Genomic DNA, 53,895 nt, shown 5'->3' with positions numbered 1-53,895 from the left:
TCAAGGTGCCGTACGACAAGCAGGTGCCGGGCCTGCCCGCGCAGCCGGGCGCGGGCGGCGGCCACATGTCGCCGAGCCTGGTCTCCCAGGCGTGGAACAACTACCGCGGCGCCCTGAAGGGCCTGATGACCTGGTCGATCAACTGGGACGGCTCACGCGGCTGGACGTTCGGCGACAACGTCAAGCGCCTGCAAGGGCGTTGACGTACCCACGGAAGCCGGACACAGGGAGCCACGCTGCTCGGCATGCTCGGCGGCCTGCCGGGGCTCAAGGGACGCGGCGGCGGCCACCTGGTCATGACGCTGCGCCATCCGTACGAGGACCGCAGGGTGCGCTTCGACCGGCATCCCCGCCGGTACCCGGCGCTGGAGATCGCGCTCCTGGAGGAGCTGCTCACGCAGACCGTCGCCGCGGACGAGGCGCACCGGCTCGCCGACGCGGACTGGCTGGGGCGCGTGATCGGGCACCTGACGCCGTCGGCGCACTGGACGACGGCGCGCGGCCTGGAGCAGGCGGTGGCGAAGGCCCGGCAGGCCGAGAAGCCTGCCGGAGCCTGACCCGTCCCAGGTGCCGGTCAGTGGGTGACGTTCTTGACCGGCAGGGCCTTGTCCGCGCCCGCGATGTAGTAGTCCTTGGGCGCGGAGAAGATCGCGAACTCGTTGTCGTAGCTCCGGATCTTGGCGCGGACGGTGAAGTTGCCCCGCGCGTCGGCGGTGGTCTTCGCGTTGTACGCGGCTTCGTAGTACGTCCGCAGCAGGACCGGGGCCCCCTTCACGGAGCCGTGCCCCGCGGGCCACTTGACCTTGCCGGTCACGACGAGGGTGTCGCCCTTGCGCACCTTGGTCTTGTTGACCTTGTAACTGATGGAGCTGGTGACCGTCCTGACGCCGACGGTGGTCTGACCGAAGTAGATCTCGTTGTCGTCCGGGTCGCCCGGATCGTACGAGGCGTCGAACTGCACCTCGTGGCGCGGGAAGAGGTAGATGCTCGGCGTGTCCTTCCAGCGGTCCGCCTTGACCTTCTTGAGCGTGAAACGGCCCTGCGCGTCCGTGCGGACGGTGCGCAGGTTCCGGGCCTCGCGCTCGGTCGGGTCGATGGGGTCGCCCCAGGGGTTCCAGGTGTTGTACGTGACGGCCTCGAAGAGCTTGACCGGCGCGTCCGCGACGGGGGTGCCGTCGGCGCGGGTCACGGTGCCGGACAGATTGACCTTGCGGTGGCCGTAGTCGGTCGCCGTGGGGCTCGCGGACAGCGTGACGTTGTAGTCCGGCACCGGCTCGGGGGCGGTGTCGGACGCGTGGGCGGACGGGATGGCGACCGTGAGGGTGGCCAGGGCGAGTGTGGCGGTCGCGGTGAGTCCCGCGACCGGAAGGCGTGAACGCATGGGTGTGTGCACTCCGTTGGTGTCGTGGTCGGCCTCGCCGGACGGTGCCGGCGCAGGGTTCGACACGTGGCACACCGGCGGTGGTTGTAGGCGATGTGCGGAGTGCATCCGCCGTACACGGTGCGTTCGGTGTTCCGTGACCCGGCAGTTACGGAAGGCCCGTTCCGGTCACCGACTCCTGCCGCTCGGTGAGCAGTTCCGCGGCGCGCAGGCACCACTGCCTGGTCTCGCGCTCGAAGGCGAGACCGCGCAGACACGTCAGATAGGGCCCGATCCGCTTCCCCGTGCGCAGGAACGCGTCCTCATCCTGGTCGCCGCGCAGCCGTCGCAGGAGCTTGGCGAGGACCTCCGTCTTGGCCTCGGCGACCGCCGCCCGCTCCCGTAGCTGCTCGATCACCGGTGCCGCGTCGACGCCGTCCACGGCCTGGACCTTGACGAGCAGGTCGTCGCGGATGAAGGACGGCTTGGCGGCGGCCGCGGCGAACCGCTCCAGCTCCGCGAGACCCGCGTCCGTCACCCGGAACATGCGCTTGTTCGGCCGCCCGTCCTGCACGACCTCGCGCCCTGCGACCAGGCCCTCGCCCTCGAGCCGGGACAGCTCGGCGTACAGCTGCTGCGGCAGCGCGTGCCAGAAGTTGGCGACGCCGATGTCGAACCCCTTGGCCAGCTGATAGCCGCTGAACTCGCCGTCGAGGAGTGCCGCGAGCACCGCGTGCCGCAAGGCCATGGCTGCGTCCCTTCTCCCGCCCGTTCCCGTGTCCGCGCCCTTGTGCGCCGCACCATCATAGTCAAAAATCTGAGTAGTCAGATTCTTGACTATGACCTGTCCCCCATCCCCCATCCCCCATCCCCCGTCGCCACGGAGACCCGCCACCGGAGGTTCCTCATGACCGCAGCACCCGTCACCGACGCCGCCGCCCGCTTCCGCGCCGCCGTCGAGAAGCACGAACTCCCGGCCCTGGAGGAGCTGTTCACGCCGGACGTCCGGTTCTACAGCCCGGTGAAGTTCCAGCCCTTCGAAGGGCGCGAGATGGTCATGGGGCTCTTCGGCGTGCTCCTGCGCCTCTTCGAGGACTTCCGGTACGTCGGGTCCTACGAGGGCGCCGCGCAGACCAGCGCCGACGGGACCGAGGCCCCGTCGGCGGTCCTTGTGTTCCGTACGACCGTGCACGGCAAGGAGATCCACGGCATCGACCTGCTGCACTTCGCGGACGACGGCCGGATCAAGGAGTTCACGGTCATGGTCCGGCCGCAGTCCGCGGTGCAGGCGCTCGGCCGGGCGGTGTACGCGGGCCTCGTCGCCGACGGCCTGGTGGAGCCGCTGCCCGAGGGCTCCTGACCCGTCAGGAGCCGAGCGGCACGTCCAGGCGGGCCTTGCGGTGGCTGAAGACCGCGATCGAGTGCGGGCCGTGGTAGGCGCCCATGCCGCTCTCGCCCACGCCGCCGAACGGCAGCTCGGGCACGGACAGATGGGCCATCGGCAGGCCGAAGCCGAGCCCGCCCGACGAGGTCTCCGCGGCGAGCCGCGCCCGCGTGTCGGCCGACTCGGTGAACGCGTACAGGGCGAGCGGCTTGTCCCGGTCGTTGATGAACGCGATCGCCTCGTCGAGCCCGTCGACCTCGACGATCGGCAGGAGGGGGCCGAAGATCTCCTCGCGCATCACCGGCTCGTCGGGCCGCACCCCGGCGAGGACGGTCGGCGCGATGTACTTCGTGGCGCGGTCGCTGCCGCCGCCGGTCACGACGCGGCCCGAGCCGAGCAGCGCGGCCAGGCGGTCGAAGTGCCGCTCGTTCACGATCCGCCCGTACGCGTCCGACGCCGCCGGGTCCGCGCCGTACAGCTCCTCGACCGCCCGGGCCAGTGCGGGCTCCAGGGCGCGGGCGGTGGCCGGGTCGGTGAGGACGTAGTCGGGCGCGACGCAGGTCTGGCCCGCGTTGGCGAACTTGGCGCGGGCCAGGCGCCGTGCGGTCTCGGCCACGGCCGCGCCGTCGAGGCCCGCGTCGACGAACGCCGGTGACTTGCCGCCGAGTTCGAGCGTGACCGGCGTCAGATGCTCCGCGGCGGCGCGCATCACGATGCGGCCGACCGTGCCGTTGCCGGTGTAGAAGATGTGGTCGAAGCGCTGGGCGAGCAGCGCCGTGGTCTCCGGCACGCCGCCCTCGACGACGGCCACGGCGTCGGTGTCCAGATAGCGCGGCAGCAGGTCCGCGAGCAGCGCGGAGGTGGCGGGGGCCAGCTCGCTGGGCTTGGCCACCACGGCGTTGCCCGCGGCCAGCGCCCCGGCGACGGGCACGAGCAGGAGCTGCGCCGGGTAGTTCCACGGCGCGATGACGAGGACGACGCCCAGCGGGTCGTACTGCGTACCGGCGTCCGCCCGCTCGCCGAAGACGCCGCTGACGTCGACGGACCGCGGCGCAAGCCACTCCTGGAGGTGCTCCAGGGTGTGGTCGATCTCCCGTATCGCGAAGTCGACCTCGGAGCGGTACGCCTCGGCGCGGGGCTTGCCCAGGTCGGCGTGGAGCGCGTCGGCGATGTCCTCGCGGTGGTCGGCGAGCAGCTCCTTCAGGCGCGTGAGCTGCCGCGTGCGCCAGTCCAGGGGGCGGGTGCGGCCGGTGCGGAAGGTCGCGCGGAGGCGGGCCACCAGGGTGGCGGTGTCGTGCGCGGCTTCGGGGGCGGGGTGGTTCATGGAGTCCTCAGCAGGGGTCAGGAGGTGGGGGCGGGGTGCGGCAGCAGCCCCGTGAGCAGGGCATCCGTCGCGGGCCGCAGCAGGTCGGCCGCGCCGGGCGCGGTTTCGAGGCCGACGACGAGCGCGACGCAGATGTCGGCGGACTGTTCGGGGGTGGCGCGCGGCCGGGGCCAGGCCGGGTCCGCGGCCCCGTGGGCCCGCGCGAACTGCTCGGCGAGCAGTTCGCGCAGCCGGGCCGTGAACGCGTCGCAGACGTCGCCGGACCAGCGCGCCTTGGTGTCGAGGAGCTCGGCGGCGTGCGGGGAGTGGCCCGCGAGGTCGAGCACCAGGTGGAGCTTGGCGGCGAGGATGCCGTGCACGCGCTCGGCGGCCGGCACGTCGGACGCCGCCGCGGTCTCGGCCCGCTCCAGGGCCCGGTCGTGCAGGCGCCGGGCGAGCCGCAGGACCGCGTCGTCCTTGCCGCGTACGTACTGGTAGACCGCCGACCGGGACACGCCCATCTCGCGCGCGATGTCGTCCATCGTGACGCGCCGCGCACCGTACCTGCCCAGGCAGACGTACGTCGCGTCGAGGACCTCGGTGAGCCGGTCACGATCGGCGGTCATGGCCTCTCCTTCACCTCGCGCCCCGGCGGACGCTTCGTGGACGTACGGACGCTTCCTGGACGTACCGTCATGGACGTACTGACGTTTCGTACGCAGAGTGTCAGCTCGTTCCGTCGTCGACGGTAAGCCCCTCATCCATAGAGATCCAATAGAATCCCCAGCATGCCCCATAGGGATTCCAATGGCACGAGCTCCCCGGCACCGTTCCGCGCGCCGCTCGACCTGTCGCTGCTGCGGACGTTCCTCGCCGTGCACCGCTCGGGGTCGTTCACGGCGGCCGCGCGCGTGCTCGGCCTTTCGCAGCCGACCGTGACGACGCAGGTCCGGTCCCTGGAGCAGCAGCTGGGCCGGGAGCTGTTCGAGCGGCGGCCCCGCGGCGCCGTGCCGACGTCCGTCGCCGACGAGCTCGCCGCGCAGGTCGCGGGCCCCCTCGACGCGCTCGCCTCGGTGGCGGAGCGCGGCCCCCTCGCCCCGGAGAAGGTCCCGGACCCGGTCCACCTCGCGGGGCCCGCCGAGCTGATCTGCGCCCGCGTCCTGCCCGCCCTCGCGCCGCTCACCGACCGGGGCGTGCGCCTGAGGGTCACCATGGGCCTGACCGACGAACTGCTCGACGGCCTGCGCGGCGGCCGCTTCGACCTGGTGATCTCCACGATGCGGCTGCGCGGGCGCACCCTCAGCGCGGTGCCGCTCGCCGACGAGGAGTTCGTGCTCGTCGCCGCGCCGTCGTGGGCGCGGCGTATCGGCCCGGAGCGGGTCGCCGCGGAGGGGCCCGCCGCGCTGCGCGGGGTGCCGTTGATCGCGTACGCCGACGACCTGCCGATCGCCCGCCGCTACTGGTGGCACGTGTTCGGCGAGCGCCTCACCGAGCGGCCCGCGCTGACCGTGCCGGACCTGCGCGGGGTGCGCTCGGCGGTCGTGGCCGGTGCGGGTGTCTCCGTCCTGCCGCGCTATCTGTGCCTGGACGAGCTGGCCTCCGGCGCCCTGGTGCCGCTGCTGCTGCCCGACGACCCGCCGATCAACACGGGCTACCTCGCGCAGCGCCCCGGCACCCCGGACAACCCGCACGTCGTCCTCGTGCGCGACCGGCTGCTCCAGGCCGCCCCGTCCTGGTGACGGCGGACCCGGCGCGGAGCGGCCGCGCTGCCCCTGACGGCGGGTCAGGGGTCCGCCGGACGATGGACTCCGTCACCTGCCCGGGGGCCGTCCGCATGCGCCCCGGGCTGACGGCACGTTGGCTCGACGTCAGGTAGCACGGGCGTTTCCCGATCCCGGCGGCGCATGGGACGTACCGCCTCCCGTGCCACCGGAGGGCAGACTCATGCGTACTACTCAGATATCCCGTGCATCGCTCCGTCGTGGCCTGACCGTCGCCGCCGTCGCGCTTCCGCTGGCACTGGCCGCCCCGTCGGCGGTCGCGGGTCCGGGGATCACCGTGACCGTCAACGGGAACACCGTGCAGGTGGCCACGGACGCGTGTCCCAACGGCGGCAAGGCCGCGCTGTTGAGCAACGGAGCCGCCAACTTCGCCCAGGGCCGGCAGGTGACCCTGGCGGGCGGTACCGCCACCTGGCAGAACGTCAGTCCCGGCACCCATACGGTGGCGGTGGTCTGTCAGGACGGCTCGGGCGCGGGTTCGCAGACCGTCACGGTCGTCGGCACGACGCCGACGACCTCCTCGACGTCGACGGCGGCGCCCGCGCGCGGTGTGCGCGGCGGCATCGGCGGGGCGGTCGAGGACTACGGCACGGTCACGATGGCCGGGGGTGGCGCCCTGGTGGCGGCGGCCTTGGCCGGCGGCGCGTGGTACGTGCGCCGCCGCACCGTGCGCGGCCGCCTCTGAGCCCGGTCCGGTCCCGGCCTCCCGCCGGGACCGGACCCACGCCGGGCCCGGGCGAGCGCCGCCGCCTTGTCCCCGCTCGTCTCGCCCCCGCCCGCGTCTTGTCTCTCCCCCGCCCGCGCCTTACCGTCCTCCCAGCCGACCGGGGAGGACCGCCATGGCACGTCCGCTCAGCGTTCAGCTCTACTCCGTACGCGATGAGCTCGCCGCCGACCGGGCGGGGACCCTCGGCCGTCTCGCCGAGATGGGGTACGGGGCGGTGGAGGCGTTCGACGTCACCGCCGACGCGGCCGGGCTCGGACGGATCGCCGACGGCCTCGGCCTCACCTTCTCCGGCGCCCACGTCGTGCACGCGCTCACGCGGGATCCCGGCCCCGTCTTCGACGCGACCGCCGCGCTCGGCACGACGCTCGCGATCATCCCTGCGGGCTTCCCGCACGAGGACTTCGCGTCGTACGACGGACTCGCGCGCGTGGCCGAGCGCCTCAACTCCCTTGCGGAGCGGGCGGACCGGCACGGCCTGCGGCTCGGCTACCACAACCACTGGTGGGAGATCGAGCCGCGCGTCGGCGGCCGCCACGCGATCGAGGTCCTCGCCGACCTCCTCGACCCCGCGGTGTTCCTGGAGGTCGACACGTACTGGGCGGCCGTCGGCGGCGCCGACGTGCCCGCGCTCCTCGACCGCCTCGGCGCGCGCGTGCAGGCCCTGCACCTCAAGGACGGCCCCGGCACGAAGGACGACCCGAACGTCGCGGTCGGCGGCGGCACGATGCCGGTGCCCGAAGTGCTCGCCGCCGCGCCGGACGCGTGGCGGGTGGTCGAGTTCGACGCGTGCGCGGGCGACCTGCTCGGCGAACTCGCTGCCAGCCGCACCTACGTCAGCGCGCTGGAGGCGTCGTGAGCGCGGGCCCGGTCGGCGTCGCCGTCGTCGGCGCGGGCGTCATCAGCGCCGAGTATCTGCGCACCCTGAGCGGCTTTCCCGACGTGCGCCTCCTGGCGGTCGCCGACCTCGACCAGGAGCGGGCGGCCGCCGCGGCCCGCGCCCACGGCATCCCGCTCGCCGGTGACGTCCCCACCGTCCTCGCCGAGCCGGACGTCGAACTCGTCGTCAATCTGACGGTCCCCGCGGCCCACGCGCAGGTGGCGACCGCCGCACTGCGGGCGGGCAAGCACGTGTACGGCGAGAAGCCGCTGACGCTCACGCCCGCGGAGGCGGAGAAGCTGCTCGCGGAGGCGTCCGAGCGGGGCCTGCTGCTCGGCGGCGCGCCGGACACGTTCCTCGGCGCGGGCCTGCAGTCGGCGCTCCGGGCCGTCCGCGCCGGGCACATCGGCACGCCGGTGGCCGCCACGACGGCGGTGCAGAGCCTCGGCCCCGAGTCCTGGCATCCGGACCCGGCGTTCTTCTACCAGCCGGGCGCGGGGCCGCTGTTCGACCTCGGGCCGTACTATCTGACCTCCCTGGTGGCGCTGTTCGGCAGCGTGTCACGGGTCGCGGCGACGGCGGCCCGCGCGCGGGAGCACCGCACCGTCGGCTCGGGGCCGAAGGCGGGCCGGTCCTTCCCGGTGGCCGTGCCCACGCACGTCAGCGCGCTCCTGGAGTTCGCGTCGGGCGCGAGCGCCAACGCGACATTCAGCTTCGACAGTTCACTGCCGCGCATACGCTTCGAGGTCACCGGCACGGAGGGCACCCTCGCCGTGCCTGACCCCAACACCTTCCGCGGCCCGCTCCGGCTGCGGCCCAACGGCGCCGACGACTGGCGTGAACTGCCCGTCCAGGGGCGCACGGACGGCCGCGGGCTCGGTGTCCTGGACATGGCCCGCGCGATCCGCGCCGGGGGCACGCGGGCCATCCAGGACTCGCTGAGCACCCACCGGGCGTCGGGAGCCCTCGCGCTGCACGTCCTGCAGACGATGACCGCGATCAGCCGGTCCGCGGACCGCGGCGCGTTCGTGCCCCTGCCCGCGCAGATCGTGCCCCCGGCCCCGCTCCCGGAGGCCTGGGACCCGACGGCGGCCACGCTGAGCTGACGGCCACCGGAGCAGCAGACCGGGCCTTCCCCGCCCGGCTCAGGGCCGCTCCATGTACCCCGCGAGGGCGCGGCGGCTGCGCTGGAGGCCGTCGATCTGCTCGTCCATGGCGGCCAGCTCCCGGTCGAGGAGGGCCCGCAGGTCCGCGCACCAGTCGAAGCCGGGCCCCGGATCGGCGCCGCGCACGCACGGCAGCACCTCACGGATCACATCGGTGGACAGGCCCACGGCCAGGAGGGCGCGGACCTGCCGCACGGTGACCACCGCGCCCTCGTCGTACGCGCGGTAGCCGTTGGCGCCGCGCCCGGCGTCGAGCAGCCCCTGCGCCTCGTAGTACCGCAGCGACCGCGCGCTGACTCCGGTGCGCCGGGACAACTCCCCGATCAGCATGCACCCCTCCTGGTCCGGACCCGACCTCGTCATCGACAAGCTTGACCTTGTCATCGGTGTCAAGGCTTAACGTCGCGCCCTGAGCGAGCATTCCGCGCTCGCCCCCACCTCTCCCCCTGCCTCCAGGAGTGACCCGTGACCTCATTTGTCGTGCACCGCAACGGCCGTCCCGCGACCGCCGACGACCTGGCGCCGCTCGCCTTCGCGGGCTACGCCCACTTCACCGCCCTGCAGGCGCGCGGGGGCCTGGTCCGGGGCCTCGACCTGCATCTGGAGCGGCTGCGCGCGGCGTCCGTCGAGCTGTTCGGGCGCGCGCTGCCCGACGACCGGGTGCGGGCGCACCTGCGGGCGGCGCTCGCGGCGGGTCCGGCGGACCTGTCACTGGTGGCGACGGTGTACTCACCGGCGGGCGAGTTCACGGCGGCCGGGCCCGACGTGGAGCCGGAGCTGCTGATCCGCACGTCACCCGCGGCGTCCGGGCCCCGGGGGCCGCTGGCGCTCGCGACGGTCGCGCACGAACGGGTCCTGCCGGAGCTGAAGCACGTCGGCGAGGTGGCCAAGACGTACTACCTCCGCCAGGCCGTCGCGCGGGGCTTCGACGACGCCGCGTTCGTCGACGGCAAGGGCAGGATCAGCGAGGCGTCGATCTGGAATCTGGCCTTCTGGGACGGCTCCGCGGTGGTGTGGCCGGACGCCGCCGTCCTCGGCGGGACCACGATGGGGATCGTCCGGCGCAGGCTCGGCGACCTCGGCGTCCCGCAGCGCGTCGAGGAGGTCACCGTCGCCGACCTGCCGCGCCTGTCCGGAGCGGTGGTCATGAACTCCTGGACGCCGGGCGTGGCGGTCCACCGGATCGACTCCGTCCCGCTGCCGGAGGCACCGGCCTTCGTGGAGCTGCTGCACCGGGCGTACGAGTCCGAGCCGCCCACCTCGCCCTGACGCACCGTCAGTCGAGCGCGAAGGGCCCCAACTCACCTTGTGCGTAAGGCCCTTGTGAGTGCCCTCACTCGGCTTTCACGCCCCCTCCGTCATGATTGTCGCCCGAAGGACCGGTGGTGCGGTGAGCACCTGAAGGGGGAGTGGTCGATGTCCCGGACCACAGTGTCATCGACCACGGTGTTCACCGGCGCTCCGGTGGCTCGCCGCGCGGTGGTGCGCGGCGCGGCGCTGCTCGTGCCGGCCCTGGGGGGCGGTGTGGCGTGCGACGCGAAGAAGGAGACACGGCGTCGCACGGCCGGCGAACTCCACGGCCGGATCCACGACGTGGTCACCGCCGAGCTGCCGGAAGGGCCGGGCGCCACCGTCCTCGTGGCCCGCGGGTCCGAGCTCCTGTACTGCGAGGGGTTCGGGCTCGCGGACCGCGCCCGCCGGGTCCGGTGCAGCCGTGACACGGTGTACGACATCGCCTCCAACACCAAGCAGTTCACGGCGGCCGCCGTGCTGAAGCTGGAGATGGAGGGCGGCGTCCATGTGCGCGACCGGCTCGGCGACCTGCTTCCGGGCCTGCCCGCGGACAAGCGCCCCCTCACGGTGCACCAGCTGCTCACGCACACGTCGGGCCTGCCGGAGTTCCTCCCCGACCGGTACGGCGACGACTACGCCCCGCTGTCCCGTGCGGAGCTCATCGAAGCCCTGGCCCACACCGACGCGCCCACCCGGCCGGGCGAGGCCTTCCGCTACTCGAACCTGGGGTACAGCCTGCTCGCCGCGGTCATCGAGGTGCGGTCGGGCCTGTCGTACGAGCGCTTCCTCGCCGACCGCCTCTTCCGCCCGGCGGGCCTGGGCCGGACCGGGTACGTACGGCCGCGGTGGCGCGGGACGGACATCGCCGTCGAGTACGACGAGAGAGGCAGACCCGCGGGCCGTCCGAACCGCCGGCCTTCGGCGCCCGACGGCCCGCACTGGAACCTGCGCGGCAACGGCGGGCTGCTCAGCACGGCACCGGACCTGTTCCGCTGGCACACCGCCCTGACCGGCACCGAGGTCCTCTCCCCCACCGCACGCCACAAGCTGTTCACGCGGCACGTGTCCGAGGAGGACGGCGACGGCCCCGCATACGGATACGGCTGGGCCCTGGACACCGGAGCGGGCGGGCACCTCATCGCCTCGCACACGGGGCAGAGCCAGGTCGGCGGGTCCTACTCGGAGATCGCCCGGACCGTGGACGGCGGCGCCTTCGCGTTCGTGGCCACCAACTACGCCAGCCGAAGGGGCCGGTGGACCCTCGTCGACCACGGCCTGGCCCGCGAGCTCGTCGACCTCGTCGAGACGGCCTGACGGGACACGCTCCGGCCGAGGCGCGCAGCCCCGCCCCCTCCCCCGCCTACGACTCCGCCAGCTCCTCGATGGTGCGCGTCAGCCACTGCGTCCAGAACGTCTCCAGGTCGATGCCCGCCCGCAGCACCACATGCCGAAGGCGGTCCTCGATGGCGTCGAGGCCCGGCGGGAAGTCGCGCCGCTCGATCTCCTCGTACTCCGCCAACTGCCGCTGGTGCAGCGCGAGATGGCGCCGCAGGTCCGCCTCGATGCCGTCGGTGCCGACGACGGCCGCGGCGCGCAGGCGGAGCAGCAGCGCGTCCCGCATCGGCTTCGGGTCCTGGCTCGCGGCCGTCCAGCGGGCCAGTTCGGCCCGGCCCGCGGGCAGCACCTCGTACTCCTTGCGCTGCCCGCGGGTCGCCTGCCCGGAGGGCAGCGGGCGGATGAGCCCCTCGCGCTCCAGCCTGCCCAGCTCGCGGTAGATCTGCTGGTGCGTGGCCGACCAGAAGTAGCCGATCGACTTGTCGAACCGGCGGGTCAGCTCCAGGCCCGACGACGGCTTCTCGAGCAGGGCGGTGAGGATCGCGTGCGGGAGTGACATGCGGGCATCCTAGGGACGTGGCGGGACGGCCGGGGCGACGGCCTGACGGACCGTGCCACCGCGCGCCCCCACGACGGCGTCCGAGCCGGTCCGCGCCCCCGGCCGCCCGCGCGTCACAGCGCGGCGGCGAGCTCCGTGCCCTGTTTGATGGCGCGCTTCGCGTCGAGCTCGGCCGCCACGTCGGCGCCGCCGATGAGGTGCGCCCGCACGCCCGCGGCGACGAGCCCGTCGTACAGGTCGCGCCGGGGCTCCTGGCCCGCGCACAGCACCACCGTGTCGACGGGGATGGTCCTCGTCGTGTCGCCGACGGTGATGTGCAGGCCCTCGTCGTCGATCCGGTCGTACCGCGCGCCCGCGACCATCGTGACGCCGCGGTGGCGCAGTTCGGTGCGGTGGATCCAGCCGGTCGTCTTGCCGAGGCCGCTGCCGGGCTTGGACGTCTTGCGCTGGAGCAGATGGACCGTGCGCGGCGGCCGCGGCCGCTCGGGCTCGGTGAGGCCGCCGCGGTCGCGGTAGTCGAGGTCGACGCCCCAGCGCTTGAAGTACGTCGCGGGGTCGAGGCTCGCCTTGTCGCCGCTGTCGGTCAGATACTCCGCGACGTCGAAGCCGATGCCGCCCGCGCCGACGATCGCGACGCGGTCGCCGACGGGCGCGCCGTCGCGCAGCACGTCCAGGTAGCCGACGACGCTGCTGTGGTCGACGCCCGGGATGTCGGGGGTGCGCGGGGTGACGCCGGTGGCGACGACGACGTCGTCGTACCCGGCGGCGGTGAGCTGATCCACCGTCACGTAGGTGTTCAACCGCACGTCCACGCCGCGCAGTTCGAGCTGCGTGCGGTAGTAGCGCAGCGTCTCGTCGAACTCCTCCTTGCCGGGGACCCTGCGGGCGACGTTCAGCTGGCCGCCGATCTCGGACGCGGCGTCGTACAGCGTCACGTCGTGGCCGCGCTCGGCGGCCGACACCGCGAAGGCGAGCCCGGCCGGGCCCGCGCCGACGACGCCGAGGCGCTTCTTGCTGCGGGTCGGCGCGAGGACCAGTTCGGTCTCGTGGCAGGCGCGCGGGTTCACCAGGCAGGAGGTGATCTGCAGGTTGAAGGTGTGGTCGAGGCAGGCCTGGTTGCAGCCGATGCAGGTGTTGATGGCGTCGGCCTGCTCGGCCCGCGCCTTGGCGACGAAGTCCGGGTCGGCGAGCAGCGGCCGGGCGAGGGACACCATGTCGGCGGCGCCGTCGGCCAGCAACTGCTCGGCGATCTCGGGGGTGTTGATGCGGTTGGTGGTCACCAGCGGCACGGACACCTCGCCCATGACCTTCTTGGTGACGAAGGTGTACGCGCCGCGCGGCACCGACGTCGCGATGGTGGGGATGCGGGCCTCGTGCCAGCCGATGCCGGTGTTGATGATCGTGGCGCCCGCGGCCTCGATCTCCTTGGCGAGCGCGATGACCTCGGCGAGCGTCGAGCCGCCGGGGACCAGGTCCAGCATGGAGAGGCGGTAGATGATGATGAAGTCGGGGCCGAGCCGCTCCCGGGTGCGGCGCACGATCTCGACGGGGAAGCGGATGCGGTTCTCGTAGGCGCCGCCCCAGCGGTCGGTGCGCTGGTTGGTCGGTGCCGCGATGAACTCGTTGATCAAGTAGCCCTCGGAGCCCATGACTTCGACGCCGTCGTAGCCCGCGAGCCTGGCCAGCTCGGCGGCCCGCACGAAGTCCTCGACGGTCCGCTCGACCTCGTCGTCCGCCAGGGCGCGCGGCTGGAACGGGCTGATGGGGGCCTGGAGCGCGCTCGGCGCGACGAGCTGCTCGTGGTACGCGTACCGCCCGAAGTGGAGGATCTGCATCGCGATCTTCCCGCCCTCGCGGTGCACAGCCGCGGTGATGCCCGCGTGCCGCTCCGCCTCCGCCTCGGTGGTCAGCTTGGCGCCGCCGTCCCAGGGGCGCCCCTCCTCGTTGGGCGCGATGCCGCCGGTGACGATGAGGCCGACGCCGCCGCGCGCCCGCGTGGCGTAGAACTCCGCCATCCGCTCGAAGCCGCCCGGCGCCTCTTCGAGGCCCACGTGCATGGAGCCCATCAGGACCCGGTTGGGCAGGGTGGTGAAGCCCAGGTCGAGCGGCCTCAGCAGGTGCGGGTAGCGACTCACGGAGCTCATGCGGCCTCTTTCGTACGCGTACGCGAGGTGATCGCGCCGCGAGGAACGTCGTCAGGACAGTTGTAGGGCAGCCCACGCCCTTATGCAACTAGTTGCACAACGAGCGCGACACACCTCACAGCGGCACCGGGGACGTACGCGGCGGCGGACGCCTCACAGCGGCAGCGACCGCTCCTGCACTACGTGCTTCATCACGAGCGTCGAGCTCAGCCGCTGGACGCCGGGCAGGGTGGCGAGGCGCTCGTCGTAGAGGCGCTGGAACGCGCGCAGGTCCTCGCTGACGATCCGCAGCAGATAGTCCGGCTCTCCGAAGAGGCGCTGCGCCTGCACGACGTTCGGAATGCCGTCGACCGCCTCCTCGAAGGCGGCGACCGTGTCCCGGTCCTCCTGGCGCATGGTGACGAACACCAGCGACTCGAAGGTGAGCCCGACGGTCTCGGCGTCCACGAGCGCCCGGTAGCCGCGGATCGCCCCGCGGCGTTCGAGATCGCGCAGCCTGCGGTGGCACGGGGACAGGCTGAGCCGCACCCGGGCGGCCAGTTCGGTGACGGTCAGGCGGCCGTCGTTCTGAAGCTCGGCAAGGATCTGCCGGTCGACTGCGTCCATGGAGAAGATTCTTCCAGCGACACTCCTTGATCACGCAATACTTGGGAACACCTTTGGCCGCTTTGTCACTAACCTCCCTCGGGCAACCGCTTCGCGAGGGAGAAACCATCCATGGCCGTCAGCTCCATCACCGCCTTCTGGGCGGTGTCCGTCCTGCTCATCCTGGTACCGGGCGCGGACTGGGCGTACGCGATCAGTGCGGGGCTGCGGGACCGCTCGGTGGCACCGGCGGTCGGCGGCCTGCTCCTCGGCTATGTCGGCCTGACCGCCGTCGTCGCGGCGGGCGTGGCGGCCGTCGTCGCCCGCAACCCGGCCGTGCTCACCGCCCTGACCCTCCTCGGCGCGCTGTACCTGATATGGCTGGGCGCGAACACGCTGATCCGGCCCGCGGCCCCGGCGGCCTCGCCGGACGAGGCCGCGCCCGCGCCCTGGCGGGCCAGGGTCCTCCAGGGCGCCGGGATCAGCGGCCTCAACCCGAAGGCGCTGCTGCTCTTCCTCGCCCTGCTCCCCCAGTTCACCGAGCCCGGCACGGGCTGGCCGCTCGCCCTCCAGATCAGCACCCTGGGCCTGGTGCACATCGCGAGCTGCGGTGCGATCTACTTGAGCGTGGGCGTCCTGGCCCGCACCGTCCTGCGGACCAGGCCCGCCGCGGCCCGCGCCGTCACGCGGGTGTCCGGCGCCGCGATGATCGTGATCGGCGCGGTGCTCGTGGTGGAGCAGCTCGCCGCCTGACCTGCGCGGCGGGCGCCTCCGGGCGGAAGGCGTCCGGCACCTCCGGGCGGGAAGATCAGAGTGCGCCCCAGGACGGGAGCGCCGTGTCCGAAATCCGCCAGCCGCCCGCCTCCCCGCGCCGCAGACTGGTCACTGTCAGCACGGGACACCCCGCCCGGACCAGGCCGGACGCGCCGGGCCCCGGGAGACGCGGACCAGGAGAGAGGACAGGCGCAATGACCGTCTACACGACCTTCGACAGCCCTCTGGGCGAGCTGCTGCTCGTCGGCGAGGCGTCGGCCACCGCCAAGGGCGGCACGGCGCTCGCGTCGCTGTCGATGCCGGGGCAGAAGGGCGCCGCGGTCGTCCAGGACGGCTGGACGCGCGACGACGAGGCGTTCGCGGCGATCACCGACCAGCTGCGCTCGTACTTCGCGGGCGCGCTCACGCGGTTCGACATCGAGTACGCCCCGGGCTCCGGCACGGAGTTCCAGCGCAAGGTCTGGGACGCCCTCGACGCGGTGCCCTACGGCACGACCACCACGTACGGCGCGCTCGCGGGACGCCTCGGCCTGTCCCGCGCCGCGGTCCGCGCCCTCGGCACCGCCATCGGCCGCAACCCCCTGCTCGTCGTGCGCCCCTGCCACCGGGTGATCGGCGCGGACGGCTCCCTCACCGGCTACGCGGGCGGGCTCGACCGCAAGCAGCGGCTGCTCGACCTGGAGGCGGCGTGACCACCCCGACCCGGCCCAGGGCGGACGGCGCGCACGCCCGCGTCGCCGCCGCCGACTGGTCCGGCGTCGCCGCCGAACTCGACGCCCACGGCTGTGCCCTCACGCCCGCGCTGCTCGACCCGGCCGCGTGCCGCGAGATCGCCGGGCTCTACGACGACACCGCCCTGTTCAGGTCGACCGTCGACATGGCACGGCACCGCTTCGGCTCCGGCCAGTACCGGTACTTCAGCCATGAACTGCCGGGCCCCGTCGCCGAGTTGCGCGCGGCCCTGTATCCGCGGCTGCTGCCGATCGCCCGCGACTGGGCGGCCCGCCTCGGCCGCCCGGCCCCCTGGCCGGACACGCTCGACGCATGGCTCGAGATGTGCCACGCGGCGGGCCAGGTCAAGTCCTCGCAGATCCTGCTCCGGTACGAGACCGGCGACTGGAACGCACTGCACCGCGACCTCTTCGGCGACCTGGTCTTCCCGCTCCAGGTCGTCATCGGCCTCGACACGCACGGCGTCGACTACACCGGCGGCGAGTTCCTCCTGGTCGAGCAGCGGCCGCGGGCCCAGTCGCGCGGCACGGTCACGGCCCTGCCCCAGGGGCACGGCCTGGTCTTCACCACCCGCGACCGTCCGGTCCGCTCGGCCCGCGGCTGGTCGGCGGCCCCGGTGCGGCACGGCGTGAGCACGGTCCGCTCCGGCCTTCGCCGCTCGCTGGGGATCGTCTTCCACGAGGCGTGAGAGGAGAGGGAGGCCGGGGCGGACCGCCTCCTCGCGGATCAGCGCACCGGCGGGCACGGCCGCCCGGTCGCCGCGCAGCGCGCCTCGAAGTCCGGGGGCAGCCACGCCCCGGAGAGCAGCCGGGGGTGTGCGGGGAAGGTCGTGTGCCCGGCGAGCGCGAACATCAGGGACGCCCAGGGGGTTTGGAGCCGTACGGTGCGGAACCCGCCGCCGTAGATGTCCTGGAAGGCGCACTGCAGGGTGTCCGGAGCGACCAGGTCCATCGAATCCAGACCGCGCCAGTACAGGTCGAGGGGGCCGCCGACTCCGTCGAAGCAGACGCGCCGATCGGTGACCGTCACCTCGCCGGGCCTCTCGTGGACCCAGCGGGGCTGTGCGTCCGCGGCGGCCCTGCGGCGGCGCGCCGCGTTGCCCAGGGCGGAGGCGGCGAGGCTGCCGGCCACGAACGCCGGGCCCCCGAAGGCGAACACGCTGTTGTGCGTGTACGTGCCGTCGCCGAGCGCACGCCAGGCGAACTGGGCCGCGGGTCCCGCCGCCAAGGACAGCTCCCCGGGCTCCAGGCGTGCCGTCGTGGGAATGGGCGGACGGCCCCCGAGGCGCCCCTCGACCAGGTCGCTGACGAGATGGCAGGTGTAGAGCAGATGGTCGTCAAGGGCTGACCAGGCGACCGGTTGCCCATCGGGCCGACGCGCTCCATAGGGCTCGACGTCCATGATTCCCCCCACCCCGTGCGATCCCAACGGCCCCTATCGTAAGAACGTTGAGGGCGCCCCCGCAGGGCATCACGACCACCGGCACGCGCTCGTCGGGCGCCGACCGTCGCCTCACGCGAGGCCGCTCACCCGCAGTGTGATGTTCAGCCGCCCCGTCAGGCCGAGCTCCGGCGGCGCGGTGCCCGCGTGGACCTTCGGCACGCCGTGGTACGCGAGGCGGCTCGGGCCGCCGAAGACCATCAGGTCGCCGCTGCGCAGCTCGACGTCCGTGTACGGGCGCGTCCGCGTCTCGGTGTTGCCGAAGCGGAAGACGCACGTGTCCCCGAGGCTGAGCGACACCACCGGTGCGCCCGACTTCTCGTCGCTGTCGCGGTGCATGCCCATCCGCGCGTCCGCGTCGTAAAAGTTGACCAGTGCGATGTCGTAGTCACCGAAGTCTCGATCCTCACGGGCCGCCGCGTCCCCGTCGTCGACCGGGACGGTATCCCCGTACGCATCGCACACCGCCTGCCGCCCCAGCTCGGCGAGCCACACGGGCATCGGCTTCACCGGAGCGCCGTCCCCGTCGACAGCGGTGCGGGCGTACCCGTACGGATACCAGTGCCGGCCCAGGCACACCTGCCGCGCGGTCATCGTGCCGCCGCCGGGGAGGTGGACGGTCCGCAGGCCCGCGGGCGGGCGTGCCCACGCGCGGCAGGCGGCGAGGAGCTCCCGCTGCCGGTCGGGGCCGAGCCAGTCCGGGACGTGCACGGCCCCGGGCGCCACCTCGCCCCGCTCGCGCGGGAACAGCTCGCCGGTCATCGCCGCTTGACCGCCCGCAGGATCACGAACTTCCGGTTGCTCGCGGCGACGTCGACGTTCCCGAAGAGCCGCTTCAGACGCACGTGGTAGCCGAGGTGGCGGTTCCCGACCACCCACAGCTCACCGCCGGGGCGCAGCGCGTCGCGCGCCCCGCGGAACATGCGCTGGGCGGTGGCGTCGGTGGTCGCCTGGTGGCTGTGGAAGGGCGGGTTGTTCAGGACGAGGTCCACGGACGCGGCGGGCATCGCCGTCAGCGCGTCACCGGCCACGAACTCCGCCTTGCCCGCGGCCGCGTTCGCCCGGTAGGTCGCCTCCGCCGACGCGACCGCCTGGTACGACTCGTCGACGAACGTGACCCGGGCCTCGGGGTTGGCGACGGCGGCGGCCGTGCCGAGGATGCCGTTGCCGCAGCCGAGGTCCACGACGTGCGCGTCGCCGTGGCTCTCCGGCAGGTTCTGCAGCAGGAACCGCGTGCCGATGTCGAGGCGTTCGGCGCAGAAGATGCCCGCGTGGTTGACGGCGGTCAGGCCCGCGCCCGCACCGGAGTCGGCGGGCAGGACGTAACGGCGCGGCCAGGGACCCGCGTCGACCGCACGGTCCGGCTTCGACCCCGACTCCGAGCCCGATTCAGGCTCCGGCTCGGTGAAGATCAGACGCGCCTTCTGACGGGCCAGGGACGTGCGCGTCGGGCCGATGATCCGCTCGAAGAGTTCGAGGGTCGACGTGTGGATCTCGGTGACCATGCCGGTGCCGACGACGACGGTGCCCGCGTGCAGGGAGGGCGCGAGCCTGCGCAGCTGGTCCTCCAGGAGCGCGAGGCTCTTCGGCACGCGGACCAGGAGGACGTCGATCCGCTCGGGCGGCGTGTCCCTGGTCGTCAGGAGCCGTACGGCGTCCGGCGCGTGCCCGGCTCGCGCCAGGTTGGCGAGGGTCGCCTGCCGGGCGAGGAAGGAGTCGGTGATCTGGGTGACCCGCGCGGACGGGCGCGCGGCGAGGACGGTGGTCAGCGCGCCCCACCGGTCGCCGACGACGACCACGTCGCCGTCCAGCGCGACGGGCGCCGCTTCCCCTCCGTCCTCGTCCTCGCTCTCTCCGGCGAGATGCCGCAGCAGATACGCGTCGGCCGCGGACCAGGCCCTCAGCTGGTCGCGGGGGTCCTCCGGGAAGCGGGTGAGGTCGTACGCGCCCCATGACGTGCTCAAACGATTCATCGTGCCCTCAGGCTACTGGCCCGCGCGGGGCGGCGCGGACCCCGGGAGAGCGACCTCCGCGCGGCCGCCGCCGCGCGGAGGGAGAGCTGTCGCTCAGACGCCCGCCACGCTCCTGATCCAGTCGCGGTACGCCGTCGCGTTCGAGTAGGCGGTGGTCGTCTGGCGGTCGCTGGTGGAGGCGACGCCGACCTGGACGCCGTTGGCCATCATCGGGCCGCCCGAGTCGCCGCCCGCGGTGATGCCGTTGCCGCGGCGGGCGCAGATGGCCCGGCCGCCGTAGGCGTCACTGCAGCCGCCGGTCACGATGACGTTGGCGACCTTCAGGAGCCGGGACTGGCAGTTGATCTCCTGGCCGCACTGGGAGGTCGCCCCCCAGCCGTAGACCTGCACGGTCTGGTTCACCTGCACGGAGCCCGGGTCACCCAGGCGTGAGTACGTGCCCGGCACGGAGCGGTCGAGTTTGACCAGGGAGATGTCCGCGGTGGAGTGGCTGGTGACGCTGACGCCGTTGGCCTGGGTGCCGCCCGTGGTCTGGTCGAGGCTGCCGATGCGGAACGAGAGGCCGCCGCCGCTGACACAGTGCTTCGCGGTGAGGATCCAGGTCGGGGCGATGATCGTGGCGCTGCAGGTCTGCCGGCCGTTGGAGAAGAGCCGGGCCGCCCAGGGGGCGTTGTCGGCGTAGCCGCCGCCGATGATCGGCTGGGCCGTGGTGCCGTACTCCGCGCGGGGCGCGCTGTCGGACGCGGTCGCCTGCGCCGCGGCGGTGGGCGCGAGTCCCAGGACGCAGAGGGCGGCGGCTGCGAGCGCGGGCAGGAGTCTGGATCTGGATATTCGCACGTTCGTCTCCATTGTGTGGGGGTTGGAGCGTCCTTCATGAGGACCCGGCCGCATCGCATGCGGCCGGCGTGCACACGCGAGAGGCGGATACACCATGTCGCGTGCATGCCATTCCTGACGGTGGCGAATGTGACAGACGGTCCATCACCCACGCAAGAGGTTGACGGTTGAAAGCCCGTCCGGCGTTTGAGGACGAGGCGCGCAGCGCCGGATAAAAGGGGGTCCAGGGGGCGGAGCCCCCTGGTTCGGGAAGGGACGGGTCAGGGGCGCACCCGCGCGGCCCGCCGCCGCGGCACAGCCACCCGCGTCCGCCCCGGATCCCCGGGCCGCGCGGTGTCGTACACGGCAAGAACGGGCCGCCCCAGAGCGGCACGGTCCACCACGACCGGCACCTCGTGCCGCGCACCGTCACGACCGTGGAAGACGACGGTGACCTCCCCACGCCTGCCCCGCACCGGCCGCCACCCCTCAAGCCGCGCCTCCGCCGTCGCGAACCCCCGACGCAGCCTGCGCAGCGCGGCCGTGCGCCGCAGGCTCACGACCGCACCCCACGCCGCGGCGACACCGCCCGCCGCGGCGACCGACCACAGGAAGGCCAGCCAGGTCGTCACGGAGTGGCGGCCGACGGGCGCGAGGACCATGAAGTCGGTGACCGTGCCGTACGACACACGGCCGTCCGCCACGGCGTCGTACCAGCCGGAGGCGGCCGCGAGCGCGCTCAGGGCGACCACCGCGCCCGCGGTGGCGCGGTGCAGGAACCGCACCGCGGCGAAACCGAGCAGCAGCCCCGCGACGATGCCGAACTCCGGCGCCATCACGGCCCACGGGTCGCCGCAGCCGCCGTGGCCGTAGCAGGACCACTGGACGATCGCGGCGTCGTACGTGCTGACGTGCCAGACGAGCCAGACCTGCCAGGCGAGCAGCGCGCAGGCGAGCGCGCGCAGTGTGACGCCGTAGGTCTCCCGGCTCAACTCCCGCCCCCACCTCCGGGGTTCGGCGCCCCCACCGGCTGCCGAACCGTTTATGCCGTCAATGTCCGTGCAGGCTACACGCTGCCAGGGGTCGCCACCACGGGGTACGGGCCGCCCCGCTCAGCCCCGGTCGAACCAGGTGGGCCCGTCCGCCATCGCCTGCTTGATCCGGAAGAGCCCGTGCTCGTGCAGCTCCGCCGGCAGCGCGTCCAGCGCGAACCACGCGACGTCGAGCGACTCGTCGTCGTTGACGCGCGGCTCCCCGCCCACGGCCCGGCAGCGGATGGTGACGTCCATGAACTGGCAGACGTCGCCGTTGTCGTAGGTGACGGGCTCCAGGGCCTCCACCAGGACCACGCGCTCGGCGACGCAGCGCACGGCCGTCTCCTCGTACACCTCCCGCACGGCGCACTCGGCGGGCTGCTCGCCCGGGTCGGGGATGCCGCCGATCACCGACCACTTGCCGTTGTCGGCGCGCCGCCCGAGCAGCACCCGCCCCTCGTCGTCGAAGACGATCGCGGTGACTCCGGGGAGCCACAGGAGCTGGTGGCCCGCGTCGGCGCGCAGGGTCTTGATGAAATCCGGGGTAGCCATGATCCGCACCCTAACCGGCGGCGCCCGCGCGCCTGCGGGCGATGACCCACCCGATTCCGGCCACTCCGAGCGCCGCGAGGGCCACCTCGGGCCAGACCCCGAGCCGCGTCGCGAGCGTCAGGGAGCTGCGCTTCTGCACGTCGGCGACGAGCGACTCGGCCGTGAACATGCCGGTGCGCTGGGCGACCGTCCCGTCCGGCCGGATCACGGCGCTGACGCCGCTGGTGACCGGGACCATGACGGCCCGGCCGTGCTCGACGGCCCGCACCCGGTCTATGGCCAGCTGCTGGTACGTCATCTGGCTGCGCTCGAAGGTGGCGTTGTTGCTGGGCACGGAGAGGATCTGCGCGCCCTCGTTCACCTGGTCCCGCACGACGTCGTCGAAGGCGGCCTCGTAGCAGGTCACGGGCCCGACCTCGGTGCCCGCCATGTCGAAGACGACCGGCTTCGTGCCGGGTTCGAAGATCCCCGCGCGGTCGACGTCCGAGCTGAAGATCCGGAAGAAGTCGCGGTACGGCATGTACTCGCCGAACGGCTGCAGGTGCCGCTTGTCGTAGGAGGCGCCGGGGCCCTTCCTCGGGTCCCAGAGAATCTGCCGGTTGCGGGGCTTGCCGTCCTTGCCCTGGACGACCGCGCCCACGGAGACGGGGGCGCCGATGGCCTTGACGGCCTTGTCGATCTCGGCGTACGCGTCGGCGTTGGCGTACGGGTCGATGTCCGAGGAGTTCTCGGGCCACAGGACCAGGTCGGGCCGCTTCACCCGCCCCGCGTCGACCTTCGCGGCGAGCCGCAGGGTCTCGCGGACGTGGTGGTCGAGGACGGCCCGCCGCTGGGCGTTGAAGTCCAGGCCCATGCGCGGCACGTTGCCCTGGATGACGGCGACGGTCGTGGTGCCGTTCTCCGCGTTCGTGGACACCAGCGGCAGCGCGGCGGCACCGGCGGCCACCGGCGCCACGGTCAGCGCGGCGGCCGTCACCAGGGCGCGGTCCCGCACCCGGGGCGCGGCCTTCAGGCGCCGCACCACGTGGGCGAGCCCGAAGCCGCACAGGACCACCGCGAAGCCGAGCAGCGGCGTGCCGCCGACCGAGGCCAGCGGCAGGAACAGGCCCGTGGGCTGGCCGAAGGCGACCTTGCCCCACGGGAACCCTTCGAACGGGAAGCGCGACCGCGCCGCCTCAAGCAGGATCCACACCCCGGACGCCCACACCGGCCACACCGGAAGGCGGGACACCCAGGCGATGCCCAGGCCCGCGAGGCCCACGAACAGCGCCTCGGCCACGGCGAGCGCGAGCCACGGCAGCGGCCCCACGTCGACACCCGTCCAGGACAGGAGCGGCACGAAGTAGCCGAGCCCCATGAGCAGGCCGAGCCCGAAGCCCGAACGGGGGCGGCGGCCGTGGAGCACGAACCCGAGGAGCGCGAAGGCGAAGGGCGCGAGCCACCACAGTTCGCGCGGCGCGAAGCTCAGATAGAGCAGCACTCCGGAGAGCACGGCGGCACCGGCCGGAATCAGCCGTCTCCGCACCCGCTCCGCGCGGGATTCCGGTCCGGACTGCGGTGCGGTCTGCTCCGACGGGTCGATGGGAGCGGTGGTGGCGGTCACCCGGGGAGTGTACGGCCCGCCACCTGGGCACGGACAGCGCGGTCTGCGGCGTGCGCGCGGGCGCCCGGAGCGCCGGTTCCGCACACGTGCCGGATCGTTCCTGCGCAAGATCTACACAACTCGTGTCAACGACCGCTACCGTGTCCCGCACTCCCTGACGTGCGGCGCGATCAAGCCACACGGTCAGGGCCCTCACACATCGGGGGGCAACGGGGTGGGGTCGATGGGGACGGCCGCGACGGCGGGGTGGACCGGAGTGCGGTACGGGGCGGCGGACGCGAGCGGGGTTGCGATCCTCGCGGCGTGCGCGGCCTGGGTGCTGATCACGGCGGGAGTGCGGGGCGGCAGGCCGGACGGCGTGCTGCTCGCGCTGCTCGCGGTGGCGGCCGGGTACGCGGGCGGGCGCATCGCGGGCGAGCTGCTCCCGGTCGCCGCGCCCTGCGCCGGGGCCCTTGCCGGCGTGACGCTCGCGGCGGCGGCACCCCATGTCACACCGGGCCCCACGAGTTCCTCGCCGCTCGGCCCGATCGGCGCCGCCGCGGCGCTCCTGAGCCTGTCGGCGGGCGCGGCCTGCTGTGCGGCGTGGGCGGCCCGCGGGCCGGGGCTCCGCTTCGCCCTGCGGGCGCTCGCGGTCGCGATCACGGTGACCGCGGCGGTGCTCGGCTCGACGGCCGGGTTCATCGCGTGCACCGGGATCGTCCTGTGCTCCCTCGCGGCGGCGCTCGTCCGGCACAGGGCGCTCGGCCTCGCCGGGTTCGCGGTCACCACAGCGCTGGTGGGCGGCGCGGCCTGGGCCATCGCCGAGGACGTGCTCCCGGAGGGGCTGAGCGTCTCCCTGGAGGGTCAGCTCGGCGCCCACCGGGTGCGGATGTGGCAGGACGCCGAGGAGCTGGCGGCGGCGCATCCGGCGTTCGGCGTGGGCCCCGGACGGTTCGGGGACGCCTCGCCGACGGTCACCGAGGGCCTGCTCGCGGACGGCAAGCCGCACTCGGCGCTCCTGCAGCAGGCGGCGGAGCAGGGTTTCGTGGGCATCGCGCTGCTCGCGGCGGCCTTCTGCTGGCTCCTTTTCGCCCTGTGGCGCTCGCCGTGCTCCACGCAGGTGGTCCTGACGGCGGGCGCGGCCCTGACGGCCCTCGGGGCGGTGGCCACGGTCGGCAACGCCCTGAGCGTCACTTCGGTGACGGCGGGCGCGGGCCTCCTGGCAGGCATCGCGACGGCCCGGCCGCTGCCGGAGGATGCGGAGGCCAAGGGAGGGGTCCGGCGGTGACGCACACGTGCGACGGAGCTACGCCGTACCGCGGGTCGAGTTCGCCGTCGTACCGCGGTCAAGCCGTGGTCGTCGGCGTGCCGCCCGTCAGGCGCAGCCGGTCGCGGATGACGCGGACCGCGCTCTCGGCGTTGTCGACGGTGACCGTGAACTTGTGGCCGTCGCCGAGCTGCAGGACCACGCCCTCGCCGCGCCGGACGATGACGGCGGTGCCCTGCTCGGGCCGCCAGCGGTAGCCCCAGCCGCCCCAGTGCCGGGGCGTGACGGCCGGTGCGAAGTCGGCGCCGATGACGTGCGACAGCGGGATGCGGCGGCGCGGCACGCCGATGTGGCCGCAGCGCACTTCGAGGGAGTCCTTGTCGACCTTCACGGCGACGTGCACGAAGGCGAGCGTGCCGAAGAGGATCAGGAGGCCGACGGCGATGCATCCGACGACGGACATGACGAGCGGCAGGATGCCCGACGGCCACAGGGTCTCGACGGCCAGGTCGATGCCCAGGGCGAGGCAGGCGGCGCCGGCGCAGGCCAGCAGCCACTGGACCCGGTTGGACGCGCGTCCGGTCCAGATCTCGGTGTGGTTCTCGGCGGCTGCGCGCTCGCCGTGGGCGTGCTCCGTCATGGTGACGAGCCTACTCACGATCCGTCGCGAAGGCACCGCGTCGCAGACGGTTACTCCTCCCGGGGTACGCCCCCGCTCACGCCCCCAGGGCGGCGCTCGGGGCCATGAGGGCACGGCCTTCGGCGTACGTGAGGGCGGCGCTCGGCAGCGTGGACTCGCGCCCGCTCAGGATCACCGTGAGGGAGCCGTCACCCAGGGTGCCCGTGCTGTCCGCGGCATCCCCGGGGTGACGGCCGATCCGGCGCAGTGCCTGCGCGGCGACCGCTCCGGCCGAGCCGTACAGGGCGAGCGGCTCCTGGTCCGGCCGCTGCACGGCGGCGCGGATGCGCTCGGCGACCAGTTCGTAGTGCGTGCAGCCGAGGACGACGGCCCGGACGTCGGGCGGGGTGAGGGCCGCGGCCGCGGCGACCGTCCGCGCGATGGCCTCCTCGTCGGCCTCCTGCACGGCGTCGGCGAGCCCCGGGCAGGGCACCTCGGTGACGCCTGCACCGGCGGCGAACTCCTGGATGAGGCCGCGCTGGTAGGGGCTGCCGGTGGTGGAGGGCGTGGCCCAGATGGCGATCGGTCCGCCGCCGGTCGCCGCGGGCTTGATCGCGGGGACGGTGCCGATGACGGGCAGGTCCGGCTCGAAGCGGGCGCGCAGGGCGGGGAGCGTGTGCACGGACGCCGTGTTGCAGGCCACGATCAGCGCCTCCGGGCGGTGCGCGGCGGCGGCTTCGGCGACGGCGAGGGAGCGCCGCGTGAGGTCCTCGACGGTGCGCGGTCCCCAGGGCAGGCCGTCGGGGTCCGAGGAGAGAACGAGATCGGCGCCGGGGGCCAGGCGCCGTACCGCGGCGGCCGCGGCGAGCAGTCCGATTCCGGAGTCCATCAACGCGATCTTCACCCGGTCACCTTAGTCGATCGGCCGTACGAGCCGGTCACGGTGGGGCAGACTGCGGCGGATGAGTGCCGTTGCGTGGATCACCGCCGCCTCACTCGCCGTGTGGGTGTGGCTGCTCCTTGGACAGGGTTTTTTCTGGCGTACGGATCTGCGGCTGCCGCCGCGCCGGGCTCCGGAGGAATGGCCGTCGGTGTGCGTCGTCGTCCCCGCGCGGGACGAGGCCGAGGTCCTGCCTCAGAGCCTGCCGTCGCTGCTCGCGCAGGACTATCCGGGGCGCGCCGAGGTGTTCCTCGTCGACGACGGCAGCAGCGACGGCACGGGAGAGCTCGCCCGCGCCCTGTCGGAGCGGCACGGCGGGCTCCCGCTGACCGTCACCTCGCCCGGTGAGCCGCCGGCGGGCTGGACGGGCAAGCTGTGGGCGGTGCGGCACGGCATCGGCCTGGCACGCGCGCGTACGCCTGGATTCCTGCTCCTGACGGACGCCGACATCGCCCATGAGCCGGACAGCCTGCGGGAGTTGGTGGCCGCCGCGGAGTCGGGGGGCTACGACCTCGTCTCGCAGATGGCGCGGCTGCGGGTGGCCAGCGTCTGGGAGCGGCTCGTGGTCCCGGCGTTCGTGTACTTCTTCGCGCAGCTGTATCCGTTCCGCTGGATCGCGCGCAGGGGCGGGCGGGTCGCCGCGGCGGCCGGGGGCTGCGTGCTGCTGCGTACGGAGGCCGCCGAGCGGGCCCGCGTGCCGGACGTCATCCGGCACGCGGTCATCGACGACGTCGCGCTCGCCCGGGCGGTCAAGGGCGGCGGCGGGCACATCTGGCTGGGCCTCGCCGACCGCGTCGACAGCGTCCGGCCCTACCCGAGGCTCGCGGATCTGTGGCGGATGGTGGCGCGCAGCGCGTACGCCCAGCTGCGGCACAACCCGCTGGTGCTCGTCGGCACGGTGGCCGGGCTCGCCGTGATCTATCTGGCGCCGCCGGTGGGCCTGTGCGCGGGCCTGGCGACGGGTGACGCGGGCGCCGCGGTCCTCGGCGGCCTGGCGTGGCTGGTGATGACGGCGACGTATCTGCCGATGCTGCGCTACTACCGCCAGCCCCGGTGGCTCGCGCTCACCCTGCCCGCCACCGCGTTCCTGTACCTGCTGATGACCGTGGACTCCGCGGTGCAGCACTACCGGGGGCGCGGCGCCGCGTGGAAGGGCCGGACGTACGCCCGCCCCGGCGCGGCCGCAGAGACCGCGGAGGCGGGCCCGGACTCCCGTCCGTGAGCGGTCACTTCCTGCCGGGCGTCCAGTTCATGCCCCACCCGTAGGCGTAGTCGATGGTGCGCTGCGGGCTCACGCCGCGCTCGGGCACCAGGTAGCGGGCCTCGCGCTGGACCACGAGCTCGCCGCCCTGGTTGGTGATGAGGGCGAGCGCGCAGACGGTCGACGGCACCGTGCACTCGTCCAGGGAGAACTCGATCGGCGCGCCGTGCTGCGGCGTCAGCGTGACCGTCGCGTTCAGGTCGGCGAAGCTGCGCGCGCCCTCGTAGATCGTCACGAAGATGACCATGCGCCGGAAGTCCTGCGTGTGGTCGAGGTTGACCGTGAGGTTCTCGCCGGTGGCCACGGCTCCGGTGCGGTCGTCGCCGTCCAGGAGGATGTACGGGGGCTGGTGCATCGCGCCGAAGGCGTTGCCGAGCGCCTGGACGACGCCCTTGCGGCCGTCGGCGAGCTCGAACAGCGCGCACAGGTCGAGGTCCAGGTCGGCGTGCATCGCCACGGCCCGGCCGAGCTTGCTGGCCCAGCCCTTGAACTGCTTGCGCACCTCCCAGTTGAGGTTCACGCGCAGCGCGCCCGACGTGCCGCCCTGCTTGGTGAGGGAGACCGTCGGCGCCTCCTTGGTGAGCGTGACCTTGGTCAGGCGCACCGGCTGGGCGGGGGCGGCGGGCGGAGGCGGCGGGGACGCGGGGGCGGGCGCGGGCGTCGCCATGGGCGGAGCGGGCGGCGCGACCGGGGCGGCGGGCGCGGGGGCCGGTGCCGGGGCGGCGGGCGCGGGAGCCGGGGCGGGGGCCGCCTGCTGGGGCTCGTCCACCGTGATGCCGTAGTCCGTCGCGAGCCCTTCGAGGCCGCTGCTGTAGCCCTGCCCGACGGCCCGGAACTTCCACGCGCCCTGGCGGCGGTAGAGCTCGCCGAGGACGAAGGCCGTCTCGACGCTCGCGTCCGCGCTGTCGTACCGCGCGAGCTCCGCGCCGCTCGCGGCGTCGAGCACCCTGATGTGCAGGCCCGGCACCTTCCCGAACGTGCCGCCGTCCGCCGACGCGGCGAGCACCACCCGGTCGACGCCGGGCTCCACGCGCGCGAGGTCCACGACGAGCGCGTCGGTCACCCCGCCGCCCGCGGACCGCTTGCCCTCGTGGCGCACCGCGCCCGACGCGTGCGTCGCCTGGTTGTAAAACACGAAGTCCGCGTCCGAGCGCACCTTTCCGGAAGCGTCGAGCAGCAGTGCCGAGGCATCGGCGTCCGGAACTCCCGGTCCCGAACCCCAGCCCAATTCGACCCGTACGGCAGATGCCTGCACGGGAACATTCGAACCTTTGGCCATAGACATGTCTGCCCCCATCACAAGGTGCCGGGCCCGGCCGGACCGCCGTTCCGTACCTGCCCAACCTATTACCTGGCATTCGAAGACTCGCACGGGCGGCCCTGGAAACGGCGTCCGACCACTGCCGGTCGACCCCCGGTAACCCCGGAAGAACACGCCCTTTACAGGATCCCTACGTCGCCGCGCGACCGATTTTCCCAGGTTCGCTCGCATTGGCGGTCGAGAGTCACTGCCAACACGCCAAACAACCCTCTTATCGGTCTCCCCAACCAGCACATCAAGGGCTTAACTTATGGAGCATGACCTCCCCCCGCTCCACCTATGGCGGCGGTTACTACTCCGCGCCGTCCTTCCAGGACACTCCGATCTACGACTCGCTGGTCGCCGAGCGGGGCACTCCTCAGATCGCCCCGATTCGGGTCCCTGCCGCGTACGACACGGGCAGCCACCTCCCCGCCCTGTCCTCCGCGCTCCCCGCCCTGCCGGCCGGCCCCTCGGCCCCGTCCGCGCCCTCCATGGCGCAGATGGCCCCGATGGCGCAGATGGCCCCCATGTCAGGGATGGCCCCCGTGCAGGCCGCACCCACGATGGCCGCCCACCCGAACCCCGCGTACGGCTACGCGCCCCAGGCCCCGCAGCCCGCACCGCTGCAGCAGGCCCCCGCGCCGTACATCCCGCAGCAGTCCGCGGGCCCTCGCGGCTATCCGGGCCCGCAGCAGCAGCGCCCCGCGAGCCCCGGCCCCACCGGGTACGAGGCGATGCGCCCCGCGGCGCCCCGTCCGGCGCCCGCGCCGCACGAGGACCCGTACAACCGGCAGTACCGCGGCTACTGAGAGCCGCCGCCGTACGCCCCCGTAAGCCGCCGTCGAGCTCCCGCCCGACGGCGGCTTTCGTGTGCGTGAACCGGCCCCGGAGAATGAACGCGGCGGCACCGGGGAACTCGAAGGCGGGGTAAGGACGTTGAGGCTCGGTGGGAAGGCCGGGATGATCCCCGAAGGGGGTGCGGGACTGTGCGAGCGATCGCCGGACTCTGGCGCTGGCGCCACAATGCCCTGCGCCGCGGGACCGACCTCGCCGAGGCCTGGGTGGCGCTCGTCGCGCTCGTCCTGATCGCCGTCGCGGCCCCCGTCGTCGGGACGGTCACCGGCACGCTGACCCACGACGCGCTGCTGCGCTCCGTGGCGGCCCAGCACAAGGCCCGGCACAGCGTCGCCGCCACCGTCCTGCAGAAGCTGGACAAGCCGTCCGTCGACCTCGACCCCGAGACCGCGTCGCGGGACGCGCGCCGGCGCGTGCTCGCCAGCTGGACGGGCCCCGACGGCTCGGGGCACGCGGGCGTCGTCGTCTCCGACCTCAAGTCCCCCCGCCCCGGCGACCGGTTCCGGGTGTGGACCGACAAGGACGGCCGGGTCGTGGCCCGCCCCCTGGATCCGGCCACGGCCCTGACGCACGCGGCCCTCGCCGGATTCGGCGCCGCCCTCGCCTGCGCCGGGCTCGTCGAGGGCGCCCGGCGCCTGATCGTCTGGCGGCAGGTCCAGCGGCGGTACGCGCGCTGGGACCAGGCCTGGGACAGGGCGGGCCCGGACTGGGGGAAGACGGGCACGGGCGCCTGACACCGGGACCTGGTGAGAGCCTGGCCATCGGGTCAACTCGCCACCGTCGCGCGCGCTACGGTGGACCGGGCGAACTCTTCGGCCCCCTTGCGCGCGGGCGCGAGGTCCCGCGTACGTCGAGGTGGGGGCAGAGCTACTCCATGGCACAGGGCACGGTCCAGGTGACGCACACCGGTACGTCGCGGTGGCGGCGCCGCACGGGCGAGTACGCATCGCTGGCCGCCGCCCTGGAGGCCGCGGGCGACGGGGACGTCCTGACGGTGGCCCCCGGGACGTACCGCGAGAACCTCGTCGTCCAGCGCGCGGTGACGCTGCGCGGCCCCGAGGGCTCCCCCGGCTCCGTGCGCATCGCGCCCGTCGACGGGGTGCCGCTGACCGTGCGGGCCTCCGCGCTCGTGCAGGACCTGCACATCGAGGGCCAGGACTCGGCCGCGCCCGCGCTGCTCGTCGAGGACGGCGCGCCGGAGCTCGCGGACGTGCGCGTGATGACGCGGTCGGCGGCCGGGATCGAGGTGCGCGGGGGCGCACGCCCGACGCTGCGCCGCTGCACGGTCGACAACGCGGGCGGCATCGGCATCGCCGTACTCGACGGCGGGGGCGGGGTGTTCGAGGAGTGCGAGGTCGTCGCCGCGGGCCAGTCCGGGGTCGCGGTGCGCGACGGCGGGCATCCGCGCCTGGAGCGCTGCCGGGTGCACCACACGTCGGGGGCGGGCCTCTCGGTGACCGGGGAGCACAGCGGCCTTGAGGCCTTCGGCTGCGAGGTGTACGAGGTCAAGGGCTCGGGCGTGCAGGTGGCCGCGCGGGCGACCGCGCACCTGACGGACTGCGCGGTGCACCGCACCACGTCCGACGGCGTCACGCTCGACACGGACGCGGTCCTCACGCTCGCCGACTGCCGCATCCACGACATCCCGGAGAACGCGGTCGACCTGCGCTCGCGCTCGGTCCTCACGCTGACGCGCACGACGGTGCGCGAGTTCGGGCGCAACGGCCTCTCCGTGTGGGACCCGGGAACCCGCGTGGACGCCAACCAGTGCGAGATCCACGACAGCACGGGGGACTATCCGGCGGTGTGGGTCAGCGACGGGGCGACGGCGGTCCTGGAGTCGTGCCGGGTGCACGACGTGCCGGACGCGCTGTTCGTGCTGGACCGGGGCTCGCGCGTGGACGTCGTCGACAGCGATCTGACGCAGGTCCGCAACACGGCGGTGTCGGTGAGCGACGGCGCGACGGCCCAGCTGGACGACGTGCGCATCCGCGAGGCGGGCACCGGCGCCTGGTTCCGCGACCACGGCAGCGGCGGCGTCCTCGCGGACTGCACGGTCGACGGCACCCAGACGGGCGTGATCATCACCAAGGGCGCCGACCCCACGGTCGAGCGGTGCACGGTCACGTCCCCGGCCGAGGCGGGCTTCTACGTCTCGGCGGGCGGCCGGGGCAGCCTCACGCGCTGCAAGGTCGTCGGCAGCGGCGGATACGGCTTCCACGTCATCGACGGCTGCCGGACGACGCTGAAGAAGTGCCGTACGGAGCGGTGCGCGCGCGGCGGCTTCGAGTTCGCGGAGGACGGGCCGCTCGTCGAGGACTGCACGAGCGACGAGAGCGCCGGCGTGCGCGCCGCCGCGCCGGAGCCCGCCGTGCAGACGGCCACGCAGTCGGCGGGGCTGCTCGGCGCGGTACCCGAACCGCGCGTCACCGAGGCGCCGCCCGCCCCGGAGCCGTCCCGCACGTCGAAGGCCGTGCTCGGCGAACTGGACGCGCTGGTGGGCCTGGAGAGCGTCAAGCGCGAGGTGCGGGCGCTCACCGACATGATCGAGGTCGGCCGGCGCAGGCAGCAGGCGGGCCTCAAGGCCGCGTCCGTGCGCCGCCACCTGGTGTTCACCGGCTCCCCCGGCACCGGCAAGACGACCGTGGCCCGGCTCTACGGCGAGATCCTCGCCTCGCTCGGCGTCCTGGAGCGCGGCCATCTCGTCGAGGTGTCGCGCGTCGACCTGGTGGGCGAGCACATCGGCTCGACGGCGATCCGCACCCAGGAGGCCTTCGACAAGGCCCGCGGCGGCGTCCTGTTCATCGACGAGGCGTACGCGCTCTCGCCCGAGGACTCCGGGCGCGACTTCGGACGCGAGGCCATCGACACGCTGGTGAAGCTCATGGAGGACCACCGCGAGGCGGTCGTGGTGATCGTCGCGGGCTACACGGCGGAGATGAACCGTTTCCTGTCGGTCAACCCCGGTGTGGCGTCCCGGTTCTCGCGCACCATCACCTTCGGCGACTACGCGCCCGAGGAGCTCCTGCACATCGTCGAGCAGCAGGCCGACGAGCACGAGTACACCCTGGGGACGGGCACGGCCGAGGCGCTCCTGAAGTACTTCACGGCGATCCCGAAGGGTCCGACGTTCGGCAACGGCCGCACGGCGCGGCAGACGTTCGAGGCGATGGTCGAGCGGCACGCGGGCCGGGTCGCGGGGGTCGACGAGCCGAGCACCGACGACCTCACCCTGCTGTATCCGGAGGACCTTCCGGAGCTGCCGTGACGGCCGCGTCGGGCGCGGTGGCCGGTGTCTTCGGCCGTGGCACGCCGGGCGCGGGCCTGAGCCGGGCGAGCAGCCGCGCGCGCTCCTCGGCGAACGCCGGGTCGGCCTGGTAGTCGCTGTGCCCGAGGATCGGCGCGGGCAGGGGGTGCTCCGCGGTGCGGCCGTAGGCGAGCGGGTCCTTCAGGGCCGCGCGGTCGACCTGCGGGCCGCAGTCGCCGTGCAGGCGTACGGGACCGCCGATCGGGTCGGTGGCGCGGTGGAGGTTGCGCCAGCAGTCGACCTCCTGGTGCAGGGAGCTGAGGGCCGCGGGGCCGAAGTGCGCGGGGAACCAGCGCCCGTACAGGCGCTCCAGCGGGGAGCCGTAGGTGAGCAGCGCGACGCGCTTGCGTACCGAGGGCAGCAGTTGCCAGGCCGCCGCGGCGGCGAGGACGCTGCCCTGGGAGTGTCCTGACAGGACGAGGCGGCCGCCGGTGGCGCGGGTCCAGGTGTGCATGCGCCAGGTCAGGTCGGGCACCGCGCGCTCGGCGTAGCAGGGCGGGGCGAAGGGGTGGGCGGCGCGCGGCCAGAACGTGCCGACGTCCCACAGGATGCCGATGGTGCGGCGTGCGGAGGGGTCGCGGTAGGCGCGGCGGCCCCAGGTGACGAAGAGTATGAAGCCCAGGCCGATGAGCCAGGAGCCGAGGGCCTGCGCGGTCTGTGCGGCGCCCTCGATGAAGGGGGGCGCGTTCTCGGCGGCCTTGCTCGGCACCTTGCCGCTCACCCAGGCGCCGATGAGCGCTCCGGCGCCGAGCAGCAGCGTCGTGGCCGAGGTGACGCCGACGATCAGGGGGGCCTGGTCGGTGAGGGCGGCGCCCGCGCGGGTGCTGGCGATGCTGCGGGTGCGGGCGGTGTCCTGGCGCTCGTCGGGGTAGTCGCGCGGCACCTGGGCGAGCTCGCGGCGCAGCGTGCGCGCGGTGCGGACGCCGAGCACGGCGGCGAGCACGGCGACGACGACCAGGAGCGGCGGGATGACGGAGGCCTGCCAGGTGAGCAGGGCGGGCGGGCCGCCGATGGTGCCGCCCGCGCCGGGTGAGCCCGTGCCGTCGAGCCAGTCGGCGAGGCGCTGGGAGCCGCCGCCGGACATCACGCCGCCGAGGGCGCAGGCGAGCATGGCGACCGCGGGTCCGCCGAGGCCGCGCATCGCGGCGCGGGCGTCGGGCGCCCTGCGGTGGATGAGGGCGGCGACCACGGCGAGCGCGAGCACGAGGGCGCCCTGGACGAGCGCGATGCCGCCGAACGTCGTATTGCCGGGCAGCCGGCCCGCGGAGGTCCAGGCGGGGCGCGACCACCCGGCGTACAGGACGGACAGGAGCAGCAGGCCGAGGGCGGCGAAGGGCAAGCGGCGCACCAGGGCGCGGTCGATCCGCTGGTCGAGGCGCTGTTCGCTGCGGCCCCTGCGGCACACCACCCACACCACGAAGGCGAGGGCCACGGCGAGCGCCGCGAGCAGGGCCCAGCCGAGGGCGTCGAGCAGCGCGGGCCCGCCGGGGCGTCGGTCGTAGCGTGCGGCGGACGCGGCGACGGCGGCGGCGACCGTCAGGAGGCCCGCGGCGGCGTGGGCGGCGCGCAGGCGCGCGACGAGCCTGCGCCCGTACCAGAAGCCGGGCCTGCCGAGCGCGTTGCGGCCCGCCTCCTCCGGGTCCTGCTGGTTTGGGAACGGCTGCTGGGACTCGTACGCGCTCCAGGTGCGGTGGGACAGGTACCAGAGCAGGCCGGTGAGTGCGGCGGGCAGCAGCGCGGCCAGCGCGATGCGGCGGCCCGGCTGCGACCACCAGCCGCCGCCCCCGGCGGACTCCGGCGCCAGGAAGCCGAGCCAGGAGTGGTCGTCGACGCACGCGCGCGTGCCCGCGCACTGCCAGGCCACCAGGTCGATGGCGAGCTCGCAGGCGGCGGCGACCAGGAGCAGGCTGAGGGTCAGGGCGACGAGCCGCACCAGGAGGCCGTAGCTGCGCACGGCGCGCTTCATGCCACGGGCGTCGGGGCGCATCCAGTGCGCGAGGTTGACGACCATGAACGGGAGCAGCAGGAGCCACAGGGCGCGCGAGCCGTTGCCGGACGTGAGGTTGGACCAGACGTACGCCTCGGGGACCGGGCGTTCGCGGTAGTCCTCCGGGCGGGCCTCGGCGTCCACGTCGTCGGCGCGGCGGTGGACGGCGGCGGTCTTGTCACCGAAGACGCGGACGGTCCGCGGGTCGCCGAGCATCTGTTCCGGCGTGGTGCCGCCGACCCCGTGGACGAGGAGTTCCAGAGCCACCCGGTCCGGCGGTCCCTGCGCATGGGTGGTCTCTTGTGTTGTGGCACGCTCCACTGTCCCGCTCCCCCGAGTCGTGCGCCGTACTGAGTCGTGCGCCGTGCTGATCCGCGTGCGGTCACGCAGGGTCCAAGGATCTCGGCTCCGGGCCCCGCGCGCACCCCCCGTCACGTAATCTCCCCCTTCATTGTCCGTCGGTGGCTCGTGCGAGGATGAGACGACCCTGGTGACGGGGATGACGAGGACGACGGGCTTGACGGATGACGGGCTTCACTGGGCGAAAGGGCCGGACCTGACGTGAGCGAGAATCAGAACCTCCTCGCGGAGCAGCGTCGCGCCCTGATCCTCGACGAGGTCCGCCGCCGCGGCGGCGTCCGGGTCAACGAACTCACCAGGAAGCTGGGCGTGTCGGACATGACGGTCCGCCGCGACCTGGACGCGCTGGCCCGCCAGGGCGTCCTGGAGAAGGTGCACGGCGGCGCGGTCCCGGTGATCGAGGCGAGCGCCCACGAGCCGGGCTTCGAGGCCAAGTCGGGCCTCGAGCTCACCGCCAAGGAGGACATCGCGCGCGCCGCGGCGGCCCTGGTGGCGCCGGGCACGGCGATCGCGCTGTCCGGCGGCACGACGACGTACGCGCTCGCCCACCACCTGCTCGACGTCCCCGACCTGACGGTGGTGACGAACTCGGTGCGGGTCGCGGACGTCTTCCACTCCGCGCAGCGCAGCTCGGGCCAGCGGCAGGGCGCGGCGACGGTGGTCCTCACGGGCGGGGTGCGCACGCCGTCGGACTCCCTCGTCGGCCCGGTCGCCGACCAGGCCATCGCGGCGCTCCACTTCGACGTGCTGTTCCTCGGGGTGCACGGCATATCGGCCGAGGCCGGTCTGTCCACGCCCAACCTCGCGGAGGCGGAGACCAACCGGCGTCTGGTGCAGTCGGCGCGGCGCGTCGTCGTGGTCGCGGACCACACCAAGTGGGGCACGGTGGGCCTGAGTTCCTTCGCCACGCTGGGGCAGGTGGACACGCTCGTGACGGACGCGGGGCTGCCCGGCGACGCGCGGACGGAGGTCTCCGAGCACCTGCGCCGGCTTGTGGTCGCGGGCGAGTCCGAGCACGCCTCCGAGCGCCCCGGAGAGCCGACGGCCGAGGACGCCTGACGGCGGACATCCGACGGCGGCCCCGCTATCGTGGCCGTTGCCCGGTCACGTACTGACGTCCGCAGGGGGGCCGCGTACGATGCGACGCCGTCTGAGGCCCGTGGGCCTCGACTTCCTCACCGCCGCCCCGCTGCGGCACGTCTTCGCCCGCGAGGTCGCCGCGCCGCCCGAGGACGTCTACCGGGCCCTGGCCGTGGACGTGGAGCAGTGGCCCGCCTGGTTCCCGTCGGTGACCCGGGCCCGGCCCACGCGGGGCGGCGAGGGCCGCGAGATCCGGCTCCAGGGCGGCATCCGCTTCGAGGAGACGATCCTCGCGGCCGAGGCGCCCGAGCGGTACGTCTACCGCGTCGACGCCTCGAACGTGCCGGGCCTGCGGGCCCTGGTCGAGGAGTGGCACCTGACCCCGACGGCCACCGGCACCCGTGTCCGGTGGACCTTCGCCGTCCGGGCCATGGGCGTGCCGTACCTCGTGGTGAAGTTCGGCCGCAAGGGCTTCGACCGCTCCTTCCAGGACGCGGTCGCCCACCTGGAGCGGCGCCTGACGAAGGACACGCCCTAGTTCGCCGGGGCCTTCGGCCAGGCGCCCGTGGCCAGGAGTGCCTCTATGGCCGCCGCGTACGGCCCGATGTCCAGGCCCTGTTCCGCCAGCCAGGCGTCCGAGTAGTACTTGTCCAGGTAGCGGTCGCCGGGGTCGCAGATGAGGGTGACGACGCTGCCGGTGCGGCCCTCGGCCACCATCTCCGCGACGATCTTCAGGGCGCTCCACAGGCCCGTGCCGGTCGAGCCGCCCGCCTTGCGGCCGATGACCTGCTCCAGGGCCCGGACCGCGGCGACGCTCGCCGCGTCCGGGACCTTCATCATGCGGTCGATGGCGCCGGGCACGAAGCTCGGCTCCATGCGCGGCCTGCCGATGCCCTCGATGCGTGAGCCGCAGTCGCTGGTGGCGTCCGGGTCGTGGTGCGTCCAGCCGTCGAAGAAGCAGGAGTTCTCCGGGTCGGCGACGCAGATCCGGGTGTCGTGCTGCATGTAGTGGACGTAGCGGGCGATGGTCGCGGAGGTGCCGCCGGTGCCCGCCGTCGCCACGATCCAGGTGGGTTCCGGATAGCGCTCGAGGCGCAGCTGCTGGTACATCGACTCGGCGATGTTGTTGTTGCCGCGCCAGTCCGTGGCCCGTTCCGCGTAGGTGAACTGGTCCATGTAGTGGCCGCCGGTCTCGACGGCGAGCCGGGCCGACTCGGCGTACATGGTGCGCGAGTCGTCCACGAAGTGGCACTGCCCGCCGTGGAATTCGATGAGGCGGCACTTCTCGGCACTGGTCGTGCGCGGCATCACCGCGATGAAGGGCACCCCGATCAGCTTGGCGAAGTACGCCTCCGAGACGGCCGTCGAGCCGCTGGACGCCTCGATCACCGGGCGTCCCGGACGGATCCAGCCATTGCACAGGCCGTACAGGAACAGCGAGCGGGCGAGCCGGTGCTTGAGGCTGCCGGTCGGATGCGTCGACTCGTCCTTGAGGTACAGGTCGATGCCCCAGTGCTCGGGGAGCGGGAAGCGCAGCAGATGGGTGTCCGCGGAGCGGTTGGCGTCGGCCTGGACCTTGCGCACCGCTTCTTTCAGCCAGGCGCGGTAGTTCTCGTCGCTGCGGTCCACGTCGAGTGTGGCCATCGGCTCGTCGGTCGGGTCGGTCTTGACAGTGCTCACCGCGCGGCTCCTCGGGGCTCGTGCCGGACGCGGTTCGATCCGGCCGGACCCCTCGATGATAAACACCCACAACACGTGCCTCACCTGCATAAACACTCCTTTTGACACCTCAAAGGGATGCCTGCCCCCGCCATCCGGCGGTGTCGTGTCCCTGACGTACCGCCGCACGGAAGTGGCATGTGCGACGTCGTCATGCGGCCTAGTGCAAGCGGCCGGGCACGTGCACACTGCACCGCACGGGACAGGGGTAGGTCCCGATCCGCCCCGACCAGGGCGCGGACAGTGTCGGAACAGCAAGCACCGCGGCACACGAAGCACCGCGGACCACCTAAAGCGCGGTACACCACCGCGTGCGAGGGGGCGGAGCGTCATGGCAGAGCCGGAGTTCACGGCCACCGGTGTGCGGATCGGGAAGCGGCTGCGCTCCCTGACCCGCGCCGGGCAGGTCCGGATCAACGACGGCAGGCTGGAACTGCTCACCAGTTACGGCACGGAGATCGACAGCGCGCCGGTCACGGCGGTGCGCGCGGGCAAACCGTGGTTCGCCCCGCACGACAGAGCCCTCGCCGAGGTCAACGGCACGCGCTACCGGCTCACGCTCGGCGACCACGATCCGGTGCCCGGAGAGAGCGGCCCGCCCACGGTCCGCGCCTTCCTCGAAGCGATCCGCACCGCGGGTGCGCGGCAGCGGGCCTGACGGGTCTTGGGCGGGCGCGAGTTGCACACGCGCACCCCCTGAGTCACCCTGGTCTCACATCACTCTGGGTTTACCGGCGATGACGCTGCGAACCAGCCCGCCGGCCCTTCAGCAGGCGGCAGAGCCCATGTGCCCTCCTGCTGGATCCGAACGCCGTCTTCTTCCGGACCTCATTTCGGGGAGTCGCACCGTGATCAGCCAGCCAAGCAGGCATTGCACGGTAGAGCTCCAGGCCCTGCCGTCGCGGATCGGGCAAGTCCGCAGAATCGTATCGGCGCAGTTGCGCTACTGGCATCTTGATTCCTTGATAGACCATGCCGCGCTCGGCGTGACCGAGCTGCTCACCAACGTCCACCGCCACGCGGAGCCGGACAAGCTGTGCACCGTGGACATCGAGCTCCTGCTCGACCGGCTCACGGTCTCCGTCCACGACCACGATCCACGGCTGCCGCAGGTGCGTGGCGCGGAACCCTTCGAGACCTGCGGCCGGGGGCTCGCCCTCGTCGCCGCGGTCAGCGAGAGCTGGGGGGTGCGGCCCGAGGACGACGGGGGCAAGGTCGTCTGGTTCACGCTCTGCGCGCCGGCCTCGGCCGTGTCCTTGGCGGCGTATCCGGGCTACGGTCCCGCGGCACGCGGCGCCTTCGCCGACACCGCGTCCGCCGCGACCGCCACCGCCGCCGCTGTCGGCGCTCATGCTCCCGCCCGGTCGGCCGTTCCTGGCTGACCGGGCGGTGACTGTTGTGCGCGTATGTCGTGTACCGCTTCTTGCAGTTGTCCGTCAGTACGTCGCTCCGTGCCTGCGTCGGTACGTCACTCCGTGGCGATCGCGCGCAGGACGTCCAGGCGGGCCGCGCGGCCTGCCGGGCGCAGGCCCGCGAGGGCTCCCGCCGCGAGGCCCACCAGGGCGACCACGGCGAGCTGCACCGGCGGCAGCGCGAACGCGAACGCGGTGTCCGACGCCCCGTCGGACGCCTTGACCAGGACCCAGCCGAGGAACCCGCCGAGCGCGAGGCCGCCCGCCGTGCCGAAAGCGGCCACCAGGACCGACTCCCAGCGGACCATGGCGCGCAGCTGGGCGCGGGTCTGTCCGACGGCCCGCAGCAGGCCGAGCTCCCTGGTGCGTTCGTGCACGGCGAGGGTCAGCGTGTTGGCGATGCCGAGCAGGGCGATCAGGACGGCAAGGGCGAGCAGGGCGTAGACGAGGGTGAGCATCATGTCGATGCCGCTCGCCGAGGACGCGGCGTACTCGTCGCGGGTCTGCACGTCCGGGTTCCCGTACGCCTTCGCCACGTCCGTCACCGCGGCCTTGCCGTCGGCGGCGCTCACGCCGTCCTTGAAGGTGACGGAGATCAGCGTGTCGGAGTCCTGGGCGCGGTGCGGGGCCCAGGCCGCGCGCGTGATGACGTAGTCGCCCGCGAGCTCCGACTGGCCGTACACGGCACGGACCGTGAACGTGTCCTTCGCGCCGTCGGTGAAGGCGAGCCGGGTGGTGTCGCCGACCTTCAGGTGCTGCTTGTCGGCCTCCTTGCGGGTGATGGCGATGCCGTCGTCGCCGAGGCCGCGCAGCGACCCCTCGACCCGGCCGAGCTCGAAGGCCCTGCCGAGCAGGACGGGGTCGGTGACGGTCAACTCCCGGCCCTTGCCGTCGACTTCGGCCACTCCCTTGCCGAGGCCGACCGCCGTGTCCACTTCCGGGCGCTCCGCGAGCGCGGGGGCGAGGCGGGGGCTCAGGCCGCTGCCTCCGGCGCCGAACCGGGGGGTGCTGACGGCGACGTCGCCCGCGAAGGAGCGTGCCACGGTCTGGTCCATGGTGGCCTTGAGCGAGGCGCCGAAGACCGTGAACAGGCCGACGACGGCGACGCCGATCATCAGGGCGCTCGCGGTGGCGGCGGTCCGCTTGGGGCTGCGCAGGGCGTTGCGCCGGGCGAGGGCGCCGGTGACGCCGCGCAGCCGGTCGAGGGGCACGCCGATGACGCGCACCGCCCGGGTCGCGGCGACCGGGCCCAGGATCACGAACGCGGTGAGCGCGAGCACGGCGCCGGTCGCGGCCAGCCAGATCGACGGGCTCACCAGGACGCCGACGAGGGTGAGGGCCACGGCGACGAGCCCGAGCGCGGCGCCCGTGACCGCCCGAGTCCGCGACGCGCCGGAGTGGTCGACCGCCGTCTCGCGCAGCGCCGCGAGCGGAGCCGTGCGGCCCGCGCGGACGGCGGGAAGCAGCGCGGAGGCCAGGCAGACGACGACGCCGACCGCGAGGGGCAGCAGCAGCGACGTACTACTGATCACCAAGTCGCCGTCGGGGAACGGGAATCCGATGGCCGGGAAGAGCACCTGGAGCCCGGCCGCGATGCCGATCCCGCCCGCGAGGCCCACGACGGAGGCCACCGCGGCCACGGCGGACGCTTCGAGCAGCGTCGCCCAGGTGACCTGGCGGCGCGAGGCGCCGAGCGCGCGGAGCAGGGCGTTCTCGCGGGTGCGCTGGGCGACGACGATCGCGAACGTGTTGTGGATGGAGAACGTGGCGACGAGCAGCGCCACGCCGGAGAAGACGAGCAGCAGCGTCGTGAAGACCGAGAGGAACTGGCCCGAGATCCGGTCGGAGCTCTCCGCCGCCGCCTCTTCCCCCGTGATGGCCTCGATCCCCCGGGGCAGGGCGCGGTCAAGGGCCTCGACGAGCTCCCGCTGCCCCGTGCCGGGGCCGGCCCGCACCTGGATCGACGCGGCCTCGCCGGGCTTCGGCATGAGGTACTTCTCCGCGTCGGCCCGGGTCATGCCGGTGAAGGTGGTCTGCGCCATGCCGTCCTCGCCGGCGAAGGTCGCGAGGCCCACGATCGTCACCTTGACGGGGTCGGGGGTGCGCAGGGTCGTCGTGTCGCCGACCTTCAGGTCGCCCTTGTCGGCGGCGCCGCGGTTGACCACGACCTCGCCGGACTTCTTCGGGGCACGCCCTTCGGCGAGTCGATACGGATTCAGCTCGGCGTCGGTGATCCAGTTGCCCGCGAGCGTGGGCGGGCCGTTGCCGCCGACCGGGTCGCCGTTCTTGCCGACCAGCTGGCCCGCGCCCTGGATGTCGGGCACGGCGGCCGCGACGCCCGGCACCTTCTCGATCCGCTCGACGAGTCCGGTGTCGACGGCCTGCCGCACGCCCTGGGCCTCGCCGGCCGCGGTGATGATGTTCTCGCTGCGGACCACCGCGTCCGTGCCGCCCGTGGCGTCGCTGAACATCGTGTCGAAGCTCTGGCGCAGCGTGTCGCCCATGACGAGCGTGCCCGCCAGGAAGGCGACGCCGAGCAGCACCGCGAGGAAGGTGCCGGCGAAGCGGCGTTTGTGGCCGCGCAGCGAGGTCATGCTGAGGCGCGCCGAAGCGCTCGCGGCACTCATGAGGAGGTCCCTCCGTCCGCGTCGTAGGTCCACTTGGTGCCGTCGTACGCCCACCGCGCCTCGTCGTCCCCGGCGGTGCCGGGGCGCCCGTCCCACCCGGTGTCGAAGGCCTTCAGGCGGTCGAGGACCTTGTCGGCCGTCGGGTCCGCCATGCGGTCCACGAGGCGGCCGTCGGCGAGGAAGACGACCTCGTCGGCGTGGGCGGCGGCCACCGGGTCGTGGGTGACCATGACGACGGTGCGGTCCATCTGCCGTACGGCGCGGCCGAGCAGGCCGAGGACCTCCTCGCCGGAGCGCGAGTCGAGGTTGCCGGTGGGCTCGTCGGCGAAGACGACCTCGGGGCGGCCCGCGAACGCGCGGGCCACGGCGACGCGCTGCTGCTGCCCGCCGGAGAGCTCGGCGGGCCGGTGGTGCAGGCGCGCGCGCAGGCCGACGACGTCGATGAGCGCGTCCGTCCACTCCTGGAGCTCCCGGTCGGCCCGCCGCCCCGCGAGGTCCATCGGGAGCGTGATGTTCTCGGCGACGGTCAGGGTCGGCACCAGGTTGAAGGCCTGGAAGACGAAGCCCACCCGGTCCCGGCGCAGCAGCGTCAGGCGCCGGTCGTCGAGGGAGCCGAGCTCGACGTCGCCGATGTGGGCGGAGCCGGAGGTGAGGGTGTCGAGGCCGGCCGCGCAGTGCATCAGCGTGGACTTGCCGGAGCCTGACGGGCCCATGATCGCGGTGAAGCGTCCCGCGGGGAAGCCGACGGTGACGTCGTCCAGGGCGGTCACGGCGGTCTCGGCCGAGCCGTAGACCTTCACGGCCCCCTCGACCCGCGCCGCGTACCGGACCCCGGACGGGAACGTGGTGGTCGCGGTGCTCATGCCGCACCGCCCTTGCGGCTGTGGCCGAACTCCTCGTTGAGGACGCTCAGGCGCCGCCAGTACTCGTCCTCGTCGATCTCGCCGGTGGCGAAGCGGTGCCCGAGCGCGGTGATCGGCGAGGTGGTGTCGGTGCCGAAGGGCCGCCAGGGGGCGCCGCGCCTGCCGCGCCACACGGTGCGCCGCAGGAACGTGGCGACGCCGATGACGACGGCCGCCCAGATCAGCGGGAAGAGCAGGATCCACGGGCCGGGTCCGCCGTCGAAGGCCAGGGTCTGCATGGTGTCCATCTCCGTTCATTTCCTCGGAAGGCTTCGGAGGACCGGTGGTTCTCCGTGCCTTCGAGCCTCGTCGCGCGGGGGTGCGAAGTCGTCGTACGGCCAGCGGCAGTGCGCGTACCTCCGCGGGAGTACGCGGCGTGTCCGCGGCTGCTCCCCGCCGGGGTACGCACCGCCCACCTGGACGTCTGTACCTACTGGTATGTACAGTGAGCTCATGAGCACTCCGGAGCGTCTGATCGAGTCCACCCGCGAGCTGCTGTGGGAGCGCGGTTACGTGGGGACGAGCCCCAAGGCGATCCAGCAGCACGCGGGCGCCGGGCAGGGCAGCATGTACCACCACTTCGCGGGCAAGCCCGACCTGGCGCTCGCCGCGATCCGACGCACCGCGCAGGAGCTGCGCGCCACGCTGGAGCCGGTGCTCGACGGCGAGGGATCGGCGTACGACCGCGTGTCGGCGTATCTGCTGCGCGAGCGCGACGCGTTGCGCGGCTGCCCCGTGGGGCGGCTGACGATGGACCCGGACGTGATCGCGAACGAGGAGCTGCTCGCACCCGTCACCGAGACCCTGGAGTGGCTGCAGGAGCGGCTCGCCGCGATCGTCCAGGAGGGCGTGGAGCAGGGCGAGTTCAGCCCGTCGCTCGACCCCGGCGAGGTCGCGTCGACCATCGTCGCGACCGTGCAGGGCGGGTATGTGCTCGCGCGGGCGACGGGGTCACCGGCGGCGTTCGACGACGGCGTACGAGGTCTGCTCGGGCTCCTGGCGCCGCGCGCCGCCCACTGACCACCGACCGCGCCACGCCCCACGCACCACCGGCCACTGCGCCCACCACCGGCGGCTGTGCCCATCACCGGCCACCGTGCCCACCACCGAGCCGAGGAACACCCCGTGCACATCACCAGGACCCGCCCCGACAGCCGCCGCGGCCCCGCCGAGCACTTCACCGGAACCGTCTGGCTCGACGAGATCGCGAGCCCCGAACCCCCGTCCCGGCTGCGGATGTTCAGCGTCCACTTCACCCCCGGCGCCCGCACCGCCTGGCACCGCCACCCGCACGGCCAGGTCCTGCACGTCACCGAGGGCGAGGGCCTGGTGCAGCGCGAGGGCGGTCCCGTGGAGCCGATCCGGGCGGGCGACACCGTGTGGATCGAGCCCGGCGAGCGGCACTGGCACGGCGCGGGGCCGCGCACCTTCATGACCCATCTCGCCGTGGTCGAGGCCGCGGAGGACGGCACGACCGCGCACTGGGACGAGCTCGTCACCGACACCACGTACTCGGCCTGAGCCCACCACCCCGCAGGCCCCAAGGTCCCACAGGAAAGAGCACCATGCACGCCCTGCAGTACGAGATCACCCTGCCCGCCGACTACGACATGGGCATCATCCGCAACCGCGTGGCCACCAAGGGCCATCTCCTGGACGACTTCCCGGGCCTTGGCTTCAAGGCGTACCTCGTCCGCGAGCGCGGCGTCGACGGCTCGCCGGTGAACCAGTACGCGCCGTTCTACGTCTGGAACACGGCCGAGGGCATGAACTCCTTCCTCTGGGGGCCGGGGTTCCAGGGCCTCTCCGACGACTTCGGGCGGCCGGTGGTGCAGCACTGGATCCCCCTCGCGTACGAGGCCGGGGGCGCCGTCGACGCCACGCCGAAGGCCGCGGTGCGCCACCGCACGCCCCTGCCGGACGGCGCACGGACAGGGGACCTCGCCTCCGGACTCCTCGACGAGGCGGCGCTGTTGTCGTCGGTCGCCGGGGCGGTCGGCGTGGTGGTCGCCGTCGACCCCCGGCACTGGGAGGCGGTGACGCTGTCGCTGTGGGACCACGAGGCGCCGAAGGAGCGCGGCGAGGTCTTCCAGGTGCTGCACTGCTCGACCCCCGATCGGGACCAGCTCCCTCAGGGCAAGGCATGGTGAGCGCCGCTGCACCGGCCGTCCGCACCGTCCTCGGCGACCTCGCCCCGGACGACCTGGGCGTCTGCGACGCGCACGACCACCTCTTCCTGCGCAGCCCTCAACTCCCGGGCCAGGAGCTGGAGTCGGCGCAGCACGCGGCCGCCGAGCTCGACGCGTTCCGGGAGGCGGGCGGGCAGAGCGTCGTGCAGTGGACGCCGTACGGCATGGGCCGCCGCGCGGGCGAGCTGCCCGCCCTCGCCCGTACGACGGGCGTCCGGATCGTGGCGGCGACGGGCCTGCACCAAGCGGTCCACTACACGCCGGAGTTGCTCGCGGAACTGCGCGCGCGGGGCCTGGGCGAGCTCTTCGCCCGGGAGCTGACGCGGGGCATCGGCGACAGCGGCGTACGGGCCGGGCTCATCAAGGTCGCGGGCGGCTTCCACGGCCTGGACGCGCACGCGCGCTGGACGATGACCGCGGCGGCCGAGGCCCACCGCGCGACCGGCGCGCCGATCGCGGTGCACCTGGAGCTCGGCACGGGCGCGCTCGACGTGCTCGACCTGCTGTGCGGCGAGCTCGACGTGCCGCCCGCCAAGGTGATCCTCGGCCATCTGAACCGCTCCCCCGACCTCGCGGTCCACCACGAGGCGGCAGCGGCGGGCGCCTACCTCGCCTTCGACGGCCCGTCCCGCGCCCACCACGCCACGGACTGGCGCATGCCGGAAGCGGTGGCGGCCCTGGCCGACGCCGGGCACGGCGACCGGCTGCTCCTGGGCGGCGACACCACGACCGCGTCCGCCCGCTCGGTGCACGGCGGCCCCGGCATGCCGCATCTGCTGCGCAGGGTGCGGCCGCGGCTCGCACGGGCCGTCGGCGATGACCTGGTGACGCGCCTGCTCACGGTGAACCCGGCGCGGGCGTTCGCGGTGGTCTGGCCCGCCTGAGTCCCGGCGAGACTCACGCCCCGCACGGCGTCGCGTGCGACCTCACGCCCCGTATTGCATCGTGCGTTCCAAAACGGGTACGGTACCGCCATGGCCCGACCGAGGACGTTCGACGAGGAAAGGGCCCTGGACGCGGCGATGCGCGCCTTCTGGGAGAAGGGCTACGAAGCCACTTCGACCCAGGACCTGTGCGACGCCACCGGACTGGGCCGCAGCAGCATCTACAACACGTTCACCAGCAAGCACGACCTGTTCCAGCGGGCCCTTTCCCGCTACATCGAGATGATGAGCGCGCCGCAGGCCGAGATCCTGGAGGATCCCGCACGGTCCGGCATCGAGCGGATCCGGGCCCTGTTCGCCCGGATCGTCGACACCGAGTACGAGTACCGGGGCAGCGACGAGCGCAGCATCGGCTGCCTCACGGTCAACACCGTCGTGGAGCTCTCGCGCCGCGACCCGGAGGCGGCCGCCCTGGTCAAGCGCGATCTCGGCCTGCGGCTCGGCATGCTGCGCACCGCACTTGAGGCGGGGCAGCGCGACGGCACGATCACCGCCAAGCGGGACTCGGACTCGCTCGCCCGGTTCATCAACTCCACGATCGGCGGCATGCGCCTGTCCGCGCAGGCCGGGGCCGACCGGCCCATCCTGGAGTCCATCGCCGACACGGCCCTGGACGCACTGCGCCCCTGACCTCGCCCTCATCTCCCCCCTCCCCACACCTCCTCTCCCTTCCGTCCCCGCCTTCGTACGCGCGTCAATGCCTCGCCGTCTCGCGCGTACACGCATGCCCAGATTTTGTACCGAGCTATCCAATACTCATACTCCCCGAAGGAGCAGCAGCCATGCCCCGCGCCGTATACGTACTCGCCCTAGGCATCTTCGCCATGGTGACCAGTGAATTCGTCGTCGCCGGACTCATGCCGCAGATGGCCGACGGGCTCGGCGCCACGATCTCGGAGATCGGGTACCTGATCACCGCCTTCGCGATCGCGATGGCCTTCGGCGGGCCCTTCCTGACGGCGGCGCTCCTGAAGCTGCCGCAGAAGCGGGCGCTGATGGTGCTGTTCGCCGTCTTCCTGGCCGGCAACGTGCTCGCCGCCCTCGCGCCGGACTACTGGACCATGCTCGTCGCGCGCGTCGTCACCGGCATCGCCTCGCAGGCCTTCTTCGGCGTGTCCCTCTCGATGGCCACCCGGCTCGCCCGCCCCGAGATGCGCGGCCGCGCCGTCGCCGTGGCGCTGAACGGGCTGATGCTGGGCACGCTGCTCGGCCTGCCGCTCGCCACCGTCGTCGGTGAACACCTGGGCTGGCGCGCCGCGTTCTGGGCCATCACCGTCCTCACCGTGCTCGCCGCCGTGGCCACGTTCGCCGGGGTGCCGAGCGTCGAGCGCGCCGAAGGCGGCGGCAGCCTGCGCGCGGAGCTCGGCGCGTTCCGGAGTCCGCGGCTGTGGCTGGTCCTCGTCACCAGCACGTTCGTGATCGGTGCGACCTTCTCCGCCTTCAGCTACCTCAACCCGATCCTCACCGAGATCACCGGCTTCGCCACGGGCACCGTGCCGCTGCTGCTCGTCGCGTACGGCGCCGCGACCCTCATCGGCAACACCGTCGTCGGCCGCCTCGCCGACCGGCACACGCTGTCGGTCCTGGTCACCGGGCTGCTCCTGAACCTCGGCTTCCTGATCGGCTTCGCGCTCGTCGCCGACCTGCCCGTACCGGCCGTCGCCATGATGCTGGGCATCGGCCTGGTCGGCGTCACCATGAACCCGGCGATGGTGACCCGCGTCCAGCGCGCGGGCAACACCGGCGCCCTGGTCAACAGCGTCCACTCGTCGTTCATCACGGGCGGCATCATCATCGCCACGTCCGTCGGCGGCCCCGCTATCGACGCCTACGGTCTGCGTGCCCCGCTGTGGATCGGTGCCGGGCTCGCGGTGCTCGGGCTGCTGTCCCTCGTACCGGACCTGCGGCGGCGCGCGGCCGTGAGCGTCCCGGCACCGGCCGAGACCGTCGGGGGCACTGACCCCGCCGAGGCCGCCGCGCCCGCGCGGGAGTGCGTCGAGGTCGCCTGACCTCGCGCCCCGGACGGGGCGCCCCACCCGGGACACCGCCCGGGACACCGCCTAACCCAGCGCCCCCAGGGGGTCGTCGAGCACCGGCTGCCAAGCCAGCTCGGCGGCCCCCACCAGGCTGTTGTGGTCCAGGGTGCAGGCCAGGATCGGCACGCTGCCGCTGCGGCCCCACAGGCTCCGGTCGGCGACGACCGCGCGCAGCCGCTCCGGGTCCGCCTCCAGGAGCGCGCGATGCAGCCCCCCGAGGATGATCCGGTCGGGGTTGAGGATGTTCACCAGGCCCGCGAGGCCCAGGCCCAGACGGTCCGTCAGCGCCTCGGCCGCCGCCCGCACCGCCGGATCCTCGTACCGCTCGCGCAGGAGGGTGCGGGCCTGGTCGAGCGGCCCGCCGGGCCCCGGCTCGACGCCGACCGCCGTGAGGAACGCGAGCGGGTCCGTCTCCACGTCCAGGCAGCCCCGGCTGCCGCAGTGGCAGGGGCGGCCCTCCGGGTGCACGGTGAGATGGCCGACCTCGAGCGCGAGGCCGGAACTGCCCGTGTGCAGACGGCCGTCGAGGACCAGAGCGCCGCCCACGCCCCGGTGTCCGGTCGCCACGCACAGCAGGTCACGCGCGCCGCGCCCCGCGCCGTGCCGGTGCTCGGCGAGCGCAGCGAGGTTCACGTCGTTGCCGGTGCACACCGGCCCCGCGACGCCCGCCCGGCGCACGCACTCCGCGAAGATCTCCTGGACCGGCGCGCCCGCGGGCCACGCCAGGTGCAGCGGATTGAGGGCCGTACCCTCCGGCTCGGCGACGGCCGACGGCACCGCGAGGCCCGCCCCGACGCACCTGCGGCCGGTCTCGCGCAGAAGCTGCGCGCCCGCCTCGACGACCGAGCCGAGCACCTGCGCGGGGTCGGCGTCGATCGTCTCGCAGCCGGGCGCCGTGGCGACGATCCGGCCGCCGAGCCCGACGAGCGCCGCGCGGAAGCCGTCGGCGTGCACCTGCGCGGCCAGGGCCACCGGGCCGCTCTCCGCGACGGAGAGCCGGTGCGAGGGCCGGCCCTGCGAACCGGCGGCCGCGCTCGGCTTGGCGTCGATGCGGATCAGGCCGAGCGCCTCCAACTCGGCGGCGACGGCGCCCGCCGTCGCACGCGTGACGCCGAGCTCGGCGGTGAGGACGGCCCGGGTCGGGGCGCGCCCCGTGTGCACGAGTTCGAGGGCGGGGCCGAGCGCGGTGCGCCCTCGCTCCAGACGCGTACGTGTGGACGCGTGTGCCTCGCCCCGGGTGGCAGCCTTCCCGTTCATGAGGGCGAGTCTCCCATGATCCGTACGCCGCCCGGCCGTCCTGTCGTCATCCGCCCGTTCTCCGCCCTTCGCCCGCTCGCGCTCGCTCCGCCGCGTGCGCCCCGTCGGTCGCGCACGCCTCATCGGCCGCGCACACCTCGTCGAAACCGTCTTGTCCCCGGCCCGGGTCCGCCTCTACGCTGACTTTGTGCCGCTACTAAACAAAACCACGTCCGGGCCCCTTCAGGCCACCTCGCCCGACCTCGGCAAGCTGCGCGCCGCACTCACCGTCTTCTTCGCCCTCGACGGCTTCGTGTTCGCCGGGTGGGTCGTGCGCATCCCGGCCATCAAGGAGCAGACCGGGGCGTCGGCCAGCGCGCTCGGGCTCGCGCTGCTCGGGGTCTCGGCGGGGGCCGTGGTCACGATGACGCTGACCGGGCGCCTGTGCACGCGCTTCGGCAGCCATCCGGTGACGGTGGGGTGCGGGATCCTGATGCCGTTGAGCGTCGCGCTGCCGCCGCTGACGCACTCGGCGCTCGCGCTCGGCCTGGTCCTGCTGCTCTTCGGCGCCGCGTACGGCGGGATCAGCGTGGCGATGAACAGTGCGGCGGTGGACCTGGTGCGCGCCCTGCGGCGGCCCGTCATGCCCAGTTTCCACGCGGCGTTCAGCCTCGGCGGCATGCTCGGCGCGGGCCTCGGCGGGCTTGTCGCGGGCCAGGTGTCCGCCACCCGGCACCTGTTCGCGCTCGCCGCGATCGGCCTGCTCGTGACGGCGGTCACGGCCCCGGCGCTGCTGCGGCACGACGCGCCGGCTCCCCCTGAGGCGCTGCCCTCCGACCCTGCCGAGGGCACACCCCGCCGCATGGCGGGCCGCACCCGCAAGCTCGTACTCGTCTTCGGACTCGTCGCGCTCTGCACGGCGTACGGCGAAGGGGCGCTCGCCGACTGGGGCGCGCTGCACCTGGAGGAGGACCTGCACGCGCACCCCGGTGTCGCGGCCGCGGGCTACTCCTGCTTCGCGTTCGCCATGACCATCGGGCGCCTGTCCGGCACGGCGCTCCTCGAACGGTTCGGCGGCACGCGCACGGTCGTCGGCGGCGGCACGCTCGCCGCCGCCGGGATGCTCCTGGGCGCGCTCGCCCCGTCGGTGGGGGCCGCGCTCGCCGGCTTCGCCGTCGCCGGTCTCGGCCTCGCGAACATCTTCCCGGTGGCGATCGAGCGCGCCGGGGCCCTCGCCGGGCCGAGCGGCGTGGCGGCCGCGTCCACGCTCGGCTACGGCGGCATGCTGCTCGGCCCGCCCGCGATCGGCTTCATGGCGGACTGGTTCTCCCTCCCGGTGGCCCTCACCAGCGTGGCCGCCCTCGCGGCCCTCGCCGCGTGCATCGCGAGCGCGACGGGACGTACGACGCGTACGACGAATACGGCGAGTACGGCGGGTGCGGCAGATTCGGCGAGTACGGCGGATACGGCGGTGCCGAACGCCGCCGACTGATCCGCACCCGAGCCCCACGTGCCCCGTCCCCACGGGGCACACACGCGCCGTCGGACGGCGCCCGCGTACGCCGGAGCGCCCGCCCATGGCGCTCACCGCCCCCGCGTCCGGCAGAATCCCGGCATGGAGACCGCAGAGCACAGAGAAGTCCTTGACCGGGAGGGGCAGTTGCTCGCCCGGGCCGCCGAGGTGGCGGGGACCGGGGCCGCCGTGGCCACCTGCCCGGGCTGGCAGGTGCGCGATCTGGTGCGGCACACGGGGATGGTGCACCGCTGGGCCGCCTCGTTCGTCGCCGACGGCGCGCCCGCGTACCGCCCGGCCCCGGAGCCGCCGGACCTGGACGGCGGCGCACTGATCGACTGGTTCCGCGAGGGCCACGCGCACCTGGTCGCCACCCTCGCCACCGCCCCGCCCGACGTGGAGTGCTGGGCGTTCCTGCCCGCCCCGTCACCGCTCGCGTTCTGGACCCGGCGGCAGGCGAACGAGACGGCGATCCACCGGGTGGACGCCGAGTCCGCACTCGGCGGCACGCCCACGCCCGTCGGCGCGGACTTCGCGGTGGACGGGATCGACGAGCTCCTGACCGGCTTTCACGCGCGCGGCAAGAGCCGGGTGCGCACGGACGAGCCGCGGGTGCTGCGGGTGCGGGCGACGGACGCGAAGGTGACCTGGACGGTACGCCTGTCCGCCGACGCCCCGGTCACGGAGCCCGGCGACACCGCGCCCGCCGACTGCGAGGTCGCGGGGCAGGCGGCGTTCCTGTACCTGGCGCTGTGGAACCGGCTGCCGTTCCCGCAGATCACGGGCGACGCCTCGCTCGCCACGCTGTGGCGCGAGAAGTCGGCGGTCAGCTGGGGCTGAGGCCCGTCACGGGAGGGGGTGGCAGGCGTCCGGTGCCGCCAGCATGCGCGCGAGCACCGCCCGCTGCACCGGCCGCACCTCGGCGTGCACGTCACGGCCCTTGTCGGTCAGACAGACGCGGACGCCGCGCCGGTCCTCGCTGCACATGCCGCGCACCACCAGGCCGTCCTTCTCCAGGCGGCCGATGAGACGGGACAGGGCGCTCTGGCTCAGATGCACCTGGCAGGCGATGTCCTGGACGCGCCAACCGCCGTCGGCGTCCGCCGACGCGTCGGACGCGAGCAGGTCGAGCACCTCGAAGTCGCTCGCGCCCAGGCCGTGCGGATGCAGCTCCCGGTCCAGCTCGCACAGGGTGCGCGCGTGCACCGCGAGGATGTCGCGCCACTGCTTCACGAGCCCTTGTTCGGCGTCAGCCACGGGCTCGGCCTTCGTCGCCGCCATGGTCGCACCGTAACAGAAACCGGGACTTCATTGCATCGGAATTAAATGCACTTGCACTCAATGCATGTGCATGTAGTCTGCTCCGCATGACTTCTCCGCTCCCCCCTGGCTCCCGTGCCTCCGCGTCCCCGGAGCGCTGGACCCCGCGCCTCTGGGGCACGCTGCTCGTCCTCTGTGCGGCGATGTTCCTCGACGCGCTCGACGTGTCGATGGTCGGCGTCGCCCTGCCCTCCATCGGCTCCGACCTCGACCTGTCGACCTCGTCCCTGCAGTGGGTCGTCAGCGGCTACATCCTTGGCTACGGCGGCCTGCTGCTGCTCGGCGGCCGCGCCGCCGACCTGCTCGGGCGGCGCGAGGTCTTCCTCATCGCGCTCGCCGTCTTCGCCCTCACCTCGCTGTTCGGCGGGCTCGTCGACTCCGGGCCGCTGCTCATCGCGAGCCGCTTCGTGAAGGGCCTGAGCGCCGCGTTCACCGCGCCCGCGGGCCTGTCCATCATCACCACGACGTTCGCCGAGGGCCCGGTCCGCAACCGCGCCCTGTCCATCTACACCACCTGTGCCGCCACCGGCTTCTCCCTCGGCCTCGTCCTCTCCGGCGTGCTCACCGAGGTCAGCTGGCGCCTGACCATGCTCCTGCCCGCGCCGATCGCCGTGATCGCGCTCGTCGCCGGGCTCAAGCTCATCCCGCGCTCCCCGCGCGAGGAGAAGCGCGGCGGCTACGACGTGCCGGGCGCCGTCACCGGCACGGCGGCGATGCTGCTGCTCGTCTTCACCGTCGTCCAGGCCCCCGAGGTCGGCTGGGCCTCCGCCCGCACGCTGCTCTCCTTCCTGGCCGTGGCGGTGCTGCTCGCCGCCTTCGTCACCATCGAGCTGCGCACCCCGAACCCGCTGATCCGCCTCGGCGTGCTGCGCTCGGGCCAGCAGATCCGAGCCCAGCTCGGCGCGGTGACCTTCTTCGGCGGCTATGTGTCGTTCCAGTTCATCGCCACGCAGTACCTGCAGTCGCTGCTCGGCTGGTCGGCCCTGGAGACGGCGCTCGCCTTCCTGCCGGCGGGCGTGATCGTGGCCCTCTCCGCCACGAAGATCGCCGGTGTCGTCGACCGGTTCGGCACCACCCGCGTCATCGTGACGGGCTTCGCGCTGCTCGTGGTGGCGTACGCGCTGTTCCTGCGCATCGACCTGTCGCCCACGTACGCCGCCGTGATCCTGCCGTCGATGGTGCTGCTCGGCGCCGCGTGCGCCCTGGTCTTCCCCTCGCTCAACATCCAGGCCACCAACGGCGTGGCCGACCACGAGCAGGGCATGGTCTCGGGCCTGCTCAACACCTCGTTCCAGGTGGGCGGCGCGGTCGTCCTCGCGATCACCACCGCGGTCATCACGGCGTCCGGCGACGGGTCGGCCGAGGGCGGCGCCTCGCCGGGGGCCGTCCTCGACACCTACAAGCCGGGCCTGGTCCTGGTGACGGCGTTCGCGGTCGCCGGTCTCCTCATCAACCTCACGGGGCTGCGCCGCCGGCGCCGCCAGGAGACCCTGGTCGTGGCCTCGTCGGCGCGGAAGGAGACCGCGGCCGAGCCGGTGGGCGCGGCCCGCGACTGACGCGACACCGTGATCCGGTGCCGGATGCCCGGCGGGCGCTTGCCC

General features: G+C 73.6%; 55 protein-coding genes (1 of these 55 only partly in view). 30 read left to right on the top strand and 25 right to left on the bottom strand.

Translation table 11 applies throughout. The annotated features are described in order from the left end of the window. Together ACFWZ5_RS05295 and ACFWZ5_RS05290 are read left to right on the top strand one after the other, a co-directional pair. Window positions 1-203, top strand: the final stretch of a protein-coding gene (locus ACFWZ5_RS05295) for a chitinase (RefSeq protein WP_384789711.1). It extends 859 nt beyond the left edge of the window; only the last 203 of its 1,062 coding nucleotides appear in the window; the start codon falls outside the window, past its left edge; the stop codon is at window positions 201-203. 42 nt (window positions 204-245) lie between these two features. Then, entirely contained in the window at window positions 246-557 is a 312-nt protein-coding gene (locus ACFWZ5_RS05290; protein ID WP_384789714.1) for a hypothetical protein, read from the top strand. 17 nt (window positions 558-574) lie between these two features. Here the strand turns inward: ACFWZ5_RS05290 and ACFWZ5_RS05285 are convergent, their stop codons facing one another. Both ACFWZ5_RS05285 and ACFWZ5_RS05280 read right to left on the bottom strand, forming a co-directional pair. After that, window positions 575-1,381: an acyl carrier protein gene (locus ACFWZ5_RS05285; RefSeq protein WP_384789717.1), complete on the bottom strand. Its 807-nt coding sequence runs from the start codon at window positions 1,379-1,381 to the stop codon at window positions 575-577. Window positions 1,382-1,529: 148 nt separating this feature from the next. Next, window positions 1,530-2,108, bottom strand: a complete 579-nt coding sequence (locus ACFWZ5_RS05280; protein ID WP_384789721.1) for a PadR family transcriptional regulator — start codon at window positions 2,106-2,108, stop codon at window positions 1,530-1,532. Window positions 2,109-2,267: 159 nt separating this feature from the next. Here ACFWZ5_RS05280 and ACFWZ5_RS05275 point away from each other — a divergent pair, with 159 nt between their 5' ends. Next, the gene (locus ACFWZ5_RS05275; RefSeq protein WP_384789724.1) at window positions 2,268-2,720 is read left to right on the top strand and encodes a nuclear transport factor 2 family protein; all 453 of its coding nucleotides are present in this window, start codon (window positions 2,268-2,270) and stop codon (window positions 2,718-2,720) included. A gap of 4 nt (window positions 2,721-2,724) precedes the next feature. On the opposite strand, the gene ACFWZ5_RS05270 is transcribed toward ACFWZ5_RS05275, so the two are convergent. Together ACFWZ5_RS05270 and ACFWZ5_RS05265 are read right to left on the bottom strand one after the other, a co-directional pair. After that, window positions 2,725-4,068 (bottom strand): aldehyde dehydrogenase family protein, encoded by a 1,344-nt coding sequence (locus tag ACFWZ5_RS05270; protein ID WP_384789726.1) that lies wholly within the window; start codon window positions 4,066-4,068, stop codon window positions 2,725-2,727. Window positions 4,069-4,085: 17 nt separating this feature from the next. Further along, a complete protein-coding gene (locus tag ACFWZ5_RS05265; RefSeq protein WP_384789729.1) occupies window positions 4,086-4,673 on the bottom strand; it encodes a TetR/AcrR family transcriptional regulator in 588 nt (195 codons plus the stop codon). Between the two features lie 162 nt (window positions 4,674-4,835). Here ACFWZ5_RS05265 and ACFWZ5_RS05260 point away from each other — a divergent pair, with 162 nt between their 5' ends. From ACFWZ5_RS05260 to ACFWZ5_RS05245, 4 genes are all read left to right on the top strand, one after another. Continuing rightward, a complete protein-coding gene (locus ACFWZ5_RS05260; protein ID WP_384789732.1) occupies window positions 4,836-5,786 on the top strand; it encodes a LysR family transcriptional regulator in 951 nt (316 codons plus the stop codon). Window positions 5,787-5,991: 205 nt separating this feature from the next. After that, window positions 5,992-6,513 carry a hypothetical protein gene (locus ACFWZ5_RS05255; protein ID WP_384789735.1) on the top strand — a complete coding sequence of 174 codons (522 nt, stop codon included), beginning with the start codon at window positions 5,992-5,994 and terminating at the stop codon, window positions 6,511-6,513. A gap of 154 nt (window positions 6,514-6,667) precedes the next feature. Then, a complete protein-coding gene (locus tag ACFWZ5_RS05250; protein ID WP_384789738.1) occupies window positions 6,668-7,411 on the top strand; it encodes a sugar phosphate isomerase/epimerase family protein in 744 nt (247 codons plus the stop codon). Further along, window positions 7,408-8,538 carry a Gfo/Idh/MocA family protein gene (locus ACFWZ5_RS05245; protein ID WP_384789741.1) on the top strand — a complete coding sequence of 377 codons (1,131 nt, stop codon included), beginning with the start codon at window positions 7,408-7,410 and terminating at the stop codon, window positions 8,536-8,538. The genes ACFWZ5_RS05250 and ACFWZ5_RS05245 overlap by 4 nt, the downstream gene beginning before the upstream one ends. A 39-nt stretch (window positions 8,539-8,577) precedes the next feature. Here the strand turns inward: ACFWZ5_RS05245 and ACFWZ5_RS05240 are convergent, their stop codons facing one another. Further along, the gene (locus ACFWZ5_RS05240; protein WP_384789744.1) at window positions 8,578-8,928 is read right to left on the bottom strand and encodes a MerR family transcriptional regulator; all 351 of its coding nucleotides are present in this window, start codon (window positions 8,926-8,928) and stop codon (window positions 8,578-8,580) included. 135 nt (window positions 8,929-9,063) lie between these two features. Here ACFWZ5_RS05240 and ACFWZ5_RS05235 point away from each other — a divergent pair, with 135 nt between their 5' ends. Beyond that, entirely contained in the window at window positions 9,064-9,867 is an 804-nt protein-coding gene (locus ACFWZ5_RS05235; RefSeq protein ID WP_384789747.1) for an aminotransferase class IV family protein, read from the top strand. A 147-nt stretch (window positions 9,868-10,014) separates the two neighbouring features. After that, window positions 10,015-11,205: a serine hydrolase domain-containing protein gene (locus ACFWZ5_RS05230; RefSeq protein WP_384789750.1), complete on the top strand. Its 1,191-nt coding sequence runs from the start codon at window positions 10,015-10,017 to the stop codon at window positions 11,203-11,205. A gap of 46 nt (window positions 11,206-11,251) precedes the next feature. Here ACFWZ5_RS05230 and ACFWZ5_RS05225 read toward each other — a convergent pair whose 3' ends face one another. The 3 genes from ACFWZ5_RS05225 to ACFWZ5_RS05215 all read right to left on the bottom strand — a co-directional run bounded on the left by ACFWZ5_RS05225 (window position 11,252) and on the right by ACFWZ5_RS05215 (window position 14,535). Beyond that, complete coding sequence (locus tag ACFWZ5_RS05225; protein WP_384789753.1) at window positions 11,252-11,785, bottom strand: PadR family transcriptional regulator; 534 nt, start codon at window positions 11,783-11,785, stop codon at window positions 11,252-11,254. 113 nt (window positions 11,786-11,898) lie between these two features. Continuing rightward, entirely contained in the window at window positions 11,899-13,920 is a 2,022-nt protein-coding gene (locus ACFWZ5_RS05220) for an FAD-dependent oxidoreductase (protein WP_384789779.1), read from the bottom strand. Between the two features lie 162 nt (window positions 13,921-14,082). Then, window positions 14,083-14,535, bottom strand: a complete 453-nt coding sequence (locus ACFWZ5_RS05215; RefSeq protein ID WP_384789756.1) for an Lrp/AsnC family transcriptional regulator — start codon at window positions 14,533-14,535, stop codon at window positions 14,083-14,085. A 111-nt stretch (window positions 14,536-14,646) separates the two neighbouring features. Between ACFWZ5_RS05215 and ACFWZ5_RS05210 the strand changes: the two genes are divergently transcribed. The 3 genes from ACFWZ5_RS05210 to ACFWZ5_RS05200 all read left to right on the top strand — a co-directional run bounded on the left by ACFWZ5_RS05210 (window position 14,647) and on the right by ACFWZ5_RS05200 (window position 16,708). After that, window positions 14,647-15,267 (top strand): LysE family translocator, encoded by a 621-nt coding sequence (locus tag ACFWZ5_RS05210; protein ID WP_384789759.1) that lies wholly within the window; start codon window positions 14,647-14,649, stop codon window positions 15,265-15,267. Between the two features lie 215 nt (window positions 15,268-15,482). After that, window positions 15,483-15,980 carry a methylated-DNA--[protein]-cysteine S-methyltransferase gene (locus tag ACFWZ5_RS05205; protein ID WP_384789762.1) on the top strand — a complete coding sequence of 166 codons (498 nt, stop codon included), beginning with the start codon at window positions 15,483-15,485 and terminating at the stop codon, window positions 15,978-15,980. Beyond that, entirely contained in the window at window positions 15,977-16,708 is a 732-nt protein-coding gene (locus ACFWZ5_RS05200; protein ID WP_384789765.1) for a 2OG-Fe(II) oxygenase, read from the top strand. The genes ACFWZ5_RS05205 and ACFWZ5_RS05200 overlap by 4 nt, the downstream gene beginning before the upstream one ends. 38 nt (window positions 16,709-16,746) lie before the next feature. Here ACFWZ5_RS05200 and ACFWZ5_RS05195 read toward each other — a convergent pair whose 3' ends face one another. The 7 genes from ACFWZ5_RS05195 to lnt all read right to left on the bottom strand — a co-directional run bounded on the left by ACFWZ5_RS05195 (window position 16,747) and on the right by lnt (window position 23,438). Next, on the bottom strand, window positions 16,747-17,421 hold the full coding sequence (locus ACFWZ5_RS05195) for a hypothetical protein (protein WP_384789768.1): 675 nt from the start codon (window positions 17,419-17,421) through the stop codon (window positions 16,747-16,749). A 111-nt stretch (window positions 17,422-17,532) separates the two neighbouring features. Next, entirely contained in the window at window positions 17,533-18,222 is a 690-nt protein-coding gene (locus ACFWZ5_RS05190; RefSeq protein ID WP_384789771.1) for an alpha-ketoglutarate-dependent dioxygenase AlkB family protein, read from the bottom strand. Further along, the gene (locus ACFWZ5_RS05185) at window positions 18,219-19,433 is read right to left on the bottom strand and encodes a methyltransferase (RefSeq protein WP_384890456.1); all 1,215 of its coding nucleotides are present in this window, start codon (window positions 19,431-19,433) and stop codon (window positions 18,219-18,221) included. The genes ACFWZ5_RS05190 and ACFWZ5_RS05185 overlap by 4 nt, the downstream gene beginning before the upstream one ends. A gap of 93 nt (window positions 19,434-19,526) precedes the next feature. Next, complete coding sequence (locus tag ACFWZ5_RS05180) at window positions 19,527-20,282, bottom strand: S1 family peptidase (RefSeq protein ID WP_384789786.1); 756 nt, start codon at window positions 20,280-20,282, stop codon at window positions 19,527-19,529. A 248-nt stretch (window positions 20,283-20,530) separates the two neighbouring features. Beyond that, a complete protein-coding gene (locus ACFWZ5_RS05175) occupies window positions 20,531-21,241 on the bottom strand; it encodes a hypothetical protein (protein ID WP_384789789.1) in 711 nt (236 codons plus the stop codon). Window positions 21,242-21,361: 120 nt separating this feature from the next. Next, a complete protein-coding gene (locus tag ACFWZ5_RS05170; RefSeq protein WP_384789791.1) occupies window positions 21,362-21,835 on the bottom strand; it encodes an NUDIX domain-containing protein in 474 nt (157 codons plus the stop codon). 10 nt (window positions 21,836-21,845) lie between these two features. Continuing rightward, window positions 21,846-23,438: an apolipoprotein N-acyltransferase gene (gene lnt / locus ACFWZ5_RS05165; protein ID WP_384789794.1), complete on the bottom strand. Its 1,593-nt coding sequence runs from the start codon at window positions 23,436-23,438 to the stop codon at window positions 21,846-21,848. 223 nt (window positions 23,439-23,661) lie between these two features. On the opposite strand from lnt, the gene ACFWZ5_RS05160 reads away from it, so the two are divergent. Beyond that, window positions 23,662-24,705: an O-antigen ligase family protein gene (locus ACFWZ5_RS05160; RefSeq protein ID WP_384789797.1), complete on the top strand. Its 1,044-nt coding sequence runs from the start codon at window positions 23,662-23,664 to the stop codon at window positions 24,703-24,705. 58 nt (window positions 24,706-24,763) lie between these two features. Here ACFWZ5_RS05160 and ACFWZ5_RS05155 read toward each other — a convergent pair whose 3' ends face one another. Next, on the bottom strand, window positions 24,764-25,324 hold the full coding sequence (locus ACFWZ5_RS05155; protein ID WP_384789800.1) for a hypothetical protein: 561 nt from the start codon (window positions 25,322-25,324) through the stop codon (window positions 24,764-24,766). A gap of 76 nt (window positions 25,325-25,400) precedes the next feature. Next, window positions 25,401-26,207 carry a glutamate racemase gene (locus tag ACFWZ5_RS05150; RefSeq protein ID WP_384789802.1) on the bottom strand — a complete coding sequence of 269 codons (807 nt, stop codon included), beginning with the start codon at window positions 26,205-26,207 and terminating at the stop codon, window positions 25,401-25,403. A 58-nt stretch (window positions 26,208-26,265) separates the two neighbouring features. Here ACFWZ5_RS05150 and ACFWZ5_RS05145 point away from each other — a divergent pair, with 58 nt between their 5' ends. Next, window positions 26,266-27,465: a glycosyltransferase gene (locus ACFWZ5_RS05145; protein ID WP_384789804.1), complete on the top strand. Its 1,200-nt coding sequence runs from the start codon at window positions 26,266-26,268 to the stop codon at window positions 27,463-27,465. Window positions 27,466-27,469: 4 nt separating this feature from the next. Here ACFWZ5_RS05145 and ACFWZ5_RS05140 read toward each other — a convergent pair whose 3' ends face one another. Further along, window positions 27,470-28,789 (bottom strand): TerD family protein, encoded by a 1,320-nt coding sequence (locus ACFWZ5_RS05140; RefSeq protein WP_384789806.1) that lies wholly within the window; start codon window positions 28,787-28,789, stop codon window positions 27,470-27,472. A gap of 293 nt (window positions 28,790-29,082) precedes the next feature. Between ACFWZ5_RS05140 and ACFWZ5_RS05135 the strand changes: the two genes are divergently transcribed. The 3 genes from ACFWZ5_RS05135 (at window position 29,083) to ACFWZ5_RS05125 (ending at window position 32,930) form a co-directional block, all read left to right on the top strand. After that, window positions 29,083-29,616 carry a DUF6643 family protein gene (locus ACFWZ5_RS05135; protein WP_384789808.1) on the top strand — a complete coding sequence of 178 codons (534 nt, stop codon included), beginning with the start codon at window positions 29,083-29,085 and terminating at the stop codon, window positions 29,614-29,616. A 177-nt stretch (window positions 29,617-29,793) separates the two neighbouring features. Next, entirely contained in the window at window positions 29,794-30,396 is a 603-nt protein-coding gene (locus ACFWZ5_RS05130) for a hypothetical protein (RefSeq protein WP_384789810.1), read from the top strand. Window positions 30,397-30,536: 140 nt separating this feature from the next. Continuing rightward, window positions 30,537-32,930 carry a right-handed parallel beta-helix repeat-containing protein gene (locus tag ACFWZ5_RS05125; RefSeq protein ID WP_384789812.1) on the top strand — a complete coding sequence of 798 codons (2,394 nt, stop codon included), beginning with the start codon at window positions 30,537-30,539 and terminating at the stop codon, window positions 32,928-32,930. Here the strand turns inward: ACFWZ5_RS05125 and ACFWZ5_RS05120 are convergent. Beyond that, window positions 32,890-35,172, bottom strand: a complete 2,283-nt coding sequence (locus tag ACFWZ5_RS05120; protein WP_384789956.1) for a hypothetical protein — start codon at window positions 35,170-35,172, stop codon at window positions 32,890-32,892. The two genes, ACFWZ5_RS05125 and ACFWZ5_RS05120, sit on opposite strands and share 41 nt — an antisense overlap. A 345-nt stretch (window positions 35,173-35,517) precedes the next feature. Between ACFWZ5_RS05120 and ACFWZ5_RS05115 the strand changes: the two genes are divergently transcribed. Beyond that, window positions 35,518-36,375, top strand: a complete 858-nt coding sequence (locus tag ACFWZ5_RS05115) for a DeoR/GlpR family DNA-binding transcription regulator (protein WP_384789815.1) — start codon at window positions 35,518-35,520, stop codon at window positions 36,373-36,375. Between the two features lie 79 nt (window positions 36,376-36,454). Beyond that, the gene (locus ACFWZ5_RS05110) at window positions 36,455-36,934 is read left to right on the top strand and encodes an SRPBCC family protein (RefSeq protein ID WP_384789818.1); all 480 of its coding nucleotides are present in this window, start codon (window positions 36,455-36,457) and stop codon (window positions 36,932-36,934) included. Here the strand turns inward: ACFWZ5_RS05110 and ACFWZ5_RS05105 are convergent. Next, window positions 36,931-38,040 (bottom strand): PLP-dependent cysteine synthase family protein, encoded by a 1,110-nt coding sequence (locus tag ACFWZ5_RS05105; protein WP_384789958.1) that lies wholly within the window; start codon window positions 38,038-38,040, stop codon window positions 36,931-36,933. The genes ACFWZ5_RS05110 and ACFWZ5_RS05105 overlap by 4 nt on opposite strands. A gap of 406 nt (window positions 38,041-38,446) precedes the next feature. Between ACFWZ5_RS05105 and ACFWZ5_RS05100 the strand changes: the two genes are divergently transcribed. Beyond that, window positions 38,447-38,773: a hypothetical protein gene (locus ACFWZ5_RS05100; RefSeq protein ID WP_384789821.1), complete on the top strand. Its 327-nt coding sequence runs from the start codon at window positions 38,447-38,449 to the stop codon at window positions 38,771-38,773. A 190-nt stretch (window positions 38,774-38,963) separates the two neighbouring features. Continuing rightward, a complete protein-coding gene (locus tag ACFWZ5_RS05095; protein WP_384789824.1) occupies window positions 38,964-39,497 on the top strand; it encodes an ATP-binding protein in 534 nt (177 codons plus the stop codon). An 86-nt stretch (window positions 39,498-39,583) separates the two neighbouring features. On the opposite strand, the gene ACFWZ5_RS05090 is transcribed toward ACFWZ5_RS05095, so the two are convergent. The 3 genes from ACFWZ5_RS05090 to ACFWZ5_RS05080 are packed head-to-tail and all read right to left on the bottom strand — an operon-like array spanning window position 39,584 to window position 43,295. After that, window positions 39,584-42,154 (bottom strand): ABC transporter permease, encoded by a 2,571-nt coding sequence (locus ACFWZ5_RS05090; RefSeq protein WP_384789827.1) that lies wholly within the window; start codon window positions 42,152-42,154, stop codon window positions 39,584-39,586. Next, on the bottom strand, window positions 42,151-43,017 hold the full coding sequence (locus ACFWZ5_RS05085; protein ID WP_384789828.1) for an ABC transporter ATP-binding protein: 867 nt from the start codon (window positions 43,015-43,017) through the stop codon (window positions 42,151-42,153). The genes ACFWZ5_RS05090 and ACFWZ5_RS05085 overlap by 4 nt, the downstream gene beginning before the upstream one ends. Then, a complete protein-coding gene (locus ACFWZ5_RS05080; RefSeq protein WP_384789960.1) occupies window positions 43,014-43,295 on the bottom strand; it encodes an SHOCT domain-containing protein in 282 nt (93 codons plus the stop codon). The genes ACFWZ5_RS05085 and ACFWZ5_RS05080 overlap by 4 nt, the downstream gene beginning before the upstream one ends. Window positions 43,296-43,494: 199 nt before the next feature. On the opposite strand from ACFWZ5_RS05080, the gene ACFWZ5_RS05075 reads away from it, so the two are divergent. From ACFWZ5_RS05075 to ACFWZ5_RS05050, 6 genes are all read left to right on the top strand, one after another. Next, window positions 43,495-44,076 carry a TetR/AcrR family transcriptional regulator gene (locus ACFWZ5_RS05075; RefSeq protein WP_384789832.1) on the top strand — a complete coding sequence of 194 codons (582 nt, stop codon included), beginning with the start codon at window positions 43,495-43,497 and terminating at the stop codon, window positions 44,074-44,076. Window positions 44,077-44,181: 105 nt separating this feature from the next. Continuing rightward, window positions 44,182-44,577, top strand: a complete 396-nt coding sequence (locus ACFWZ5_RS05070; RefSeq protein WP_384789835.1) for a cupin domain-containing protein — start codon at window positions 44,182-44,184, stop codon at window positions 44,575-44,577. A gap of 44 nt (window positions 44,578-44,621) precedes the next feature. Beyond that, complete coding sequence (locus ACFWZ5_RS05065) at window positions 44,622-45,206, top strand: DUF4865 family protein (RefSeq protein WP_384789837.1); 585 nt, start codon at window positions 44,622-44,624, stop codon at window positions 45,204-45,206. Continuing rightward, window positions 45,200-46,129 (top strand): phosphotriesterase, encoded by a 930-nt coding sequence (locus tag ACFWZ5_RS05060; RefSeq protein ID WP_384789839.1) that lies wholly within the window; start codon window positions 45,200-45,202, stop codon window positions 46,127-46,129. The genes ACFWZ5_RS05065 and ACFWZ5_RS05060 overlap by 7 nt, the downstream gene beginning before the upstream one ends. Before the next feature lie 90 nt (window positions 46,130-46,219). After that, on the top strand, window positions 46,220-46,819 hold the full coding sequence (locus tag ACFWZ5_RS05055; RefSeq protein ID WP_384789841.1) for a TetR/AcrR family transcriptional regulator: 600 nt from the start codon (window positions 46,220-46,222) through the stop codon (window positions 46,817-46,819). A gap of 152 nt (window positions 46,820-46,971) precedes the next feature. Next, window positions 46,972-48,198, top strand: a complete 1,227-nt coding sequence (locus ACFWZ5_RS05050; protein WP_384789844.1) for an MFS transporter — start codon at window positions 46,972-46,974, stop codon at window positions 48,196-48,198. Between the two features lie 51 nt (window positions 48,199-48,249). Here the strand turns inward: ACFWZ5_RS05050 and ACFWZ5_RS05045 are convergent, their stop codons facing one another. Continuing rightward, window positions 48,250-49,482 carry an ROK family protein gene (locus ACFWZ5_RS05045; protein WP_384890454.1) on the bottom strand — a complete coding sequence of 411 codons (1,233 nt, stop codon included), beginning with the start codon at window positions 49,480-49,482 and terminating at the stop codon, window positions 48,250-48,252. Between the two features lie 187 nt (window positions 49,483-49,669). Here ACFWZ5_RS05045 and ACFWZ5_RS05040 point away from each other — a divergent pair, with 187 nt between their 5' ends. Further along, window positions 49,670-50,953 carry an MFS transporter gene (locus tag ACFWZ5_RS05040; protein WP_384789849.1) on the top strand — a complete coding sequence of 428 codons (1,284 nt, stop codon included), beginning with the start codon at window positions 49,670-49,672 and terminating at the stop codon, window positions 50,951-50,953. Window positions 50,954-51,076: 123 nt separating this feature from the next. Next, window positions 51,077-51,814 (top strand): maleylpyruvate isomerase family mycothiol-dependent enzyme, encoded by a 738-nt coding sequence (locus ACFWZ5_RS05035; RefSeq protein ID WP_384789852.1) that lies wholly within the window; start codon window positions 51,077-51,079, stop codon window positions 51,812-51,814. A gap of 6 nt (window positions 51,815-51,820) precedes the next feature. Here ACFWZ5_RS05035 and ACFWZ5_RS05030 read toward each other — a convergent pair whose 3' ends face one another. Beyond that, window positions 51,821-52,255, bottom strand: coding sequence for a MarR family winged helix-turn-helix transcriptional regulator (locus tag ACFWZ5_RS05030; protein ID WP_384789854.1), 435 nt, complete (start codon window positions 52,253-52,255; stop codon window positions 51,821-51,823). Window positions 52,256-52,341: 86 nt separating this feature from the next. On the opposite strand from ACFWZ5_RS05030, the gene ACFWZ5_RS05025 reads away from it, so the two are divergent. Further along, the gene (locus ACFWZ5_RS05025; protein WP_384789857.1) at window positions 52,342-53,850 is read left to right on the top strand and encodes an MFS transporter; all 1,509 of its coding nucleotides are present in this window, start codon (window positions 52,342-52,344) and stop codon (window positions 53,848-53,850) included. The last annotated feature ends 45 nt before the right edge of the window (window positions 53,851-53,895 follow it).

The sequence above is a fragment of the Streptomyces sp. NPDC059003 genome (assembly GCF_042740445.1).
In the GTDB taxonomy this organism is placed as follows: Bacteria; Actinomycetota; Actinomycetes; order Streptomycetales; family Streptomycetaceae; genus Streptomyces.
Note: the sequence above shows the minus strand (reverse complement) of the source record. Positions and strands in the feature narration are given on the sequence as shown.

Excerpts from the sequence above, each read along its gene's own strand:
- ACFWZ5_RS05290 (WP_384789714.1), top strand. The coding sequence starts at position 246 with ATGCTCGGCGGCCTGCCGGGGCTCAAGGGACGCGGCGGCGGCCACCTG.
- ACFWZ5_RS05285 (WP_384789717.1), bottom strand. The coding sequence starts at position 1,381 with ATGCGTTCACGCCTTCCGGTCGCGGGACTCACCGCGACCGCCACACTC.
- ACFWZ5_RS05280 (WP_384789721.1), bottom strand. The coding sequence starts at position 2,108 with ATGGCCTTGCGGCACGCGGTGCTCGCGGCACTCCTCGACGGCGAGTTC.
- ACFWZ5_RS05275 (WP_384789724.1), top strand. The coding sequence starts at position 2,268 with ATGACCGCAGCACCCGTCACCGACGCCGCCGCCCGCTTCCGCGCCGCC.
- ACFWZ5_RS05270 (WP_384789726.1), bottom strand. The coding sequence starts at position 4,068 with ATGAACCACCCCGCCCCCGAAGCCGCGCACGACACCGCCACCCTGGTG.
- ACFWZ5_RS05265 (WP_384789729.1), bottom strand. The coding sequence starts at position 4,673 with ATGACCGCCGATCGTGACCGGCTCACCGAGGTCCTCGACGCGACGTAC.
- ACFWZ5_RS05260 (WP_384789732.1), top strand. The coding sequence starts at position 4,836 with ATGCCCCATAGGGATTCCAATGGCACGAGCTCCCCGGCACCGTTCCGC.
- ACFWZ5_RS05255 (WP_384789735.1), top strand. The coding sequence starts at position 5,992 with ATGCGTACTACTCAGATATCCCGTGCATCGCTCCGTCGTGGCCTGACC.
- ACFWZ5_RS05250 (WP_384789738.1), top strand. The coding sequence starts at position 6,668 with ATGGCACGTCCGCTCAGCGTTCAGCTCTACTCCGTACGCGATGAGCTC.
- ACFWZ5_RS05240 (WP_384789744.1), bottom strand. The coding sequence starts at position 8,928 with ATGCTGATCGGGGAGTTGTCCCGGCGCACCGGAGTCAGCGCGCGGTCG.
- ACFWZ5_RS05230 (WP_384789750.1), top strand. The coding sequence starts at position 10,015 with ATGTCCCGGACCACAGTGTCATCGACCACGGTGTTCACCGGCGCTCCG.
- ACFWZ5_RS05225 (WP_384789753.1), bottom strand. The coding sequence starts at position 11,785 with ATGTCACTCCCGCACGCGATCCTCACCGCCCTGCTCGAGAAGCCGTCG.
- ACFWZ5_RS05215 (WP_384789756.1), bottom strand. The coding sequence starts at position 14,535 with ATGGACGCAGTCGACCGGCAGATCCTTGCCGAGCTTCAGAACGACGGC.
- ACFWZ5_RS05210 (WP_384789759.1), top strand. The coding sequence starts at position 14,647 with ATGGCCGTCAGCTCCATCACCGCCTTCTGGGCGGTGTCCGTCCTGCTC.
- ACFWZ5_RS05205 (WP_384789762.1), top strand. The coding sequence starts at position 15,483 with ATGACCGTCTACACGACCTTCGACAGCCCTCTGGGCGAGCTGCTGCTC.
- ACFWZ5_RS05195 (WP_384789768.1), bottom strand. The coding sequence starts at position 17,421 with ATGGACGTCGAGCCCTATGGAGCGCGTCGGCCCGATGGGCAACCGGTC.
- ACFWZ5_RS05190 (WP_384789771.1), bottom strand. The coding sequence starts at position 18,222 with ATGACCGGCGAGCTGTTCCCGCGCGAGCGGGGCGAGGTGGCGCCCGGG.
- ACFWZ5_RS05185 (WP_384890456.1), bottom strand. The coding sequence starts at position 19,433 with ATGAATCGTTTGAGCACGTCATGGGGCGCGTACGACCTCACCCGCTTC.
- ACFWZ5_RS05180 (WP_384789786.1), bottom strand. The coding sequence starts at position 20,282 with ATGGAGACGAACGTGCGAATATCCAGATCCAGACTCCTGCCCGCGCTC.
- ACFWZ5_RS05170 (WP_384789791.1), bottom strand. The coding sequence starts at position 21,835 with ATGGCTACCCCGGATTTCATCAAGACCCTGCGCGCCGACGCGGGCCAC.
- ACFWZ5_RS05160 (WP_384789797.1), top strand. The coding sequence starts at position 23,662 with ATGGGGACGGCCGCGACGGCGGGGTGGACCGGAGTGCGGTACGGGGCG.
- ACFWZ5_RS05155 (WP_384789800.1), bottom strand. The coding sequence starts at position 25,324 with ATGACGGAGCACGCCCACGGCGAGCGCGCAGCCGCCGAGAACCACACC.
- ACFWZ5_RS05145 (WP_384789804.1), top strand. The coding sequence starts at position 26,266 with ATGAGTGCCGTTGCGTGGATCACCGCCGCCTCACTCGCCGTGTGGGTG.
- ACFWZ5_RS05140 (WP_384789806.1), bottom strand. The coding sequence starts at position 28,789 with ATGTCTATGGCCAAAGGTTCGAATGTTCCCGTGCAGGCATCTGCCGTA.
- ACFWZ5_RS05135 (WP_384789808.1), top strand. The coding sequence starts at position 29,083 with ATGACCTCCCCCCGCTCCACCTATGGCGGCGGTTACTACTCCGCGCCG.
- ACFWZ5_RS05125 (WP_384789812.1), top strand. The coding sequence starts at position 30,537 with ATGGCACAGGGCACGGTCCAGGTGACGCACACCGGTACGTCGCGGTGG.
- ACFWZ5_RS05120 (WP_384789956.1), bottom strand. The coding sequence starts at position 35,172 with ATGCTCGGCGACCCGCGGACCGTCCGCGTCTTCGGTGACAAGACCGCC.
- ACFWZ5_RS05110 (WP_384789818.1), top strand. The coding sequence starts at position 36,455 with ATGCGACGCCGTCTGAGGCCCGTGGGCCTCGACTTCCTCACCGCCGCC.
- ACFWZ5_RS05105 (WP_384789958.1), bottom strand. The coding sequence starts at position 38,040 with ATGGCCACACTCGACGTGGACCGCAGCGACGAGAACTACCGCGCCTGG.
- ACFWZ5_RS05100 (WP_384789821.1), top strand. The coding sequence starts at position 38,447 with ATGGCAGAGCCGGAGTTCACGGCCACCGGTGTGCGGATCGGGAAGCGG.
- ACFWZ5_RS05090 (WP_384789827.1), bottom strand. The coding sequence starts at position 42,154 with ATGAGTGCCGCGAGCGCTTCGGCGCGCCTCAGCATGACCTCGCTGCGC.
- ACFWZ5_RS05085 (WP_384789828.1), bottom strand. The coding sequence starts at position 43,017 with ATGAGCACCGCGACCACCACGTTCCCGTCCGGGGTCCGGTACGCGGCG.
- ACFWZ5_RS05080 (WP_384789960.1), bottom strand. The coding sequence starts at position 43,295 with ATGCAGACCCTGGCCTTCGACGGCGGACCCGGCCCGTGGATCCTGCTC.
- ACFWZ5_RS05075 (WP_384789832.1), top strand. The coding sequence starts at position 43,495 with ATGTACAGTGAGCTCATGAGCACTCCGGAGCGTCTGATCGAGTCCACC.
- ACFWZ5_RS05065 (WP_384789837.1), top strand. The coding sequence starts at position 44,622 with ATGCACGCCCTGCAGTACGAGATCACCCTGCCCGCCGACTACGACATG.
- ACFWZ5_RS05060 (WP_384789839.1), top strand. The coding sequence starts at position 45,200 with ATGGTGAGCGCCGCTGCACCGGCCGTCCGCACCGTCCTCGGCGACCTC.
- ACFWZ5_RS05055 (WP_384789841.1), top strand. The coding sequence starts at position 46,220 with ATGGCCCGACCGAGGACGTTCGACGAGGAAAGGGCCCTGGACGCGGCG.
- ACFWZ5_RS05050 (WP_384789844.1), top strand. The coding sequence starts at position 46,972 with ATGCCCCGCGCCGTATACGTACTCGCCCTAGGCATCTTCGCCATGGTG.
- ACFWZ5_RS05045 (WP_384890454.1), bottom strand. The coding sequence starts at position 49,482 with ATGAACGGGAAGGCTGCCACCCGGGGCGAGGCACACGCGTCCACACGT.
- ACFWZ5_RS05035 (WP_384789852.1), top strand. The coding sequence starts at position 51,077 with ATGGAGACCGCAGAGCACAGAGAAGTCCTTGACCGGGAGGGGCAGTTG.
- ACFWZ5_RS05030 (WP_384789854.1), bottom strand. The coding sequence starts at position 52,255 with ATGGCGGCGACGAAGGCCGAGCCCGTGGCTGACGCCGAACAAGGGCTC.
- ACFWZ5_RS05025 (WP_384789857.1), top strand. The coding sequence starts at position 52,342 with ATGACTTCTCCGCTCCCCCCTGGCTCCCGTGCCTCCGCGTCCCCGGAG.